This window comes from Streptomyces bathyalis, assembly GCF_015910445.1.
GTDB classification, from domain to species: domain Bacteria; phylum Actinomycetota; class Actinomycetes; order Streptomycetales; family Streptomycetaceae; genus Streptomyces; species Streptomyces bathyalis.
This window is the reverse complement of record NZ_CP048882.1, coordinates 5,590,999-5,647,624: the sequence shown is the minus strand read 5'-3', so window position 1 is coordinate 5,647,624 and position 56,626 is coordinate 5,590,999. Positions and strand designations below refer to the sequence as shown.

Sequence of the window (56,626 nt, the reverse complement as noted above, 5' to 3'; positions counted from 1 at the left end):
TTCTCGGCGTGGGCGGCTACCGCCCCACCCGGGTCGTGCCGAACGAGGAGATCCTCAAGCACATCGACTCCTCCGACGAGTGGATCCGCTCACGCTCGGGCATCGCGACCCGCCACTGGGCCGGCCCGGACGAGACGGTCGCCGAGATGACGCTGGAGGCGGCCGGCAAGGCGGTCGCCGACGCGGGAATCACACCGCAGCAGGTGGGTGCCGTGATCATCTCGACCGTCTCGCACTTCAAGCAGACGCCGTCGATCGCCACCGAGATCGCCGACCGCATGGGCGCGGGCAAGGCCGCCGCGTTCGACATCAACGCGGGCTGCGCGGGCTTCGGTTACGGGCTCGCACTCGCCAAGGGCATGATCGCCGACGGCAGCGCCGAGTACGTGCTCGTCGTCGGCGCCGAACGGCTCTCGGACCTGACCGATCTGACGGACCGCTCCACCGCGTTCCTCTTCGGCGACGGCGCGGGCGCCGTCATCGTCGGCCCGGCCACGGAGCCGGGAATCGGCCCGTGCATCTGGGGTTCGGAGGGTGACAAGGCGGACGTCATCAGCCAGACCGTTCCCTGGGACGCCTACCGCGCGGGTGAGGTGGAGAAGTTCCCCGCCATCCGCCAGGAGGGCCAGGCCGTCTTCCGCTGGGCCGTCTATGAGATGGCGAAGGTGGCCCAGCAGGCCCTCGACGCCGCCGGGGTCTCCCCGGAGGACCTGGACGTCTTCATCCCGCACCAGGCCAACATGCGGATCATCGACTCGATGGTGAAGACCCTCAAACTGCCGGAGCACGTCACGGTCGCCCGTGACGTGGAGACGACAGGCAACACCTCGGCCGCCTCGATCCCGCTCGCGATGGAGCGGCTGCTGGCGACCGGAGAGGCGAAGAGCGGTGACACCGCACTCGTCATCGGCTTCGGGGCAGGGCTCGTCTACGCGGCAACGGTGGTTACCCTCCCCTAGGCAAGATCCACACAGTCCGTACAGCGCCGTGCGGCAATGTGTGGCGACCTCGCAACAGACAACTCGTAAGTACGAAGACCGAAGGAGCGCCGAGATGGCCGCCACGCAGGAAGAGATCGTTGCTGGTCTCGCGGAGATCGTGAACGAGATCGCCGGGATTCCCACCGAGGACGTCCAGCCGGACAAGTCCTTCACCGACGACCTGGACGTCGACTCGCTGTCCATGGTCGAGGTCGTCGTCGCCGCCGAGGAGCGCTTCAGCGTCAAGATCCCGGACGACGACGTGAAGAACCTCAAGACCGTGGGCGACGCGACCGAGTACATCCTCAAGCACCAGAGCTGAGACGACGCCCGCGCGTTCGTCGCCATCCGCCGCGTCCCCGGGACCCGTACCGGGGCGCGGGCGAGGTGGTTCGCAAGGCTCACCCTCAACCAGTGGAGACATGAATCCAGTGAGTACGACCCAACACTCCGTGGTCGTCACCGGTATCGGCGCAACCACACCGCTGGGTGGCGACAGCGCATCGACCTGGGAAGGTCTGGTCGCCGGACGTTCCGGCGTCGCCCTTCTCACCCATGAGTGGGCGGCCGACCTGCCCGTCCGCATCGCCGCCGAGATCGCGGTGGAGCCCACGGAGATCATTCCGCGTCCCCAGGCGCGCAAGCTGGACCGCTCGGCGCAGTTCGCGCTGATCGCGACCCGCGAGGCATGGGCGGACGCGGGCTTCACCTCCAGGGCCGGTGAGGACGCCAGCGTCTCACCGGACCGGCTCGGTGCGGTCGTCGCCTCCGGCATCGGCGGTGTCACCACGCTGCTCGGCCAGTACGACATCCTGCGGGAGAAGGGCGCACGCCGCGTCTCGCCGCACACGGTGCCGATGCTGATGCCGAACAGCCCGAGCGCCAACGTCGGTCTGGAGGTCAACGCGCGGGCCGGTGTGCACACCCCGGTCAGCGCCTGCGCCTCCGGCTCCGAGGCGATCGGCTACGCGGTGGAGATGATCCGCACGGGCCGTGCCGACGTGGTCGTCGCCGGCGGCACGGAAGCCGCCATACACCCCCTTCCCATCGCCGCGTTCGGCAACATGATGGCGATGTCGAAGGACAACGACGACCCCGAGGGCGCCTCACGTCCGTACGACAGCGACCGCAACGGGTTCGTCATGGGCGAGGGCGCGGGCGTCATCGTGCTGGAGTCGGCCGAGCATGCGAAGAAGCGCGGCGCGCGGATCTACGCGGAGGCCATCGGCCAGGGCATCTCGGCCGACAGCCACCACATCACGCAGCCGGAGCCCAGCGGCAACGGCATCGCGCTCGCCCTGCAGAACCTTCTGGAGCAGACCGATCTCAAGCCCGACGAGGTCATGCACATCAACGCGCATGCCACCTCGACGCCGCTCGGTGACATCGCGGAACTGAAGGCGCTGCGCAAGGTCTTCGGCGACGACACCGACCACATGGCCATCTCGGGCACCAAGTCGATGACGGGCCATCTGCTGGGCGGTGCGGGCGGCATCGAGACCGTCGCCTCCATCCTCGCCCTGCACCACCGCACGGCACCGCCGACGATCAACCTCAAGAACCTGGACCCGGAGGCGGACGCTGACATCGTCGGCGGGGAAGCCCGCCCCCTGCCCGGGGGAACGATCGCTGCGCTGAACAACTCCTTCGGCTTCGGCGGCCACAACGTCGTGCTGGCCTTCCGTACGGTCTGATCCCGCACGCGGCACACGACGGCCGGGCAAACAACGCCGGGCAACAAATGAGGGGCAGCTCCCAGCGAGCTGCCCCTCATGCGTTCCTGTGCCGTCAGGTGGCTGCCGGGCCGCCCTCCTCGTCGTCGGAAGAGGGGAAGCTCGCGTAGTACGAGGCGGCCATGTCCTTCTCCCCGTAACCCAGTTCGGCCGCGCGCCGGAAGCGCTCCGCCCCCGCGGCGGCCACATCCATGCGCACGCCCGCTTCCTCGCCCGCCTCGACGATGAGCCGTGCGTCCTTCTCGGCGGTGGCGACGGCGAAGCTCGGGGTGAAGTCCCGCGAGCGGATCGCTCCGGCCTTGATCCGCAGATAGCCCATGTCGAGGGTGCCGCCTTCGACGGCGTCGAGGAAGTTCTGCGGGTCCACACCCAGGCCGTCGGCGAGAGCCATCGCCTCCACGGTGCCGTGCGTCACCGCCAGAACCCAGGAGTTGCAGACGAGCTTGAGGCGGGTGGCGGCGCCGGGCTCCTCGCCGACCCAGACGGTGCGGGAGCCGATCGCGTCCAGAACGGGCACGATTCCCCGCCGCGTCTCGCCGGGCCCGGCCGCGAGCACGAGGAGCTGTCCGGCCTCGGCGGGCCCGCGCGTGCCGAGGACGGGGGCGTCGACGAAGGTGAGCCCGTACTCGCCTGCGAGCCGGGCCAGCGGGGGGAGTCCTTCGACGCCGGCGGTCGTGCACTGGAGCCACACCGTGCCGGGGCGCAGACCGGGCGCGGCGGCACGTACGGTCTCGGCGGTGACGGGCCCGTCGTGCAGCATGGTCAGCACGACGTCGGCGCCTTCCACGGCGTCGCGGGGGCTGTCGGCGACGCGGGCCCCGGCTTCGGCCAGGGGCTCCGCCTTGGCTCTGGTGCGGTTCCATACACGGACGTCGAGTCCGGCACCGCACATGTTGCGGGCCATCGGGGCACCCATGATCCCGGTGCCGAGGACAGCTACGGAAAGCCGATCAGACATGGGGGCAGGCTAGTGCCAACCGGGCGGAAAGGACTCAGACCACCTGGTGGAGCCAGCGAACCGGGGCACCTTCGCCCGCATAGCGGAAAGGTTCCAGCTCGTCGTCCCACGGCTTGCCGAGCAACTTGGCGATCTCCGCCTCGAGTTCGCTCTCGCCGCGTGAGGCGCGGCCCACCGCCGCACGCAGCCGGTCCTCCGGAATGAGGATGTCTCCGTGCATCCCTGTGACCGCGTGGAAGATCCCCAGTTCGGGCGTGGAGCTGTAGCGCTCGCCCTCGGCGGCGGTGCAGGGCTCGGCGGTGACCTCGAAACGCAGCAGGTGCCAGCCGCGGAGCGCGGAGGCGAGCTTGGAGGCCGTGCCCGGCTCGCCCTGCCAGGAGAACTCCGCACGCCAGGTTCCCGGTGAGGCCGGCTGTCTGATCCAGTCGAGATTGACGCGGGCGCCGAGGACTCCGGCCACAGCCCATTCGACGTGCGGGCACAGCGCGCGGGGCGCGGAGTGCACGTACAGAACTCCACGTGTCGTCACCGGAACCTCCAGTGCGGTTCGAGGGCGTCCTCGCCGGACTGCCTCGACTACTGCCTGTCACGCGCCGGGCCGGCGCCTGACCTCCTGCATCACCGGGCACTTCTCAAGCAGCGCCGTGGTTACGAATAGTAAACACCATTGGCGCCAATTCTCCCCGAAGGGGACATGAGGTGACGCGGTGTAATATTTTGCTGTCGCCGAACACGCTCTCCGGCCCGTCGGCCCGATGCGAAACTCGCAGAAGAGCACGGGCCCAAGCTATCGCGCACCCGTGGACGAGTGGTGACGTACCGTCGCAAGGACAGCATGGAACGAGGGGGAAGATGCCGGAGAGACGCGGGGCCACGGGCAGCGGTCCGGGCACCGGCGCGCGGATAACACGTCGTGGACGGACCGTCGCGCTCGCCTCGGCGGCACTCCTGCTCACCGGAGGTCTCGCCCTCGCCGGCACGTGGGGCATCGGAAGTGGGGACACAACCGGGGAGCGCCCTCCCGGCGCCACGCGCCCCTCTCCCCCGCCTCCCTGGGACCGGCGACCGGAGTCCATCGCAGCGGTCGGCGACTCCATCACCCAGGGATTCGACGCCTGTTCCCTGCTTGCGGACTGCAGCCGCGCATCCTGGGTCACCGGTACGGACGCGTCCGTACGGAGCCTCGCCGAACGGCTCATCGAGAACGGCCCGCAGAAGCGCAGCTGGAACTTCGCCGTCAGCGGTTCCCTGATGTCCGATCTTCCCCAGCAGATGGAGCGCGCAGCGCAGGAGCGTCCCGACCTGGTGACGGTGCTGGCGGGTGCGAACGACGCGTGCCGGCCCACGGTCGGGCAGATGACCCCGGTGGAGGACTTCCGCGCCGACTTCCGTGCGGCGCTGCACACTCTGCGCGAGTCACGCCCGAAGGCGCACGTGTACGTCTCCAGCGTGCCGAACCTCAAGCGGCTGTGGTCCGAGGGGCGCGGCGATCCGTGGGGCGAGCGGGTCTGGAGCCTGGGCATCTGCCAGTCGATGCTGCGCGACCCGATGTCGGCAACTCCCGCCGCCCGGGAGCGGCGCCAGGAGGTGCACGAGCGGGTGATGTCGTACAACTCCGCGCTGAAGGAGGAGTGCGCGAAGATGCTTCGCTGCCGCTACGACGGGGGCGCGGTCTTCCGCTACCGCTTCACCAAGGCCGAACTGAGCCGCTGGGACTGGTTCCACCCCAGCAAGGCCGGGCAGCGCAAGCTCGCCGAACTCGCCTACAGGGGCATCACCGCACGGCACGAGGAGCGTCCGCGGTAGCGCGGGCCTCGCCCGGCAGTGCCTTCCCGCTCTCTCCACAAGAACCTCTGAACCACCCATTGACGCCGCTCACGGTGCATCAATAGATTCGCGCGGACAGCATTTCGAACATGAGTCGAAATCTCGAACGTCCAGCACCGTGAAGGACCGATCGCTGTGCGCATCACCGGAACAACCACCCACGTCGTCGGCACCCCCTGGCGCAACCTCACCTACGTCCAGGTCCATACGGACGAGGGGCTCACGGGGATCGGCGAGACAAGGATGCTCGGGCACACCGACGCTCTCGTCGGCTATCTGCGCGAGGCGGAGGCCAACCACATAGCCGGCTCGGACCCGTTCGCGGCCGAGGATCTGGTGCGGCGGATGAAGTACGGCGACTACGGGCGGGCCGGGGAGATCGTGATGTCCGGCATCGCCTGCGTCGAGATGGCCTGCTGGGACATCAAGGGCAAGGCCCTGGGCGTACCGGTCTGGCAGCTGCTGGGCGGCCGGGTCACGGACCGGGTGAAGGCGTACGCGAACGGCTGGTACACGACCGAGCGCACCCCGGACGCCTACCACAAGGCCGCGCGGGCGGTGGTCGACAGGGGCTACCGGGCCCTGAAGATCGACCCGTTCGGCACCGGGCACTTCGAGCTTGACAACGATGCCACCCATTATGCGGTCTCACTCATCGAGGCCGTAAGGGATGCGATCGGACCGGGGACCGAGCTGATGCTGGAGATGCACGGCCGGTTCAGCCCCTCGACGGCCGTGCGGCTGGCCCACGAGATGGCGCCCTTCCGTCCGGCGTGGCTGGAGGAGCCCGTACCGCCGGAGAACCTCAAGGCGCTGGCCAAGGTCGCGGAGAAGGTCCAGCTGCCCGTGGCGACGGGCGAACGCATCCACGACCGCATCGAGTTCAGGGAGCTCTTCGAGTCGCAGGCCGCCGACATCATCCAGCCCGACGTCGGCCACATCGGCGGGATCCTGGAGACCCGCAAGCTCGCCGCCACCGCCGAGACGCACTACATGCTGGTCGCGCCGCACAACGTGGGCGGGCCCGTACTGACCTCGGCGTCCCTTCAAGTCGCGGGCTGCACACCGAACTTCAAGATTTTGGAACACTTCAACGACTTCGCCGACGCGGAGATCAAGAAGGTCGTCAAGGGAGCGCCGCAGGTCGTCGACGGCTACTTCGAGCTTCCCACCGCGCCCGGCCTGGGCGTGGAGCTGGACATCGACGCGGCAGCCGAATTCCCGCAGCAGCAGGCCCGGTTCGACCTGTGGGCCGAGGGCTGGGAGAAGCGGGACCCGGCCGCTGCCGGAGGAGGCGAGTGAGTGTGAGCGGTCGCCCCCGTGAAGGCGGCACACCGTCCGTACGGTCCGTCGTCATCGACGGGCCGGGCGAGCACCGGCTGGCCACCGGACCGCAGCCGCAGCCGGGTCCTGGCGAGGTGCGCGTCGCCGTGCACGCCGCCGGGATCTGCGCCAGCGACCGGGAGGTGTACGACGGCACCCGCGCCGAAGGCTACGTCCGCTACCCGGTGACGCCCGGCCACGAGTGGGCGGGGACGGTCGAGGCCGTCGGCGAGGGCACAGTCCTCCTCGGCCCTGGGGGAACTCCCACGGAGCTGCTGGGGCGCAAGGTCGTCGCCGAGGGTTTCCGCGCCTGTCTGCGCTGCGAACGCTGCCGGGAGGGAGCGACCAGCCTGTGCATGAGCGGCTACGAGGAGACGGGCTTCACACGACCCGGCGCCTTCGCCGACTCGCTCGTGCTGCCCGCGCGGCTGCTGCATCTCCTGCCCGACGACGCCGATCTGCGTGCCGCCGCCCTGCTGGAGCCCGCGGCGGTCGTCGCGGCGGCGGTGCTGGCGGCCGAACCCCGGGCGGGTGAGCGGGTGGCCGTGCTCGGGACGGGAACACTCGGGCTGCTCGCGGTGCAGTTGCTCGCGGCGCACTCCCCCGCCGAGCTGCTGGCCGTCGATCCCCGCGCGCAACGTGCGGAGCAGGCCCTGACGATGGGCGCGACGCACGCCCGTACGCCGGGGTCCGCCGACGGCCCGGACGGCACCGGCACCGGCACCGAAGGCTTCGACCTGGTCGTGGAGACGGCCGGCGCGGCGACCACCGCCCACGACGCCTGCAAGCTTGCCCGGCGCGGCGGACGTGTCGTGCTGACCGGCATGTTCGAGCCGGGAGCGCGGGGCATCGATCCGGTGCATCTCTCCGTCAGCCAGCTGACCGTCCGCTCGGTCTTCGGCGCGCCGTCCGCGGCGTGGTCGTACGCCGTACGGGCCTTCGGCACGGGGCTGCTCGACCCGGCACCGCTCATCACGCACGAACTGCCCCTGACCGCCTTCGGCGAGGCCATCGGCCTCGTCGGCGGCGGCGACCCGGCCGTCGGAAAAGTGCTGCTGAGGCCCTGACCGTCGCCTGACGCTCACCGCCCCGGGCCGGTACACCCGCCGCGCCACCACCACACAACCCCATAAGGATGCGAACTCCCCGTCCCCGACCGTCATTTCCAAGGCCCCGACCGTCAGGAGCACCGTGCCCACCCGACCCCCCGGAACCCGCCGTCCCGGCGCCGACGCCCTGGACATCCTGGGCATGGGCGCCCCCGAACCCGACCCGGCCGACGCCTCACCGCACGCCTTCCCCGACGGCGGCACCTGGCGCACCGAAGTCCCCTCCTGCGAGGGGCCGGAGGCGCTGGCCGCAGTGCTGGAGGAGGCTTCCTCCCTCGACGTGCCCGTGCACCGCATCAGCCAGGGCAGCGGCGTATGGATGCTGACCGACGCGGAGATCACCGAGATGGTGGACGCGTGCGCCGAGCGGAACATCGAGCTGTGCCTGTTCACCGGTCCGCGCGGCACATGGGACGTCGGAGCGTCCACCCGCACGGATTCCGGCGGCGGCGGCCTGCGCGCCCGCGGCCACGACGCGGTGGCCGGCTGCGTCGAGGACGCCCTGCGGGCGACCGAACTGGGCGTGCGCTGCCTGCTGGTCGCCGACGAGGGCGTGCTGTGGACGCTCCATCAGCTGCGTGCCCGCGGTGAACTTCCCGCCGACACCACGCTCAAGGTCTCGGCGCTCATCGGCCCGGTGAACCCGGCCGCGTACAGCGTGCACGAGCGTCTCGGTGCGGACTCGCTCAACATCCCGTCCGATCTGACGCTCGCGCACATCACCGAGATACGCCGGGTCAGCGCCGCCCCGATGGACTTCTATCTGGAGGCACCCGACGACCTCGGGGGCTATGTCCGGATGTACGAGGCGGCCGAGCTGATCCGCCGCGGCGCACCCATCTACCTCAAGTTCGGCCTCAGCAAGGCGCCGGGCATCTACCCGTACGGCGCGCACCTGCGCGAGCTGACCCTCCACGGCGCGCGCGAACGCGTACGCCGCGGCAGGCTCGCCCTCGATCTGCTCGCACGCCTCGGAGCCGACGGCGGAATGTCACCGCTCGGCTCACGACTGCCCGGCACGCTCCAGCGTTTCCCCCTCCCCGAGAGGAACTGACACATGGGCACCCGCACACGCACCGCGACTCCAGCACCACGACGGCGTCGGCGAACCGCACCGGTGGCCGCCCTCGCAGCCGCCGCGCTGCTCACCGCCTCGCTGGCCGCCTGCGGCCAGGAGGCGAAGGGCGGCAGCCGCTACAAGCCGGACAAGGGCAAGGGGGGCACGGTCGGACTGGCCATGCCGACCAAGTCCTCGGAACGGTGGATAGCCGACGGCAAGAACATGGCCCGGCAGTTCAAGGCCGCCGGCTACAAGGCGGACCTGCAGTTCGGCGACGACAAGGTCGAGAACCAGGTCGCCCAGATCGAGAACATGATCGCCAAGGGACACCGGCTGCTCGTCATCGCCGCCATCGACGGTTCGGCGCTCACGGACGTGCTGCGCCGGGCCAAGGAGGCCGGCGTGCCGGTGATCTCCTACGACCGGCTCATCCTCGGAACCCCGAACGTCGACTACTACGCCTCCTTCGACAACGAGCGCGTCGGCGAGCTCCAGGGCGGCTACATCGTCGACAAGCTGAAGCTGGACGAGAAGAAGGACGAGGAGTTCAACGTCGAGCTCTTCGCGGGTTCCCCGGACGACAACAACACCAAGTTCTTCTGGGACGGCGCGATGAAGGTGCTGCGTCCGTACATCGACAAGGGGCAGCTCCACGTCCGCAGCAAGCAGACGAAGATGAACCAGACGACGACGCTGCGCTGGGACGGCGGCACCGCGCAGAAGCGGATGGACGACCTGCTCTCCAAGAACTACGGCTCGGAGGAGGTCGACGCCGTCCTCTCCCCCTACGACGGCATCTCCATCGGCATCCTCTCCGCCCTCAAGAGCGCCGGTTACGGCGGCAAGGACAAGCCCTATCCCCTGGTGACCGGCCAGGACGCCGAGCTGGCCTCCGTGAAGTCGATCATCCGCGGTCAGCAGACGCAGACGGTCTACAAGGACACCCGCAAACTCGCCAAGCAGGCCGTGCAGATGGGCGACGCCGTGCTGACCGGCAAGAAGCCCGAGGTCAACGACACCAAGACGTACGACAACGGCAAGAAGGTCGTGCCGTCGTACCTGCTGAAGCCGGTGAGCATCGACAAGGACAGCACCCAGCGCCTCGTCGACGACGGCTACTACACGGCGGGACAGCTCAAGTGACGGCCCCGGCAGAGCAGTCGGCGCCGGCGGAGGCCGGCGGAACCGTCCTGGAGATGCGCGGGATCACCAAGACCTTCCCCGGGGTCAAGGCGCTGTCCGACGTCAATCTGACAGTGCGGGCCGGTGAGATCCACGCCGTCTGCGGCGAGAACGGCGCGGGCAAGTCGACGCTGGTGAAGGTGCTCAGCGGCGTTCATCCGCACGGGAGTTACGAGGGCGAGATCCTCTTCGGAGGCGAGACCTGCGCGTTCAAGGACATCCGGGCGAGCGAGCAGCGCGGCATCGTCATCATCCACCAGGAACTCGCCCTGGTGCCCTTCCTCTCCCTCGCCGAGAATATCTTCCTCGGCAACGAGCACGCCACGCGGGGCATCATCAGCTGGGGCGAGACGCTGCGGCGTGCCGACGCACTGCTCAAGCGGGTCGGCCTGCCGGACAAGCCGCAGACGCGCATCGCCGACATCGGCGTCGGCAAGCAGCAGCTCGTGGAGATCGCCAAGGCGCTCTCCAAGGAGGTGAAGCTGCTCATCCTCGACGAGCCGACCGCCGCCCTCAACGACGAGGACAGCCGCAAACTCCTGGAGCTCATCGGGGAGTTGCGCGGCCAGGGCATCGCCTGCATCGTCATCTCCCACAAGCTGAACGAGATCCGCCAGATCGCCGACTCCGTCACGATCCTGCGCGACGGCCGCACCATCGAGACGCTCACGGTGCGCGAACACCCGGGCGACGAGCCGGAGATCTCCGAGGACCGCATCATCCGCGGCATGGTCGGCCGCGACCTGGACCAGCGCTTCCCGCCCCGCACCCCGTACACGGGCGAGGACGCGGGACGGGTCGCCATGGCCGTGTCCCGCTGGACGGTTCGGCATCCGATCGACCATCAGCGCAAGGTCGTGGACGACGTCTCGCTGGAGGTGCGGCGCGGCGAGATCCTCGGCATCGCGGGGCTGATGGGCGCGGGGCGTACAGAGCTGGCGATGAACATCTTCGGGCGCTCCTACGGCGTGTACGAGGGCGGCACCGTGTCCGTGGAGGGCCGTGAAGTCCTCACCCGCACCGTGCCGGAGGCGATCTCGCACGGCATCGCGTACGTGACGGAGGACCGCAAGACCTACGGGCTCAACCTCATCGACGACATCAACCGGAACATCTCGCTCGCCTCGCTCGGCGGACTCACGCGGCGGGGCGTCGTCGACGAGCACGAGGAGCGGCGGATCGCCGAGCGCTACCGGCGGTCGATGAACATCAAGGCACCCACGGTCCATGAGCAGGTGCAGCGGCTCAGCGGCGGCAACCAGCAGAAGGTCGTGCTGAGCAAGTGGATCCACGCCGAACCCGACGTGCTCATCCTCGACGAGCCGACACGCGGGATCGACGTCGGCGCCAAGTACGAGATCTACACGGTCATCGACAAGCTCGCCGCCGACGGCAAGGCGGTGGTCTTCATCTCCTCCGAACTGCCCGAACTGCTGGGCATGTGCGACCGGATCTACACGATGTCGGCGGGGCGGCTCACCGGCGAGGTCACGCGTGAGGAAGCGACGCAGGAACTCCTGATGCGGCACATGACCGAATCCCTCGACACCAGCACACCCACGAGCACCACCACCCCTGCCGACGGCACGAGTGAGAAGAGCTGAGGGCCGACCCATGACGACACCGACAGATACGCAAGCCCACTCGGACGGAAGTCCGCAGCCACCCTCCGGTTCTGGTTCCGGCACCGGCGGGGCGTCCGCGGGGACGCTGCTCATGGACGCCGTCCGCAACAACATGCGCCAGTACGGCATGCTCGTCGCGCTCGCGCTGATCGTCGTGCTGTTCCAGATATGGACAGACGGCTCGCTGCTGCTGCCGAACAACGTCTCCAACATCGTCCAGCAGAACAGCTACATCCTCATCCTGGCCATGGGCATGATGATCGTCATCATCGCCGGCCACATCGACCTGTCCGTCGGCTCGCTGGCCGCCTTCGTCGGGGCGGCCGCCGCGGTGATGATGGTCAAGCACGACATGCCCTGGGCGCTCGCCCTGGTGCTGTCGCTGCTGATCGGTGCCGCCGCCGGCGCCTGGCAGGGCTTCTGGATCGCCTACATCGGCATCCCGTCGTTCATCGTGACCCTGGCGGGCATGCTGCTCTTCCGCGGGGGCACGCAGATCCTGCTGGAGGGCCAGTCGATCGCGCCCTTCCCGAAGGGCTTCCAGGACATCGCCCAGGGCTTCATCCCCGAGATGGGCCCGTACATCCAGTACCACAACCCCACGCTGGTCATCGGTCTCGTGGTCATCGCCTTCGTGCTCGTGCAGGAATGGCGCGACAGGAGGCGGCAGTTGGCGTACGAGCTCGAGGTGCTGCCGTTCAATCTGTGGGTGCTGAAGTGCACGGCGATCGTGGCGGCCGTCGTGGCCTTCACGCTGACCCTGGCCAGCTACCACGGTGTGCCGGTGGTCCTGCTCATCATGTGCGTGCTGCTCATCGGGCTGGGCTTCGTGATGCGCAACGCCGTCATCGGCCGTCACGTCTACGCGCTGGGCGGCAACAAGGCGGCGGCCAAGCTCTCCGGCGTGAAGGACAAGCGCGTCACGTTCCTCGTGTTCGTGAACATGGGTGTGCTGGCGGCCCTCGCGGGATGTGTGTACGCGGCGCGGCTCAACGCGGGCACGCCCCAGGCAGGCATCAACTTCGAACTGGAGGCCATCGCCGCGGCGTTCATCGGCGGCGCCTCGATGAGCGGCGGCGTGGGTACCGTGCTGGGCGCGGTGATCGGCGGTCTGGTGCTCGGCGTCCTCAACAACGGCATGTCGCTCGTCGGCATCGGCACCGACTACCAGCAGGTCATCAAGGGGCTGGTGCTGCTGGCGGCCGTCGGGTTCGACGTATGGAACAAGCGCAGGGTCGGCTCCTAGGGGCCCGGCCCTGCCGGCGAGCCGCCGGCCGACGAGCAGGCCGAGGGCCGCACGGCTGTGCCGTGCGGCCCTCGGACGCGGTGCGGGTGACGCCGGAACGGGCGTCACCCGCACCGCAGTTGCTGTGCGGTGCTGTGTCCTGCAGTGCAGTGCCCTGCGTCAGGCGACGCCGAGCGTGACCTCGATGTTGCCGCGGGTGGCGTTGGAGTACGGGCACACCTGGTGCGCCTGCTCCAGCAGCTCCTTGGCGGTGGCCTCGTCGACGTTCGGTATGCGCGCCTCGAGCGCGACCTTGAGCCCGAAGCCGCCCTCGGGCAGGCTGCCGAAGCCGACCTTGGCCGTCACCGTCGACCCGGATATGTCTGCCTTCGCCTTGCGGGCCACGACGCCGAGGGCGCCCTGGAAGCATGCGCTGTAGCCGGCGGCGAACAGCTGCTCCGGATTGGTGCCCTCACCGCTGCCGCCCAGCTCCTTGGGCGGGTTGACCACGACGTCGAGCTTGCCGTCGTCGCTGGCGACGCGGCCGTCGCGGCCGTTCTCTGCCGTGGCCACGGCGGTGTACTTGACGTCGATGGGCTGGATGGACATGGATCCTCCTGTTTCGGTGGCGTGGCCGGGGGTCTCGCGCCCGGGACCGCCCGGCCGTTCCCGAGCCTAACCACCGCCACGGCGGCGCGGCGGCCCAGGTGTGTGCGACCGGAGCGCCGGATGGTCCGGCAACTCCGCATGTATGCAGGTCGGTCGGTGGATCAGTCGGCGAGAGTGACGATCATCTTGCCGGTGTTCTCTCCCTTGAGCAGGCCGAGGAAGGCGTCCACGGCGTTCTCCACGCCCTCGACGACGGTCTCCCGGTACTTCAGCTCGCCGGAGCGGATCCAGCCCGAGACCTCCTCGAAGAACTGCGGCATCAGGTCCTGGTGGTCCATCACGAGCAGCCCCTGCAGACGCAGCCGCTTGCCGATCACCATGGCGAGGTTGCGCGGCGCGGCAGGGGGCTCGGTGGCGTTGTACTGCGCGATCATGCCGCAGATCGCGGCGCGGCCGTGCACGTTGAGCGAGCTGATGGCCGCTTCCAGGTGCTCACCGCCGACGTTGTCGAAGTAGACATCGATCCCGGAGGGGGCCGCCTCCTTCAACTGGGCGGCGACGGGGCCGGACTTGTAGTTGAACGCGGCGTCGAACCCGTACTCCTCCGTGAGCACGCGGACCTTCTCGTCAGACCCGGCGCTGCCGATCACCTTGGACGCGCCCTTGAGCTTCGCGATCTGGCCGACCTGGCTGCCGACCGCCCCGGCCGCGCCCGAGACGAAGACGGCGTCGCCCTTCTTCATCGACGCCACCTCCAGCAGTCCCGCGTACGCCGTGAGACCGGGCATGCCCAGCACGCCCAAGTAGGTGGTCAGCGGGGCGAGTTCGGCCGAGACCTTGGTGGCGTACTTGGCCCGCAGTGTTGCGTACTCCCGCCAGCCCAGGTCGTGCAGCACATGGTCGCCGGGTGCGATTCCCTCCGCCTTCGAGGCGATGACGATGCCGACCGCCCCGCCGGTCATCGCTTCGTCGAGCTTGAAGGGCGGGACGTAGGACTTCACGTCGTTCATCCGGCCGCGCATGTACGGGTCGACGGAGAGATGGAGGTTCCGGACCAGGATCTCTCCCTCGCCGGGCGCTGCGACGGGGCCCTCACGCAGCGCGAAGTCACCGGGCACGGGCCAGCCCTGCGGCCGGGAGACGAGGTGCCATTCGCGGCCTGTCGTGGGGAGGGATTCGGGCGAGCTCATGTGGGGGCCTCTCGACGAATATGTTTCAGTGGCTGAAACAACATAGCACCTTGATATTTCATGTTGTCAAGTAAAGCGCTAGACTGCCGCCATGACCCCCCACACTTCCGCGGGAGCTCGCAGATTCGACACCGACCCCGTGACACGCGAGGTCGTCGAACTGATCGGCACCGTCGTAGCGCGTTACCACGAGGAGTACGAGCTGGCCGCGGCCGGCCACTCGCTGACCGGCGCCCAGGCCCGCGTCCTGGCCCTGCTCGCCCGCGAACCGACGCCGATGCGCAAGGTGGCGCGTCAGCTCAAGTGCGAACCGTCGAACGTGACCGGGATCGTGGACCGTCTCGAGTCACGCGGTCTCGCCGTGCGCCGCCCGGACCCGGCGGACCGCCGCGTGAAGCTCGCCGCGGCGACCGAGGCAGGCATCGACATGGCCGACAAGCTCCGCGCCGCTCTCGACTTCGCCAATGAGCCGCTGGCCGGACTGACCTCGGACGAACGCACCGTGCTGCGCGACCTGTTGCAGCGCATGCTCGGAGACAGGAAGCCCGGGGAGGAGTGACGCGGCGGAGAGATCCCGTGCCTCACTCCGCGGTCAGCCCTCGAAGGCCGGCTGAGGCAGCCCCTGCCCCGCCCCCGGCAGCACCAGCAGCGAGCCCGCGAGCGGGTTCGCCGCTGGATTCGCTCCGGCACTGGCGGTCGTCACATACAGATCCCGCAGGTCCGGTCCGCCGAAGGCGCACGCCGTGGGGCGCGGGACGGGCACCTCGACCGTGAGGTCCAGCCTGCCGTCCGGCGTGTAGCGGCGTACGGCACCGCCGTCCCAGAGCGCCACCCAGACGCAGCCGTCGGCGTCGACCGTCAGCCCGTCGGGATAGCCGGCGCCCTCCTCGATCTCCGCGAAGGCACGTCTCCCGGAGACGTCCGACCCGGCAGCACCGGGTTCCGCGGGCACGTCGAAGACGTCGATGCGGCGCGTGGGGGTGTCGTTGTAGTACATCAGCGAGCCGTCGGGGCTCCAGCCGATGCCGTTGCTCACCGTGACCTCCGGCAGCACCGTCACGGCCGCCCCGTCCCCGGTCACGCGCTTGAGATCGCCGCCGCCGGCCTGTTCGCCGTACGTCATGGTGCCCGCCCACAGCGCACCGTCCGGGGCGACGGCCGCGTCGTTGCCGCGCCGGCCGGGCACCACCTCGCGGTGCAGCCACGAGAACGCACCGTCCGGGCCGTAGAGGCCTATGCCGTCACGGAGGTTGACGACGAGACCGCCGCCCGCCCTCGGCTTCGCGGCCCCCACATGCTGTTCCGTGGACATGACGGTGCTGGCGCCGTCGGACGGATCGAAGGTGTGCACACGGGAGTTGAGTATGTCCACCCACACCAGGCGCTGCCGTGCGCTGTCCCAGGTCGGCCCCTCACCGAGCCAGGCCTGCGTCCGTACCGCCACCGCCACCGCCGGCCTCTCAGGCATGCCGCTCACCCCTTCTTCCGTACGGCCTTCCGGCCGGCCTTCGTATGCCCGTCCCGTTTTCCGTACGGATGTCTTCTCCCTACGCCCGTCACCGATGCCCGAGGCGGCCCGACAGTTCCGCCGCGCCCTTGGTCGCGAGGCTCTCCAGCTCGCCCCGCCGCTCCTCGCTCCAGCGGACCGTCGGCACCGAGATGCTCAGCGCGGCGACGACCTTCCCTCCCGCGTCCCGTACCGGCGCCGCCACACAGCTCACGTCCGGGTTGGACTCCTGCTGCTCCACGGCGACGCCCCGCTCGCGGATCTCCGCCAGCGCCTTCCGCAGCTCCTGCGGGGACGTGATGGAGCGGGGCGTCATGGCGACGAGCGGATCCCCGCCGGCCAGCGTCGCCTCCAGCTCCTCGTCGGGCAGCGAAGCGAGCAGCATCTTCCCCACGGACGTGCAGTGGGCGGGGAGCCGGCGGCCCGCGGCCGAGACCATGCGCACCGCGTGAGTGCTGTCGACCTTGGCGATGTAGATGACGTCGCGTCCCTCGAGGATGGCCACGTGCACGGTCTCGTCGCACGTGTCGGCGACGCTGCGCGCCACCCGCTGCCCCTCGGCGGCCAGGTCGAGCTTCTCCGCGTAGCGGCTGCCGAGCTGATAGCCGCGCACGCCCAGGCGGTAGCGTCCGGGCTGGTCCGGCGGCTGTTCGAGGTAGCTGCGCGCGGTGAGCGTGGTCACCAGCTCGTGCACCGTCGTACGGGGCAGCTGCAGCTTGCGCGTGATCTCGGGGGCGGAGAGGGTCCCCTCGCAGTCGAGGAACAGCTCCAGTACGTCCAGGGCCCTGGTCACGGCCGGCACGAGACGTCCCATGGCCCCCGCCCTCCCCTTGCTCGCTTCGCGCTTACCGCCGGTTCGAAATACCGACAGACGGTCGGCATCGCGAACAGACTAGTCACGCCATGACAGTGCCCACAATGCCGAGGGCTCGCCCGCCCTGCGCCACACTCTCGCCACTCGGGCGGCAGCGGCGGCTCCTAGGCGGACTTCCTCGCGCGTGCGGGCTTCTTCGCGGCCGTCTTCGCCGTGCTCTTCGCGGCGGGCTTCTTCGTCCCGGCGGCCTTCTTCGCCGCCGCCGTGGTCTTCTTCGCCGCGGCGGTCTTCTTCGCGGCCGGCCTCGCCGCCGTCTTCGACGCCGCCTTCTTCGCCGTGGCCGGCGTCTTCTTGGCAGCGGTCTTCTTCGCTCCCGAGGTCTTCTTCGCCGCGCTCTTCGCGGGGGCCTTCTTCGTACCGGCGGACTTCTTGGTCCCCCGCTGCTTCGACAGCTCGTGCACCGTGGCGTCAGGTGCCGCCGCCTCGCCGCCCTCCCCCCTGGACTGCCGGGCTGCCTGCACACTGCTCTCCAGCACGGCCATGAGGTCCACGACCTGCCCCTTGCCGGGGGCCGCTGCCGCTTCCTTGCCCGCCGCCGAGGTGTCGACGCCCTCCATCTTGGCCGTGACGAGCTGTTCCACGGCTTCCCTGTACTCGTCGTGCAGCTCCGACCAGTCCAGCTCCCCCAGCGTCTCCATCAGGGTGTCCGCGAGATCCAGCTCCGCGTCACGGATCGTGACGTCCTCCTCGGGCGCGACGCCGCTGACGGAACGGATCTCCTCAGGCCAGAGCATGGTGTGCAGCGCGATCACGTTCTCGTACACGCGCAGCAGCCCGAGGCTCTCCCGCCCGCGCATGGCCAGCTTGCCGACCGCCACCTTGCCCGAGCGCTTCAGCGCCTCCCGCAGCAGCGCGTACGGCTTGGTCGCGGAGCGGCCGTCACCTGCGAGGTAGTACGAGCGGTCGAGCTGGATCGGATCCACGTCCTCCGAGGGGACGAAGCCCAGGATCTCCACGGTCTTGGCGGTCGGCAGCGGCAGCGCCGCCAGGTCGGTGTCCGTCAGTTGCACGGTCGTGCCGTCGCCGGTCTCGAATCCCTTGCCTATCTCCTCCCGCGGCACCTCCCGCTCCTCCAGCTCGCACACCTTGCGGTAGCGGATGCGGCCGCCGTCGGCCGTGTGCACCTGGTGGAAGGAGACGCTGTGGCTCTCGGTGGCCGAAACCACCTTGATCGGTATGGAGACCAGCCCGAAGGAAATGGACCCTTTCCAGATGGATCGCATGGTTCGTCCCTTCTATGGGACTCTCAGGGTATGCCGTACACGGAGGTCGAGGGCCGCCGTCTCGCTCTCAGCAATCTCGACAAGGTGCTCTATCCGGCCACCGGATTCACCAAAGGTGAGGCACTGCACTATTACGTGACCGTCGCGGAGGCGCTTCTCCCGCATCTGCGGGGTCGCCCCGTCTCCTTCCTGCGGTATCCCGACGGTGTGGACTCCGCAGCCTTCTTCGCCAAGAACGTGCCGCCCGGCGCCCCTGACTGGGTGACCGTCCACGAGATCACCCAGGTCAGCAGCACCCCGCTGCACCAGGTACTCATCCACGATCTCGCCACCCTCGTGTGGGCGGCGAATCTCGCCGGGCTGGAGCTGCACACCCCTCAGTGGCGCGTCGAACACGAGGCACGGGCGGACCGGCTCGTCTTTGACCTCGACCCCGGCCCGGGAGCCGGCGTCCTCGAGTGCCGCACCGTCGCACTCTGGCTGCGGGAACGGCTCGCGTCGGACGACATCACTGTGCTCCCGAAGACCTCCGGCGGCAAGGGGCTGCATCTGCTGGCACCGGTCGAGGTCACCTCGTCCTCGGCGGTCTCCGCGTACGCGAAGAAGATCGCCCTGGAGGCCGAGGCGGCCATGCCCGATCTGGCGCTCAGCAAGATGGCGAGGGCGCTGCGCCCCCGCAAGGTCTTCGTCGACCACTCGCAGAACGCCGCCGCCAAGACCACCGCCGCCCCCTACACGCTCCGCGCCAAGCAGCAGCCCAGCGTCTCCACCCCGCTGACCTGGGAGGAGCTGAGCGCGGCGAGAAGCGCGGAAGAGTTGGTCTTCCTGGCCGAACAACTGCCCCTGCGGCTGGAGAACAACGGGGATCTGATGGCCCCGCTGCTCGATCCCGGTCTGGTCCGGCCGGTTCCGGGCTCCTGAGCGACGTCACCTTCGCTCCGGCGCGCCGGGGAGGGATCCGGATCCACAGCGCCGTCCGCACACGACGGTGGGCGGGCGGAACAGTGTGTTCCGCCCGCCCACCGCGGCGCTCTTCCGTACGGGCTACTTGCTGCCGGAGCCCCAGTCGTCGTCCATGGGGGTCCTGTGGTCGCGGAGCGAGCGGACCCGCTCGCTGACCGATTCCGGCAGCCGGTGACCGACCTTCTCCGTCACGATCCCGGCCGCTTTGGACGCGGCTTCACGGCCGGTCTGCGCCGCGCTCTCGGTGGCGTTGCGCACGGCGGGATTCTCGGACAGGCGCTGTGCCGTCAGCCGCAGCCGCTCGTAGCGCTCGCGGCCGGCACGCGTACCGAACACGTACCCGACGGCCAGTCCAGCAACGAACGTGAGCCGGTAGCGCATGGCTCCACCCTTCTCTCGGATCTCTCGGTTCCATCGGTTACCCGCGGACGCGAGGCCGAACCGATACCGATTTCGGAGTACCCCCTGGCATGCGCTAATGTATGCCCGCGGCCAAGGAACGCGGCCCATGACCAAGTGGGCGCGTCCGAGCAGCGCATTCCCGTGTAGCTCAATCGGCAGAGCAGCCGGCTGTTAACCGGCAGGTTACTGGTTCGAGTCCAGTCGCGGGAGCAACCGAAAGAGCCCTCCCCGGGGCTCTTTTTCTTTGCCGGGCAAGTCCGTTGGGGCGGGCGGGAACCGATCACCGGGTGCCCGTAGTCCTCCCTCCCGTACGGCACCACCCGGCAGGGGCGGGAGATCGTATGAGCAGCTATGCTGCGGCAGACGCGGCGCGCACACATGTGCGTGACCCGGCGAACGGGGCGGTAGCTCAGCCGGTTAGAGCAGCGGACTCATAATCCGTCGGCCGTGGGTTCGAGTCCCACCCGCCCCACTCAACATGCCCGAGGAGGCGCCCGGAAGCGGGCGCCGGGCGCAATTCCTGCGGCCCCTGAAGCCATGTCATCCGACGGGACGTCTGCCTGCCGGGCCGTCGGCCTGCCGACTCCGGCGCTCCTGCCCGACCAGGGGTGACGGCCTGGACGGTCCCGCATCCGTCCTCGACGCGCGGTTCACCGACGGCCGCGGTCGGCCGGGCCTCCGTCCTGAGGCGACGCCCGCGCACAGCGTCCGCGCCGGTGGATGAGGCCAACAGGGCTTTCCCGGCGGACAGTTGCTCGCGGTGCGCTCTCCGGCCCCTCTCCCGGCCCATGGGTCGCGACGGGCGCTCGCCGAGCCGGCCGCCGGATTTGCCGGGCCGGTCCCGCCGTTTGCTCCTGCACCGCGCTCCTGGTGCCGGACGGTGCCGGAACCGTGATCGGCGCTGTGCGATTCGCGCGGCGACTCTCCCAACTGCCCGGTGGCGCCGCAGGGTTCACCGGCGTGGTCTCCGGCGCCGGATACGAGGCGCCCGACGTAGGCGGGCCGGAGCCGGAGCGTTCAGCCCGCGGTGGCGGCCCGCTCCGCCGTGAGAGCCCTTGAGCGGCGACGGCGGGCCAGCCGTACGTAGCAGACATTCCACGTCGTGAGGCCGGCCAAGGTGGCGATCATGAGGGCTTCGCTGAGACCGACCATCACGCTGACCGGGAGCAGGTGCACCAGCGGCACCCGGACCAGGGCCTCCAGCAGCAGTCCGGCACCCCAGACGGCGGAGGAGAGGCGGTGCCCGCGGCGCACTCGCGGGTCGGTGCGGTACTGCTCGCGGAACTCGGCGCCACGGGCGGGGTTGAAGCTCTCCGCGGCCGCCAGCGTGAGCGGACGGCCCCACAGGACCGTGGCCAGGAAGACCAGGCCGATCGCGCCGGTGGTGAACGAGTTCTTCAGCAGGAGGAATTCCGTGTCTCCGCTGACGAGGGTGAGGACGGTCCCGACACCGAAGGCGACGAGTATGACCGTGGCGAACAGGTTCAGGGTGCGGTCGCGGACCGCGCTCCACGCGACGCGCGACCCTGCGAGTCCGGTGGCGGTCAGCAGCGCGCCCTGGTCGCCGGCTCCGAGCATGTGGAGGCCGTAATAGCCGGCCAGGGGCAGACCGATGTCCGGGGCGATGGAAGCGATCACCGCCAGGGGCCGGACGGTGGCGACGGGTGCGGTGCCCTCCGGCTCGGCGGCAGCGGAGCCGGGGGCGGTGCCGCCGCCCGCGTCGTTGCGGCTGCCGTCTGCCGAGGCGGTGCCGGCCGGGTGTGCGGGGCTCTGGACAGTGGGGTGGCTGGACATGTCGTACCTCCGGTCTCGGTGTCGCCGCACCGTGAGCGGTGGCGGCCTCCGGCGTCGCTTGACGCGTGTCCGCCGCACCCGGCGCGCGACACGGTGCGGTCGCCGGGCGCATGGGCGGGACACAGCGGGAGGTGCCGTTGCTCCGTCATCGCGGCCTCTTTTCAGGTCGCTTGTATGGAAACAACGTAGCAAGACAGTTGACTTGAATCAACGCCGCTTCTCTTCGCCGGGGCCGCCGAACAGCCGCGCCAGGTGCTGCTCCATCAGCGACACCACCTCGTCGGCGGTGTGCGTACCGAGATGGAAGTGGGTGCGCAGCCCGTCGGCGAGGCCGATGAGCAGCGCCGCCTCGGTGCGGGCGTCGCGATCGGCAGAGATGTCACCGGCCTGGACGGCCAGCGCGATCTGCCCCTCCAGCAGCCCCCGGAGGGCGGCCGTCCGCTGCTTCACGTGATCACGCAGATCGTCGTTGCGAGCGGCCTCCAGCAGGAAGTCGATGTTCAACAGGCTTCCCACGCGGGCGTCTTCGTCGATCGGCAGCATCTCCATGACGATCGCGCGGAGCCTGGCCGTGTGTTCCGTGCCGCCCACCGTGATGAGCCGCTCGGTGACGCGCTCCACGTTCTTGCGGCTCATGAACTCCATGGCGAACTTCATCAGGTCCTGCCTGTTGGCGAAGTAGTGCTGCAGCTGCCCCAGCGACATCTCCGCCTCGGTGGCCACCTCGCGCAGGCTCACCCGCTCCAGCCCACGCACGCGCGCGACCCTCCACAGCGCCTGGGCGATCGCCGTCCTGCGCGCGTCGTGATCCACCTGCTTCGGCACAACTGCTCCTCGTCCGGCGATTGTTTCAATACATCCGACTGCCTTCACTCCATGCTAGAGCCACCGGACCGCACACCGTCCCGTGAATCAGCGCCCGTCCCATCAGATTGTCAATATTGATTGACAGAACGAGGCTTGTCATCCTAGGTTGACAACATGGCCGCATCGGACGCACGTGAAGCAGTGGACACAGCCGAGGCCGCCCTGAACAGCGATCCCCGCGTAGGACTGCGGGCGGTCGCGGCACTGAGGCGGCTGACCGAACGCCTGGAGGCACTCCAGGTCGACAACGCCCGCGCCCAGGGCTGGTCCTGGGACGAGATCGGGGCCGCGCTCGGCGTGAGCCGGCAGGCCGTACACAAGAAGCACGCGAGGAGGTAGGCGGCGATGTTCGAACGTTTCAGCCGGCAGGCACGGGAGGTCGTCGTGGGAGCTCAGGAGGAGGCGCGGAGTCTCGGCCACGACTGGATCGGCACGGAGCACCTTCTCCTCGCCGCCCTGCGCCTGCCCGAACAGCCGGGAGCCGCCACGCTCGTCCGGCTCGGCGTCAGCGCGGAGAGCTGCCGCACCGCGGTCTCCGGCGTCGTCGGAGGCGCCGGGAGTGACGCGCTGGGGCCACAGGACGCGGAAGCACTCAAGGCGCTCGGCATCGACCTGGACGAGATCCGCCGACGGGCCGAAAACGCCTTCGGGGACGGAGCGTTGGACACCCCGGCGCGCGACCCCGAGGCGGGCGCGCCCCGAAGGCGCCGCTTCCTCAAGCGTGTTCGCCCCGAGAGCGCGGGCAGCTTGGGCGTACCGGCAGCCGTCCCCGGGCCTTCGGGGCACATCCGCTTCACCGGCCGGGCGAAGAAGGCACTCGAACTGTCGTTGCGGGAAGCGATCGCGCGCAGGGACCGCCGCATCGGCGTGGAACACCTCGTGCTGGCGCTGCTGCGCGGGGACGACAAGATCTCGCAGGGGCTGTTCCAGCAGCTCGGGGTGGCACCGAAGGAGATGCGCGACCGCGTCCTCGCGGATCTGCGGCCGGCGGCGTGACGCAGGCCGGGCGGGGCGGCGCTCTGGTGCACACGGAGCGCCGCCCTCCCGGCGGCACCGGCCGGGCAACGCACCGGCCCGGCGGCTCACCCTCCGGCAGGCGGAGCGCCCCGAACCCCCTCGCCGCCCTCCCTTCCACCGGTCGGCAACCTCGTACCGAGCGCAACTCCCCCGCCTGTCAGCGAACTTGAGCCGCGTCCCGTCGTGGAGCAACCCATCAGCACGGCGGGAACGGGCCGTTGAGCGTCACGACAGGGGCGCCGAGTGGGCCGGCTGAAAGTCCCGTACAACCCCTCGGCCACTCCGGGTGTCTTTCTGGATGTCGGATTCTTCAGGGCAATAGCCCACAAGGATCCTGTGTCCTGATGAGTCATGGTTTGCAACACAAGAGGGGGAGTAATGCGTATTCGTTACGCCAAGACCGCGATCGCCGCGCTGACCTGCGCGATGCTTGCGGTCCCGGCGGGAGCCGCCTACGCAGGCAGCGGGCCCGCACCCAAGCCGTCCGAGCGCAGCGCGGCCAAGTCCACCGCGCCCTCCGCCAAGGGCAACCCGAACAGCAGGGCGGCCGAGGCCGCCGACGTCTGTGACGACGCGTACCAGATCGGCACCACCGGGTACGTCAAGCGCGGCGGCGTCACCATCGCCTCGGTCAAGCAGTTCTACTCGCCGGACTGCGCGGAGAACTACAGCTACGTGTGGGTCTGGGAGAGCTTCCGTGAGACCGCCGGCGACTACGACGTCACCGCGGCGGTCTACAGCTACTCCCAGGACGAGGTGCTCGGCGGCAGGTCCTGGCTGAACACCACGGGCCAGGAGTTCTGGTCCTACGGCACGGACACGGTCTCCGAGTGCACCGCCGCCGTGGGTTCCGTCCGCAAGGCGGGCGACCCGCTGCCCAACAACGGCGCCTCGTCGAAGCGTTGCTGAGCCTGCCGGGCTGACGGGGGGTGACGAAGCTCCCCGTACGGATCGCCGTACGGGGAGCTTTCGTCTGCCTGGTCCGTCCGGCGGCGCCGGACACGGCAGATCGTCAGACGGCGGACGCCATCCGCCGAACCGCTTCCTCCAGGGTCTCCGGCGACGTCGCAATGTTGAGCCGCGCGTATCCGGCGCCGCCGGTGCCGAACGCCGGTCCGGGGATGAGCGCCACACGGCCCCGTTCCAGGAACGCGGCCGCCGGGTCGTCGCCGAGGCCCAGCGCGCGGCAGTCCAGCCACGCGAGGAACGTCCCCTCGTGGGAGCGGTAGCCCACCTCCGGCATGTGCTCCTTGAGCAGCCCGGCGAGCAGCCTGCGGTTCTCGTCCAGTCCTGCGAGCAGCGCCTCCAGCCAGGCGTCGCCGTGCCGCAGCGCCGCCACGTGCCCGATGACGCCCAGATGGCTGGGGCCGTGGCTGACCTCTTCGGGCATCCGGGCCAGTTCGTCGGCGGACTCCTCGCCGGCGACGGCCATCGCCGCCTTCAGCCCTGCCAGGTTCCACGCCTTGGACGCCGAGATGAGCGAGAAGGCCCGCTCCGTCCCGGGCACCGACAGGTAGGGGATGTGCCGGGCGCCGGGCAGCACGAGCGGTGCGTGGATCTCGTCGGCGACGACGCGTACGCCGCTGGCGTTCGCCAGCTCCGTCGCCGCCGCCAGCTCCTCCGCGGTGTGGACGGTGCCGGTCGGGTTGTGGGGACTGCACAGCAGATACGCAGCCGCACCCGCACCGTCCGCGCCCGTACGGAACGCCGCGGCGAGGGTTTCCGGATCCAGGCGGCCATCAGCGGTCAGCGGCGCCTCCACCACGCGACGGTCCATGTGCGAGACGAACTGGTAGAAGGGCGGATAGACGGGCGAGTTGATGACGACGGCGTCGCCCGGCGAAGTGATCAGCTTGAGCACCTCGACGACCCCGGCCATCACATCGGGGACGATCGCCGCCCGCTCCCGCGGCACTCTCCAGCCCCAGTGCCGCACGGCGAAGCCGTCCAGTGCCTCCCTGTACGGCTCCCCCATCGCATAGCCGGTGTCTCCCGCGTCGACCGCGGCGTGCAGGGCATCGGCGACGGGAGGCGCCAGCGGCACGTCCATCTCCGCGATCCACATCGGCAGCACGTCGGCGGGGTGCACACGCCACTTCGCGCTCGTACGGCGGCTGAGCTCGTCCTCGGAGCACTGCCGCAGGGGGTTGCTCACATAGGTCTCCACCCCCACCACGCTAGGGCGCATCCGCTCCCGTGAGCAGACCGCGTCCGGCCAGGGGCCGCGGGGCCGAGGGTGGCAGCCGGGTGCCGCGGCACGTAGGGCATCATTCCGGCATGGGGATAGTCGCCGGTCTGGAGAGTTCCGCCGAGTTCACTCGCATCATCGTCTGCGACGTGGATTCCGGAGCCGTGGTGAAGCACGGCTACGCCGAGCATCCCGCGGATCGCGACGATCCCCAGTCGTGGCTGCTGTCCATGGGCCGCGCCGCCAGCTCGGGGCAGTTCTCCGAGGTCGAGGCCATCGGAGTGGCCGGTCAGCAGCAGGGGCTGATAGCCCTCGACTCCGGCGGCAATCCGGTGCGGGCGGCCCTGCTCGGCAACGACAGACGGATGCAGCCCGCGGCCGCGGACCTCGTCGACGCGCTGGGCGGCCGCCACGCGTGGGCGGAGGCCGTCGGCTCCGTGCCGGAGGCCGGCCACCCCGTCTCCAAGCTGCGCTGGCTCGCACGCAACGAGCCGCAGAACGCGGCCAGGGTCGCCGAGGTGCTCCAGCCCCACGACTGGCTCGTGTGGCAGCTGATGGACCGGCCGTCGCGGCGCACGACCGACCGCGGGGAGGCGTCGGCCACCGGGTACTGGTCCGCGGCGCTGGAGAACTACCGGCCCGACCTCGTCGAACTCGCCCTGGGACACCGGATCGCGCTGCCCGAGGTCATCGGTCCCGCCGAGCCCGCCGGGCGCACCCCGGAGGGCCTGCTGATCTCCGCGGGCACGGGCGACACGATGGCCGCGGCGCTCGGACTGGGACTGGGCATGGGGGACGCGGTGCTCTCCCTCGGCGCATCCGGCTCGGTGTGCGCCGTGCACCACGAGGCGCTGAGCGATCCGACCGGCATCATCACGTCGTACGCGGACGGCACGGGCCTGCACATGCCCGCGGTGCGCACCCTCAACGCGACGCGTGTGCTGCGCGGCGCCGCCGAGCTTCTCGGCACGGACATCAAGGGGGTCTCGGACCTGGCACAGAGATCGAGCCCCGGTGCGTACGGGCTCGTTCTGCTGCCGTATCTGGCGGGCGAGCACACCCCGCATCTGCCGCACACCGCCGGATCGCTGCACGGGCTGCGTCTGGAGAGCATGCGGCCGGAGCATCTGGCGCGGGCAGCCGTCGAGGGCATGCTATGCGGACTCGCCGACGCGCTGGACGTGCTGCGCAACAGAGGCGTTCAGGTACGAAGACTCTTCCTGCTGGGACCGGCCGCGGGCCTTCCGGCCGTGTACATGGCCGCACCGGCTCTCTTCGGCACGCAGGTCGTGGTGCCCCGGCCGGCCGACTACACCGCGATCGGCGCCGCACGGCAGGCGGCCTGGGCCCTCAGAGGCGGTGCGCAACCGCCGCAGTGGCCCGCCCCGGAGTGCGAGGTGTTCGACCCGGGCGAGGACCTGGCCGCCGGGCAGGCGGTCCGGCAGCAGTACATGGCGGTACGCGAGGAGACTCACCCCGGCGCCTTCGACGCCTGACCGGCGCGGAGAGCGGATTCAGCCGGCAGCGATCATCACGGTCTTTGCCAGGAGTTGGGGGCGCCCGCCGGGCGGCGCTTCGAAAATAGGAGTACACGCCACTCCCACCACGAGTAGTGTCGATCGCCGCTTTCGCTCTGCTTCGGCTTTCTTTTCCGTACGGGGGACCCTTGTGCTGATACGCCTGCTCCGTGAGCATCTGCGCCCGTACCGGCGCCCGGCGGCCGTACTGGTGCTGCTTCAGCTGCTGCAGACGTCCGCCACGCTCTATCTCCCCACGCTCAACGCCGACATCATCGACAACGGTGTCGTCATCGGTGACACCGGCAACATCCTCAGCTACGGCTCCGTCATGCTCGGCGTCTCCTTCGCGCAGGTCGTCTGCAACATCGGTGCCGTGCTCCTCGCGGCACGCACCGCCGCCGCGGCCGGCAGGGACATCAGGGCGAGGGTCTTCGACCGCGTGCAGACGTTCTCCTCACGCGAGCTGGGTCACTTCGGCGCCCCGTCCCTGATCACCCGCACCACCAACGACGTCCAGCAGGTGCAGATGCTGGTGCTGCTGACCTTCACGCTGATGGTCTCGGCGCCGATCATGTGCGTCGGCGGCATCGTCATGGCACTGGACCAGGACGTGCCGCTCTCCTCGGTGCTGGTGGGCGTCGTACCCGTGCTGGCCGTGCTGGTGGGCCTGATCGTGCGGCGGATGCGTCCGCTCTTCCGCACCATGCAGGAGCGGCTCGACGGCGTGAACAGGGTGCTGCGTGAGCAGATCGGCGGCATCCGCGTCATCCGGGCCTTCGTCAAGGACGAATACGAGCGGCGGCGCTTCCACGAGCACAACAGCGGGCTGACCGATGTGCAGTTGCGCGCCGGACGGCTGATGGCGCTGATGTTCCCGACCGTCATGACCGTCGTGAACGTCTCCAGCGTCGCCGTCGTCTGGTTCGGCGCGCACCGTGTCGACAGCGGCGGGATGCAGATCGGCGCGCTCACGGCGTTCCTGTCGTACCTGATGCAGATCGTGATGTCCGTGATGATGGCCACCTTCATGTTCATGATGGTTCCGCGTGCGGAGGTGTGCGCGGACCGCATCACGGAGGTGCTCGACACCTCTTCGAGCGTGGTGCCGCCCGACGCGCCCGTGCGGGAACTGCGCCGCCACGGCGTGCTGCAGCTGCGGGGCGCGGGGTTCCGCTATCCCGGGGCCGAGGCGCCGGTCCTGCAGGGTGTCGATCTGATGGCCCGCCCGGGCGAGACGACGGCGGTGATCGGTTCCACCGGCAGCGGCAAGTCGACGCTTCTGGGCCTGCTGCCGCGGCTGTTCGACGTCACCGAGGGCTCCGTGCTCGTCGGGGGCGAGGACGTGCGGACGCTCGATCCGCAGCTGCTGGCACGCACGGTCGGCCTGGTGCCGCAGCATCCGTACCTGTTCTCGGGGACGGTCGCGTCGAACCTGCGCTACGGGCGCCCCGACGCGACCGACGAGGAACTGTGGGACGCGCTGGAGACCGCGCAGGCGCGCGAGTTCGTCGCCGCCATGGACGGCGGGCTCGACGCATCGATCGGGCAGGGGGGCAACAACGTCTCGGGCGGCCAGCGTCAACGCCTCGCGATCGCACGGGTGTTGGTGCACCGACCGGAGGTCTACCTCTTCGACGACTCCTTCTCCGCTCTCGACTACGCGACCGATGCCGCGCTGCGTGCCGCCCTCGCCCACCGCACGGCGGACGCGACGGTCCTCATAGTCGCCCAGCGGGTCTCCACGATCCGCGACGCGGACCGGATCGTCGTGCTGGACGAGGGCCGCGTCGCCGGCACCGGCCGGCACCACGAACTGATGGAGGGCAACGAGACGTACCGGGAGATCGTCCTCTCCCAGCTCACCGAGCAGGAGGCAGCGTGAGTGGCCCCGGCGCACGGATGCTCGGCGGCGGCGCACCGCCCCGTCGCTCCACGGACTTCCGCGGTTCGGCGAAACGCCTTCTCGGGCAGTTCCGGCCCGAACGGGCCACGCTCACCGGCATGGTGGCCTTCGGGCTGATCGGTGTGGGCTTCAGCGTGCTCGGCCCGAAGATCCTCGGGGACGCCACCGACCTGATCTTCGCGGGCTTCATCGGGAAGCGGCTGCCCGAGGGCGCGAGCCGCGAGCAGGTCCTCGACGGCATGCGCAGCGAGGGGGACTCCCGAGTCGCCGACATGCTCTCGGGCACCGACTTCACGCCGGGCCAGGGCATCGACTTCGGTGCGCTGGGCAACGTGCTGCTTCTGGTGCTTGCGATCTACGCGGCGGCGGGGCTGATGATGTTCGTCAGCGGGCGCCTGTCCGTGCGGGCGATCAACCAGACGGTCTTCCGGCTGCGGGAGCAGGTCGAGGCGAAGCTCTCGCGGCTGCCGCTGTCCTACTTCGACAAGCAGACGCGCGGTGAGGTCCTCAGCCGCGTGACCAACGACATCGACAACATCGGCCAGACCCTTCAGCAGACGCTGGGACAGATCGTCAACTCCGTGCTCACCGTGGCGGGTGTGCTGGTGATGATGTTCTGGATCTCGCCGCTGCTGGCGCTCGTCGCGCTGGTGACGGTGCCGATGTCTCTGCTGGTGGCGACGCGGCTGGGCAAGCGCGCGCAGCCGCAGTTCATTCGGCAGTGGTCGGAGACGGGCAAGCTCAACGCCCACGTCGAGGAGATGTACACCGGGCACTCGCTGGTGAAGGTCTTCGGGCGGCAGGAGGAGTCGGCAGCGGCCTTCCGCGAGCACAACGAGGCGCTGTACAACGCGAGTTACAAGGCGCAGTTCGTCAGCGGCATCATGCAGCCGGCGATGATGTTCGTCGCGAACCTCAACTACGTGCTGGTGGCCGTCGCCGGCGGTCTGCGGGTCGCCTCGGGTGCGCTGTCGATCGGCGACGTGCAGGCGTTCGTGCAGTACTCACGGCAGTTCACGCAGCCGCTCAACCAGATCGCCTCGATGGCGAACATGGTGCAGTCCGGGGTCGCGTCGGCCGAGCGCGTCTTCGAGATCCTCGACGCGGACGAGCAGACGCCCGAGCCGGCTCACCCGGCCCGCCCCGAGAAGGTGCGCGGCCGTGTCGAACTGGACCGGGTCTCCTTCCGTTACGACGCGGACCGCCCGCTCATCGAGGATCTGTCGCTGACCGTCGAGCCGGGCAGCACGGTCGCCATCGTCGGACCGACGGGCGCGGGAAAGACCACGCTGGTGAATCTGCTGCTGCGCTTCTACGAGACGCGTGGCGGACGGATCCTGCTGGACGGCACGGACACGGCCGGAATGAACCGCGAGGATCTGCGCGCCGGCATCGGGATGGTGCTCCAGGACACCTGGCTCTTCGGCGGCACCATCGCGGAGAACATCAGCTACGGCGCGCAGAGCGCCGACCGCGCACAGGTCGAGGCGGCGGCGCGCGCGGCACACGCCGACCGCTTCATCCGCACCCTGCCCGACGGCTACGACACGGTCCTCGACGAGGACGGCACGGGCGTCAGCGCCGGTGAGAAGCAGTTGATCACCATCGCCCGCGCCTTCCTCTCCGACCCGGTCATCCTCGTACTGGACGAGGCGACCAGTTCCGTCGACACCCGCACGGAGGTGCTCATACAGCAGGCCATGGCGCGGCTGGCGCACGGCCGTACGAGCTTCGTCATCGCTCACCGCCTCTCCACCATCCGGGACGCCGACGTGATCCTCGTGATGGAGAACGGGTCGATCGTGGAACAGGGCTCGCACAGCGAGCTGCTGGCGGCGGACGGTGCCTACGCCCGCCTGTACCGCTCGCAGTTCGCCGCCGCCGTCGCGGAGGTCGACTGAAGTCCCCTCACAAGCCCTGCCGAGTCGAGCGGTCAGTCCAGGTAGCCGCGCAACTGGTCCGCGAAGGCGTGGTCGCGGAGCTTGGCGAGGGTCTTGGACTCGATCTGGCGGATGCGTTCCCTGGTGACGCCGAAGAGGGTGCCGATCTCCTCCAGGGTGCGCGGCCGCCCGTCGTCCAGCCCGTAGCGCAGCTGCACGACCTTGCGTTCACGTTCGCCGAGCGTCGAGAGCACCGCCTCGAGATGCTCGCGGAGCAGGAGGAAGGCGGCGGACTCCACGGGTGACGGGGCGTCGCCGTCCTCGATGAGGTCACCGAGGTTGACGTCCTCCTCCTCGCCGACGGGCGCGTGCAGCGACACCGGTTCCTGTGCGAGCCGCAGCACTTCGGTGACGCGCTCTCCGGTGAGGTCCAGCTGCGCGGCGACCTCGTCCGGCGTCGGCTCCTCGCCCCGCTCCTGGAGCAGCCGGCGCTGGACGCGTATGACGCGGTTGATCAGCTCGACGACGTGCACGGGCACGCGGATCGTGCGGGCCTGGTCGGCCAGCGCGCGGGACATCGCCTGCCGGATCCACCACGTCGCGTACGTCGAGAACTTGTAGCCGCGGGCGTAGTCGAACTTCTCGACCGCCCTGATCAGCCCCAGGTTCCCCTCCTGCACCAGGTCGAGCATCGTCAGCCCGCGGCCGACGTACCGCTTCGCCACGGAGACGACGAGGCGGAGGTTCGCCTCGATGAGGCGCCGCTTGGCGATCCTGCCCATCACGACGAGCTGGTCGAGCTCGTGCGCGAGACGTCCGTCGGGGTGGGTGGCCGGTTCGGCGAGCTTCTGCTCGGCGAAGAGACCCGCCTCGACGCGGCGGGCGAGTTCGACCTCGTCGGCGGCGGACAGCAGCGGGATGCGGCCGATCTCGCGCAGATACTGCCGGAACAGGTCGGCGGAGGCACCGCTTCCGGCGGCCTCCCGCTTCTCCTGCCTGACGGGGATGTCGGTCTCCGGCTCCGTCGACGGCGGGACCGGCGGGTCGGGAGCGACTTGCGTGCCGGCGGGCGGGGCCGCCGGGGGGCGTGCGGACGGAGGCCGGACGGGCGGCGCCGCAGGAGCGGGCGCGGCGGCCAGGGTTGGAACCGTCGGGGCGGCCGGAGGAGCCGCGCTGGTCAGGGTCCGGGTCTGCACGGGGGCGACCTCCAGTGTGCTCGCTGCCGGTTCGGGGGGCGGCGTACATGCTGTTCGGAGCCGCGGGGGCTCTCCGGCAAGTGCGGCCGGCACGCCCCGCTCCGAGGACTCAAGCACCGCCCACCAGTGTGGGGTACGACACACTCCGGCCACGAGGGTCGTGCGCCCAGTTTTTGAGATGGGCGCCACTTGTCGCATACGTACCACTACGGCCGGCCGGCCTTTTCCGGCCAGACCCGCAGCGCACAGGCGTCCCGGCCGGACCGGGAGAGACCGAGGTGTTTGCGGTTGATGACGGCCTGCGTGCGGACGAGTTCTCTGGTGCCGACGCCGCATCAGAAACGATCGCCCGGTACGCCGGACTGCTCGCGTGATCGTCGGACTCGCGCGGGAGCAGGACTTCGCCGGCTTTTTCGGCCTGGCGGCCCAGGAGGAGCACTGGTTCGGCCCGATGGTCGGGAATCCCGGATTCCACATCGCCGTGAACAAGCACATTGGCCGGTCCACGGCGCTCGTCGCAGTCTCCTCGGACCCGGATGCTCTCGGAGGCCCGCTGTCCTCTGCAGAGGCCCCCGTTCACCACGTCCGCCGTCTCGTCGTCTTGGCGAACGAACGTGGCACGGGCACCGGCCGTGCGCTGATGACGGAGGCAATGCGCCGGTTCGTGCGAGGTCCGGGCAGCATCGAGGTGGTCACCTTCGGGGCCGACGCCGTCAGAGGGCCGCCGCGGGATGCCCTACGGCGTCAGAGGGCCGCGGCGCCCCGTTCCTGGAGGGAGCGGCCGTACTGGGTGAGCGTCCAGATCTCCTGGCGCACGGCCGCCGAGCGCTCGTCGTCGCGCTGGGCCTCCAGGCGCCGGGCGCTGCTTTCGAGGTCGGCGATGCGGGCGTTGACGGCCGCGAGGCGCACCGCGACGAGCTGCATCCCCGCGTACATCTCGTCCGGTTCGCGGCCGCGGGCGCTGCGCAGCGGCTCGACGACCAGTTCGTGCACCAGCGCGCGCACGGTGTCGTCGGGAGCGGCGGCACGCACCCTGGCGACGAATTCGTCGTCGGCGCCGGTGACGCCGCCGGCCGCCTCGACCGCCTCGCGCACCGCCGCGTACGGCGGTGCGGTGAACTCGTCGGTCTCGTAGGCGTCGAAAGCCGGGGCGACCAACTCAGGGCGCTGCAGGGCGAGTTTGAGCAGCTCACGCTCGACGCGGTGGGCGGGGCTGCGCAGGTTCAGGGCGGGGCCGGCCCCGCGTGCGGCTGCGGACGGCGCCGCGTTTCCCGACCCGGCGCCCGCGGGTGTGGAGCCCGGCGCGTGCGTGCCCGCCCGCGGCGCGGACGGGTTTGCCGCGCGGCGCCGCGCGAGCTGGCCGAGGCGGCGCACCACGAACTGCGTGTCCAGGATGCCGAGGAGCCCCGCGAGGCGCACGGCGTACTCGTGCTGGATCGAGGGGTCCTTGATCTGCGCGACGACGGGCGCCGCCTGCTCCAGAGCGGCCGAACGGCCCTCCGCCGTATCGAGGTTGTGCTGCCCGACGATCGAGCGGATCGCGAACTCGAAGAGCGGGGAACGGCCTTCGACGACCTTCGCCACGGCCTCGTCGCCCTCGGCGATCCGCAGCTCACAGGGGTCCATGCCCTGCGGTGTGATCGCGATGGAGGTACGGGCGGCGAACTTCTGGTCGTCCTCGAAGGCACGCAGCGCCGCCTTCTGCCCGGCCGCGTCACCGTCGAAGGTGAAGATGACCTCCGAGCCGGAGTTGTCCATCAGGAGCCTGCGGAGGATCTTGATGTGGCCCTCGCCGAAGGACGTGCCGCTGGTGGCGATCGCCGTGGTGACGCCGGCGAGGTGGCAGGCCATGACGTCCGTGTAGCCCTCGACGACGACGGCGCGGTTGCCCTTGGCGATGTCCTTCTTGGCGAGGTCGATGCCGTAGAGCACCTGTGACTTGTGGTAGATCGCCGTCTCGGGGGTGTTGAGGTATTTGGGGCCGTTGTCGTCGTCACGCAGCTTGCGGGCGCCGAAGCCGACGACGTCTCCGGTGATGTCCCTGATGGGCCACATCAGCCGGCCCCGGAACCGGTCGATGGGGCGCCCGTTGCGTGCCTCCTGCGCGAGCCCCGAGGCGGTGAGCTCCTTGTCGGAGAAGCCCTTGCCGCGCAGGAACCGCACGAGGTGGTCCCAGCCCGCCGGGGCGTAGCCGATACCGAAGTGCTCGGCGGCGGACTGGTCGAAGCCGCGCTCGGTCAGGAAGCGGCGGCCCGTCTCGGCCTCGGCGCCCTGAAGCTGCTCGGCGTAGAACTGGGCGGCCGCCTTGTGCGCGTCGACGAGGCGGGTGCGCTCGCCCTGCTGGCTGGCACGGCCGTAGCCGCCCTCCTCGTACCGCAGCGTGATGCCGGCCTGGCCCGCCAGGCGCTCGACGGCCTCGGAGAAGGAGAGGTGGTCGACCCGCATGACGAAGTCGAGGGTGTCGCCGCCCTCCTGGCAGCCGAAGCAGTGGAAGAGGCCCTTGGCCGGACTCACGTGGAACGAGGGCGACTTCTCGTCGTGAAAGGGGCACAGGCCCTTCAGATTGCCGCCGCCGGCGTTGCGCAGCTGGAGATACTCGGAGACCACGGTGTCGATCGGGACCGCGCCCCGCACCGCTTTCACGTCCTCGTCGTTGATCCTGCCCGCCACACCGGAATTGTACGGCGGGCCGCCGACACCCCCGCCTGCCCGGGCGGGGTGCCGTGGACCCCGCCCCAACCGCTCGCCGCCTGCGGCGTCCTGGGTTCAGAGCCGCCGCGCGGCGGCCGTCATCCCTTCTCCTTGCGATCGCCGCGGCCGAGGTCGCTCAGCGGGACGGCCGCGTCGGCGAGCGCGTCCGGGTCGACGGGCGCGCGGGAGCGGATCAGGTCCTGGACGGCGCCGGTCACGTCCCACACGTTCACGTTGAGACCGGCCAGTACGCGGTTGTCGCGCAGCCAGAACGCGATGAACTCGCGCTTGGCGACGTCCCCGCGGCACACCACCTGGTCGTAGGTGCCGGGCGGGGCGTAGCCGGAGTACTCCATGCCCACGTCGTACTGGTCGGAGAAGAAGTAGGGCACCCGGTCGTAGACGACGTCCCGCCCCAGCATCGAACGTGCCGCTGCCGGGCCGCTGTTGAGGGCGTTCGCCCAGTGCTCGACGCGCAGCGACGTCCCCCATGGGGTCTCCCGCAGGGAGGCGACGTCGCCTGCCGCGTAGATATCGGGATCGGAGGTGCGCAGCGCGGAGTCCACGGCCACTCCGCCGCCGCGGCCTTCGGCCAGCTCCAGCCCCGCGGCTTCGGCGAGCGACGTGCGGGGTGCGGCGCCGATGGCGGCCAGCACATCGTGCGCGGGGTGCTCGTCGCCGTCGTCGGTCCGTACGGCCTGCACCATTCCGTCCGTTCCGACGATCTCCGAGAGCCGCGCCCCGAAGTGGAAGCGCACGCCGTGCTCCTGGTGAAGGTCGGCGAAGAGCATGCCCATCTCGGGGCCGAGCACGGAGTGCAGCGGGGTCGGTTCGGGCTCGACGACGGTGACTTCCGCCCCGTACTCACGTGCGGCCGCCGCGACCTCCAGCCCGATCCAGCCGGCCCCGGCGATGACGAGGTGGCCGTTCTCCTGGCCTAGTGCCGTCAGCCGGCCGCGGAGACGGTCGGCGTGTGCGAGGCGCCGCAGGTGGTGCACGGAGGCGAGCGAGGTACCGGGGGTGTCCAGGCGGCGCGGTTCGGCGCCGGTGGCGAGAAGCAGCTTGTCGTAGTTGAGGCGGGTGCCGTCGCCGAGTTCCAGGCTCTTGGCGCTGCGGTCCAGGCGCACGACGGTCTGGCCCAGGTGGAGTTCGATGTCGGCGCCCGCGTACCAGGCCGGCTCGTGCACGAACACGCTCTCGCGCTCGTCGGAGCCCGCCAGATACCCCTTGGACAGGGGCGGACGTTCGTAGGGGTGGTCGCGCTCGTCGCCGATCAGGATGACCCGGCCCGTGAAGCCTTCGGCTCGCAGGGCCTCGGCGGCTTTCGACCCGGCAAGCCCTCCACCGACGATGACGAACGTCCGGTGTGCGTCGACCACTTGGTTCCTCCTCGCTGACCTGACCCCCCGACGGAAACATCCAGGAGCGAGCGTCCCGCAAAGAACGGGCAGCGGGAAGAGGCCCCGGGCAGGTGGCGGGCACAACCGGACACGAACGGACCACGGCCGGGGGCTGCTTCAGCCGCCGCGGCGGCCGGGCGGTGCCCAGGAGTGGTCCTGCGTGAGGCGTCTGTGCAGGGACCGCGCCGAGACATCGGTCAGGGCCGCGATCTGGTCGACGACGACGCGCAGCCGCGCCGCGTCGTCCTCCGCCTCTCCGAACAGCGCACGGAACTGCGGGTCGAGACCTTCGGGTGCGCGCTTGGCCAGTGCGTCCGCGAGCTCACCGAGCACGACGCGCTGGTCGGCCCGCAGACGTTCCAGGTCCGGACGCTGCATCACATAGCGGTCCGCGACGGCCTTGAGCACCGCGCACTCCAGCCGGACGCCGCGCGGCACGACGAGTTCGGCGGCGTAGCGGGTGAGCGGTCCGGATCCGTACGCGGCCCGCGTCGCGCCCTCGGCAGCGAGGCAGAAGCGGCCGATGAGCTGGCTCGTTGCGTCCTTGAGGCGGGCCTGCGCGACGGCGGAACCGTCGTAGCTGTGCGGCCACCACTCCTGGTCCAGCAACCGGTCGAGGGCTTCGGCGAGTTCACCGTGGCCCGCGTCGGGTGCGTAGCGTTCCGCGGCGACGGTGAGGATGTCGCGGCGTTCGGGTTCGGCGAGGAGCACGTTGGGGTCGAGGTGGCCGGCGTGCAGGCCGTCCTCGACGTCGTGGACGGAGTAGGCCACGTCGTCGGACCAGTCCATGACCTGCGCCTCGAAGCACGTGCGGTCACCGGGGGCACCGCGGCGGATCCAGTCGAAGACGGGAAGGTCGTCCTCGTAGACACCGAACTTCGGCGACGAGGGGTCGCCGGGCCGGGAGCCCAGCGTCCAGGGGTACTTGGTGGCGGCGTCGAGTGCGGCACGCGTGAGGTTGAGGCCGACGGGGATGCGGAACGAACGGCCGCCGGAACCGTCGGGGGCCGTGGCCGCACCCTCGGCCGGACCACCCGCCGATGCGGCTCCCCCGCCGGAGTGCGGGCCCGGGTCGACGTCCAGGAAGCGCTTGGGCTCCAGCCGGGAGAGCAGGCGGAGCGACTGTGCGTTGCCCTCGAAGCCACCGCAGGGCGCGGCGATCTCGTTCAGCACGCGTTCGCCGTTGTGCCCGAAGGGCGGGTGCCCGAGGTCGTGCGCGAGGCAGGCCGTCTCGACCAGGTCCGGGTCGCAGCCGAGCGCCGCGCCCAGTTCCCTTCCGACCTGTGCGCATTCCAGGGAGTGCGTGAGGCGGGTGCGCGGACTGGCGTCCCACGCCTGCGCGCTGGTGCCCGGCGCGACGACCTGGGTCTTGCCGGCGAGCCTGCGCAGCGCGGCCGAGTGCAGCACGCGCGCCCGGTCGCGCTGGAAGGCGGTGCGTCCGGGCCGCTTGTCGGGCTCGGGCGCCCAGCGCTCGATGTCGGACGGGCCGTAGTGGCCGGAAGCGCCGTCGGGGCCGGAAGCCTCTGTGTCGTACGTGCCGTGCATACGCCGACGGTAGCGGCACGGGCGGCGGAGCGGCCCCGGGGCGGGGGCGGCCACACGGGGGGCCGTCCCGGGGCGGCCGTGCCCGGGACGGGCCGTTTCTTAGCGCGATAGGGAGAAATTTGCGAACCATTGAACCGCGCATGCCAGCGTGCAGTTGCTGCCGGTAGGGGGGTTCAGACAGCTCAGGCGTGAGAGCCGGGCGTCCTGCCGTTCGGCGCTTCGCAGACCATTGTTCCCTCCGTGCGAGGGCTGGGCAGATGAGGACAAAAGCATATGGCCAAGGGGAAGCACAGACGCGTCAAGCCGCCCGAGGCGACGGGGGCCACGGCCGTGCGCAAGGCCGTGGTCGGGCTGGTTTCCAGCGTGGCCGTGGCGGGCGGGGCAGGTACGGCCCTTGCAGCCGATGCCGGGAACAGCCAAGCGTCCGGCACTCTGAACTCGCGTGCCGACGTGGCGTATGCGGAGGACACCGAGCCGGCGGGAAGTCCCCAACTCCCCCTGCCCGCCGCTCCGGCTCCGGGTCTCCCCGGCTTGGCTCCCGCCCCTGGCCTGCCCGGTCTGGCTCCGGCCCCCGGTCTGCCCGGTCTGACTCCGGACCTGCCTGGTCTGCCTGGTCTGCCCACGGCGCCGGCTCCGGGCCAGGTCGGTGTGCCTGAAGCTCCGGGCCCAGGCCAGATCGGCGTGCCCAAGGCTCCCGGCACGGACGAGTCTGCTCTGCCCAAGGCTCCGGGTTCGGACCAATTGGTCGCGCCGGTTCCGGTTCCGGTCCCGACCCCGGAACCGGAACCGGAGGAGGCACCGCAACAGGCGCCGGCCGAGATCCCGCCTGCCCCGATCCCGGCCCCGGCGCCGGGGGCCTCGAACGAGGCGCCGAAGGCAGGTACACAGAATCCGACCACTCCGGTGGTCGGTGGCAGGGCCGAGATTCCCACCAGTCCGGAGTCGTTCGTCTTCGCTCAGGGAGGCGCCAACGACGAGTTCGTCTCGAGAACTGTCGGAGCCGGCGTCGGTGTCCCCAACAGGTCGTTCGTGGGCTCGTTCGGCGCACCCCCGAACGGCTTCAACGTCCGTGGCGATCTCACATTGTCGGCGTCGATCATCGATGTGAAGGCGGACGTAAAGGCCAACTTCAACCCCGCGACCGGAGAAGTCTCCGCTGCTGCTGCCGGAGGGATCCAGGCGAACATTCCGTTCGCGGGTCCGTTCTCGGGCAAGGGGGCCGCCGAAGTAAAGCCCAACGGCGAGATCAAGACCACCCTCACCGAGGGTAAGGAGCTGGATCTCGGCGACGGCCGCAACTTCTCCGTCGAGGTCCCGGAAGAGTCCAGTGACGGAAGTCAGGCCTCGCCCTCGGCCAAGGTCGGCTTCCCGGGAGGCGGACCGGCGGACCCCAGGACCTTCAAGGCGGACGGGCGGGTCGAGTTCGATCTCACGTCCAACCAGCCTGTGGACGAGCTGGCCACCCCAGGTGTTCCCGGTCTGACGGACGGTCCCTTCGGCCCGGCCAACGGCGTCGCCATGCCGGGCGTGCCCGCTCCCGGTGCGGTCGAGGCACCTGCCGTGCCCGAGGTTCCCGGCTTGGAGGAGTCCGCTCTGCCCGCGACTCCCGCGGCTCCCGCGCCTGCACCCGAGGCACCCCCAGCCGAAGCACCCGCGCCTGAGGCTGAGGCACCCGCACCCGAGGCGCCTGCGCCCGCACCCGAAGCACCCCCGGCCGAAGCACCCGCACCGCCTACGGCTGAGGCACCCGCAGCGGAGACTCCTCCGCCCGCACCGGAAACTCCCGCACCCGAAGCGCCCCCGGCTGAAGCTCCCGCGCCTGAGGCACCTGCTGACTCCGGTGGTGTCGGCGGCGGCGATGTCGGTGGTGGCGATGTCGGCGGTGGTGACCCCGGCGCGTTCTGAAGCGGCGTGAGTGAGCTGCTTCGGCAACTCTCCTGCTCCGTACCGCGATTCGAATGAGAGGAGGCCCGGATCGCCGGCCCTCCTCTCCCTCCACCGGTCCTGCGGGTGCCGCATCAAGCCCGGTCGGCCCTGACCGGGCCGCGCCACTGACATCACCCGTGAAGCAGTCCGCGCATGATCCGCCGGACGGACCTAGGCGTGCACGAGCCGCCGTCCCGCGGCTGCTGCCGCGCGCGCCTCGTCGTAGCGGTGCAGGACGAGCCGGGCCAGCGCGGGATGCGCACCGATCGGCGCCGAGGCGGTCCACGGGGCCGCGGCCGCGCAACGGGCGGCGAAGTGGCCGGGAGCCGTGAAGCAGGAGGCGAGGGCGATGCGGCTGTGCCCGGCGGCGCGCAGGATCTGTACGGCCTCGGCGACGGTCGGCCGGGCGGCGGAGGCGTACGCCGGGAGCACAGGGATGGTGCCGCCGAGCCGTTCGCGCAGCGCGGCCGCGATGCGCTGTGAGCCCTCGGCGGACTCGGGGTCGCGTGAACCGGCGGAGGCCAGCACGACGGCGTCCGGCCCGGCCTGCCCGTGGGCGGCCTCCCCACCGCGAAGGCCGTCCTCGCCCGGAAGGGCGCCCTCGCGCCGGACCGCCTCGTTCAGCCGGTCGTGCAGCGCCTCGGCGAGCAGCGGATGGGGCCCCAGGGGATCGGAGACGACACCCCGGAGGTGCGAAGCGGCGGCGAGGGCGCGCGGGATGTCGTGCTTGACGTGGTGTCCCGGCCCGAACAGCAGGGGTACGAGGACCACTTCGCCGCGTGCCGGAAGCGCGGACAGGGTCTGCGACAGCCGCGGCTCGTTCAATTCGATGTGGCCCAGTTCGACGCGGAGTCCGGGGCGCAGGGCCCGTACGGACGTGAGGAGTGCCGTGACCGTGGCCAACGCGCCGGGGTCGCGGGAGCCGTGCGCGACGGCGACGAGTGCCGGAGCGGCGGGCCGGCGTACCGCGGTGAGCTGGGTGTGGAGCTGTGCGGTGAGTCGGGTCATGAGCTGCGCCGTGCTGTCGAGGCCGTGGAGCGGTCCGGATACGGGCTCGAGGGCCGGTCCCGGTTCGGGTCCGGCTCCCTGTGCGGGTTCCGATGTGGGCGACGCCTTCATGGAGCGAGGGTGCCGCGTGGTGTTTGCCGTCCTGTTGCGCCGGCCCGCCCGCTTCGTTTCGTCGCGCTCACAGCTGCGACCTCACCGTTGGGACCTCGCTGCGCTGAGGACGCCTTGCCCGGCCCGTTACCTGGGCCGCGGCCGTCCGTAACAGGCGGGTCCCACACTCGTGCCATGCACGCGAAACCCCTCGCCGCCCGCTCCGGGACCGACACCCACTGTCCGTACTGCGCGCTGCAGTGCGGCATGACGCTGCGCCGCGCGGACGGAGGCGACGAGGCCGGAGGGCCGCCCGGCCTGGAGGTGGCGGAGCGCCCGGACTTCCCCGTGAACCGGGGCGCGCTGTGCGTGAAGGGCCGCACGGCGACCGAGGTCCTGGCACCGCACGCCCGCCTCACACGGCCCCTGGTGCGCCGCTCGTCCTCCGGTGAACTGGAGCCGGCCGAATGGGAGGAGGCCCTGGATCTCGTCGCCGCGGCCCTGGCTCGTACGCGTGACGAGCACGGCCCGGACGCGGTGGGCGTCTTCGGCGGCGGCGGGCTGACGAACGAAAAGGCCTACGCGCTGGGCAAGTTCGCCCGCGTCGTGCTCGGCACGTCGCAGATCGACTACAACGGCCGCTTCTGCATGTCCTCCGCCGCCGCAGCCGGAACGAGGGCCTTCGGCCTCGACCGCGGACTGCCGTTCCCGCTGGAGGACGTCGGCCGTACGGACTGCGTCGTGCTCGTCGGCTCGAACCTCGCGGAGACGATGCCGCCCGCGCTGCGCCACCTGACCGAACTGCGCGAACGCGGGGGCACGTTGATCGTCGTCGACCCACGCCGCACCCGCACGGCCGAGCATGCCGACCTGCACCTCGCGCCACTGCCGGGCACGGATCTGGCACTCGCGCTGGGGTTGCTGCATCTGGTGGTCGCCGAGGGCGGGGTGGACACCGGGTACATCGAGGCCCGCACCACCGGCTGGCCCGAGGCCCGCAGCGCGGCCATGGCTCACTGGCCGGAGCTGGTGGAGCGCGTCACCGGGGTATCCGTGCCCGAACTGCGCCGCGCGGCAAAGCTGTTCAGCGAGGCGGGTAACGCCATGGTGCTCACGGCGCGCGGACCCGAGCAGCAGTCGAAGGGCACCGACACGGTCGGCGCCTGGATCAACCTCTGCCTGGCGACGGGACGTCCGGGGCGGCCGCTGTCCGGCTACGGCTGCCTGACCGGGCAGGGCAACGGGCAGGGAGGCCGCGAACACGGCCAGAAGGCCGACCAGTTGCCCGGCTACCGCAGGCTCGACGACCCCGCGGCCCGCGAACACGTGGCCCAGGTGTGGGGCGTCGACCCGGCGTCCCTGCCGGGCCCAGGGCGCAGCGCGTACGAGCTGCTCGACGCGCTCGGCGGTGATGTGCGCACTCTGCTGCTGGCGGGCTCGAATCCCGTCGTCTCCGCCCCGCACGCCGCACACGTCGAACAGCGGCTGCGTTCACTGGACTTCCTCGCCGTGTGCGACGTCGTTCTGTCGGAGTCGGCGCGCCTCGCCGACGTCGTGCTTCCCGTGACGCAGTGGGCGGAGGAGACGGGTACGACGACGAACCTGGAGGGCCGCGTGCTGCTGCGGCGCAAGGCGGTCGACCCGCCCGCGGGCGTGCGCACCGATCTGGAGGTGCTGGAGGAACTGGCGGCGCGTCTCGGCTGGGAGAAGGGTTTCCCCGCCGGGCCGGAGGAGGTCTTCGACGAGTTGCGCCGCGCGTCGGCGGGCGGCCCCGCGGACTACTCGGGCATCAGCTACCGGCGCATCGCGGCCGAGGACGGCGTCTTCTGGCCCTGCCCGGAACAGACCGGCGATGACGGCTCACGGTCCCCGCATCCCGGAACCCCGCGCCTCTTCCTCGACCGCTTCGCGACGCCGGACGGACGGGCCCGCTTCGTCCCCGTGATGCACCGTCCGGCCGACGAGGAACCCGACGAGGGCTATCCGCTCCGCCTGACCACGGGCCGCGTGCTCTCCCAGTACCAGTCGGGTGCGCAGACGCGGCGTGTCGGCGCGCTCAACGAGGCCGCCCCGGGCCCGTTCGTCGAGTTGCACCCGTCGCTCGCGGGCCGCTTGGGTGCAGGAGAGGGCGACCCGCTGACGGTCGTCTCGCGCCGCGGACGTGCGGTGGCACCGGCACGCATCACACGCGGCATCCGTCCCGACACGGTGTTCATGCCCTTCCACTGGGACGGCGACGGCCGGGCCAACTCCCTCACCAACCCGGCGCTCGACCCGGTCTCACGGATGCCGGAGTTCAAGGTCTGCGCGGTACGCGTGGAACTCGCAGGCCCTACCGGACCGTGAGGCCCGCAGAGCCCGGACAGCCCGTCGCGCCCGGGAAGTTCGGGACGTCGGGGATCGCAGGGCGTGGCGCAGCATGCGCCATGAGAGACGAGCCGCGGCATCCCCGTCCACGCCGGGCCCGGGCTCCGGCCCGGTCCGGCCCGCCCTCGGCGGCCGAGTGCGCAACCGGGCGGTGCCACTGACGCGTCGCAGGAGACGTGCCCGACAGACATGCCTTCCGCGCCGGCCTGACCGCCCGCCGCAGACGTGCCGTGCAGGCGGCGATGGTGTGCTGCGTCCTCGGTCTGCTGCCCGCCACCTGGCTGCGGCTCTCCACGGACGACGTACGCCCGAACGCCGCGGTCGCCGCCGCGCCGTCCGCGCCCGTCGCCCTGGTCTTCGGCGCCGGCCTGTGGGACGGCGAGCCCTCCCCGTACCTCGCCCACCGGCTCGACGCGGCCGCCGACCTCTACGAACGGGGGAAGGTGCGGGCGGTACTGGTATCCGGCGACAACAGCCGCGAGGAGTACGACGAACCTGACGCCATGCGCACCTACCTGACCGAACGAGGCGTCCCCGAGCGGCACATCGCCGCCGACTACGCGGGCTTCGACACATGGGACTCCTGCTCGCGAGCGTCCCGCGTCTTCGGCGTCGGGCGGGCGCTCCTGGTCAGCCAGGACTTCCACATCCGCCGCGCCACCGCCCTGTGCCGTGCGGCGGGCATCGACTCCTATGGTGTGGCCGTGCCCGAGCCCCGCGACGCGACCTGGTACGCGGGCGGTCTGCGGGAGATCCCCGGCGCGGCCAAGGCCGCCTTCGACGCGGGCGTCACGCCGGACCCGCACTTCCTCGGCCCGCACGAACGCGGCGTGGACGAGGCCCTGGCGGACGCCCGCCGGGGCACGGACCGATGAGAAATTCGCACGACGCCGGACGGGCGGGACGGCACACTGCCCGCCATGGACCGTCAAGTGATCAGCAGCCTCGCCCACCGGGACCATCCCATCGCCGCACCGCTCCACGACACGTCCGTGGACCGGCTCCTCGTCCGGGCGCTGCCGCGCGGCGACGAGCGGATGCTCGACCTCGGCTGCGGCGAAGCTGCTTGGCTCGTACGGGCGTTGAGGGCCCGCCCGCAGGCACGCGGCGAGGGTGTCGACGTCTCACCGACGGCGCTGGCCAGGGCACATGAAACCGCCGGCGCCGCGGGACTGGACGGGCGGCTGACGCTGCACGAGCAGGACGCGGCGCGGTTCACCTCGCCCCACGCCTTCGATCTGGTGTCCGTCGTCGGCTCCACGCACGCCTTCGGCGGTCTCATGCCTGCTCTGGCCGCGGCCGGCGAGCTGCTCGCGGAAGGCGGCCGCGTCCTGATCGGTGAGGGCTTCTGGGAGCGCGAGCCCTCCCCCGCCGCCCTGGCCGGACTCGACGCCTCGCCCGGCGACTTCGACGATCTCGCCACAACCGTGGACCGCGTCACGGCGGCCGGCTGGACCCCCGTCCACGCGCACGTGAGCACACCCGGCGAGTGGGACGACTACGAATGGGCGTGGACGGGTTCGCTCTCCGCCTGGGCCCTGGACCACCCCGGGCACCCGGACAGTGCCCACGCGCTGGAAGCCGCGGCCGAACACCGCGAGGGCTGGCTGCGCGGCTACCGGGGGACGCTCGGCTTCGTGACGCTGCTGCTGCGCCCCTCCCCGCCGCCCCGGCAGAAGTAGCGCGCGGAAAACTCCGCCGGCACCGATGAGTTGCCGCCACCGCTATGGTCCACACAACAGCGGGGAAAGCCCCGCAACCCGGCAGAAACCCGGGCAGCGCACGGAAACCAGCGGAAGGTGGCGGCTCATGTCCACGAAGATCTTCGTCAATCTCCCCGTGAAGGACCTCGCCAAGTCCAGGGACTTCTTCTCCCAGCTCGGCTACGGCTTCAACGCCCAGTTCTCCGACGAGAACGCCGCCTGCCTTGTGATCAGCGAGGACATCTTCGCCATGCTGCTCACGGAGCCCTTCTTCAAGTCGTTCACGAAGAAGGACATCGCCGACTCCCGGACCAGCACCGAAGCGATGATCGCGCTGAGTGCCGAGAGCAGAGCGCAGGTCGACGATCTGTGCGACAAGGCCCTGGCCGCGGGCGGCAGCCCAGCGGGCGACCCGCAGGACCATGGATTCATGTACGGGCGCAGCTTCTACGACCTCGACGACCACCACTGGGAGGTCGTGTGGATGGACCCGGCGGCGATCGAGCAGCAGCAGGCCTGAACGGGCCGCCGTCACCCGGCGGTCGGCCCGGCAAACACACGGGCCTGCCCCGCCGGAGTGCCGCCCACTCAGCGGAAGAGCTCCGGTCCCGAGCGAGTCGGGACCGGAGCTCCGCTCTTGCGCTCGCGGGGCGCGTCGACGCCCCGGCCGACCGCTCTGGTTCCGGCACGCGGAGCGGCCTGGGCTGTCTACCGTGGGACGCTGTGAAGGTCCTGATCATCGGCGGTAGCGGGTTCCTGGGGACGGAAGTTGTGCGCCAGGCGACGGCCGCGGGATGGAAGACGGCCGCGACGTACTGTTCCCGTCCGGGCAGCTCGCCCGGAGTCTCCTGGTACCGGCTCGACCTCCGAGCGCCCGGGCACATCGACGAGGTGCTGGCGGCGGTGGCCCCCAGCGCGGTCATCAACACCACGAGCGGAAAGAGCAGTTGGGCGGTCACCGCCGTTGGCTCGATCCGCGTGGCGATGGCTGCGGCGAAACGCGGTTGCCGCCTGGTCCACGTCTCCGGCGATGCCGTGTTCTCCGGCTCCCGGATTCACTACGACGAGACCTGCCTGCCCGACCCGGTCACGCCGCACGGCGCGGCAAAGGCCGCCGCCGAGACAGCTGTGCGGCTTCTGGCGCCGACGGCCGCGGTCGCACGCACCTCATTGATCATCGGGGACGGCGGGTCCGTGCAAGAGCACATGGTCCACGGCTTGGCCGCCGGCACGCGCGACGGCGTCCTGTTCACCGACGACGTGAGGTGCCCCGTGCATGTCGAAGATCTGGCCTCCGCCCTGCGGGAACTGGCGGTGTCCGACCAGGCCGGGACATTCCATCTCGGCGGAACGGACGCGCTCAGCCGTCACGAACTCGGTGCTCTTGTCGCCCGACGCGACGGGCTGGACGCGACCCGGCTGCGCGCGGGGCGCCGGGCCGACACCCTCATGCTCGGAGCCCTCGACGCCCGCCTCGACAGCGGCGCCACCCAGCGGCGCATACGCACACGACTGCGTGGTGCTCGAGAGTTCCTCCAGGTCCGATAGGACGGACCCGGCCGGGTCCGTCCCGGCGGGTCCTGGCGAGCGGAGAGCGCCAGGGAAGGCCCACCTGCGACGTTGCAGAGCCGGATACAAACCGGCCATGGAACCCATCCAGGTGGGGCGAAGCCATGGGGTGCCTGCCGACTGCCGTCTGCCCCTGCGCCGTCCCGTCGCCCACGCGGCACGTCCGATTCGTTCAAGACCTCCGGTCGGTCCCCCGCCTAACGTGCGGCGCATGACACCACGATTCGATCTCATCGGGCTCGTCGCCGCCGACATGGCGGCCACCCTCGCCTTCTACCGCCGACTCGGCCTCGACATCCCCGCCTCTGCCGACGGCGAACCGCACGTCGAGGCCGCGCTGCCCGGCGGGCTGCGGATCGCCTGGGACACGGAGGAGACCATCCGCTCCTTCGACCCGGGCTGGGACCCCGGCCCCAAGGGCAGCGGCCGCATCGGCCTGGCGTTCGTGTGCGACTCCCCCGCCGAAGTGGACCGGCTCCACGCGGAGCTGACCGATGCCGGATACGAGAGCCACAAGGAACCCTGGGACGCCTTCTGGGGTCAGCGCTACGCCGTCGTGGCCGACCCCGACGGCAACGGGGTCGACCTGTTCGCCCCGCTCCCCTGAGGCGACAGCTCGCGCAGGGTCGCCCCGGCCAGAGCCCTGACCTCGCGCGAGAGATGGGCCTGGTCGGCGTACCCGGCGACGGCGGCCACCTGGGCGGGCGGCATGCCCCGGGCCGCGAGGCGCAGCGCGCCCTGCATGCGCAGCACCCGCGCGAGGGTCTTGGGCCCGTAGCCGAACGCGTCCAGGCAACGCCGGTGCAACTGCCGCTCGCTCAGGCCAAGGGCCCGGGCCACCGATGCCACTCCCCTGCCACGCGCGAGCAGTTCGGCCACCTCGCCGCTGGGGAGCGGCTCCCGCCCGGCGAGCCGCTCGGCCGCGATGCTCTCAAGGGCCCGCCCCGCAGCCGGGGCCTCCGCGATCCGCTCCTCCAGGACCCGCACCGCCGCTGACGGCCACAGCTCGCCGAGCGGCACACGCCGGTCGCGCAGCTCGTGGGCCGGTACGCCGAAGACGAGCGGGCCGGTGCCGGGCGGGAGACGGAGGCCCGTCATACGGGACCCGGCCGCCCGCGTGAAGAGATGCGCCCGCGTGTCGGGTCCCGCGACGACCAGCGCACCGTCCCACAGCAGCAGATCCATGCACCCGTCGGGCAGCACGCGCCCCTCCCCGTCGGGCATGGTGCCGTGCGTCCACACCACGGCACCGTCCACCAGCGACCGCCGCTCCCGGTACATGTCCACAGCATGCCGTCCGCCACCGACAATCGGCCCCGGCAGGACGAGGACCTCGCCGCTCACACCCCGCCGGGCCGTCCGCTGAGGGCACCGTTCCTCCGGGGAAACAACCGCGATGCGGCCGGGAAACAGGCAGGACCCACGCTCATGCCATGACCTTGCGAGAGCGTGAACGCGTGGTGGTGATCGGCGGCGGCATGGCCGGCGCCAGGCTCGCCCAGCAGCTCGGGGCCGTCGGCGCGCCCGTGGACGTCACGGTCATCGGCGAGGAATCACACGCCCCGTACAACAGGGTGCTGCTGGCGGACGTCCTCGCCGGCCAGTACCCGCCGGAGGTCATCACGCTGCCCGCGGGTCCTGCCCGCCGGCTGCCGGGAGTGCGAGCTGTCCGCATCGACCGTGCCGACCGGCGCGTGATGTGCGACGACGGCGGCGCCGTCCCCTACGACAAGCTCGTGCTGGCCACCGGCGCGAACCCCGTACTGCCGCCGCTGCGCGGCCTGTTCACCCCCGGCGGCGGTGAACTCCCGGACGGGGTACGGGCCTTCCGGACGATGGACGACTGCCTCGCCCTCCGCAGGGAGGCACGGGCGGACGTGCACGCCGTGGTGATCGGGGGCGGGCTGCTCGGCGTCTCAGCGGCGCGCGCACTTGCCCGCCGCGGGACCCAGGTCGTCCTCGCCCACCAGGGCGAACGTCTCATGGAGCGCCAACTCGACGCGGGATCTGCCGCGTTGCTGCGGCGGCACCTGGAGGAACTGGGCGTCGAGGTGCACACCGAGTGCCGGGTACGCGGACTGCTCACCCGGCCGCACCCTCCCGGCGAGGCGGTTCGTGGCGCCGGTGGCGACGGAGCGGGCCGGGCGGTCCGCGCCGTCGAACTCGCCGACGGCTGCACCCTCGACGCCGGTCTCGTCGTCGTCGCCTGCGGCGTCCGCCCCCGGACCGGGCTCGCCGAGGCCGCGGGCCTGACCGTGTCGCGCGGCGTCGTCGTCGACGACGAGCTGCGCACCGACGACCCGCACGTGTACGCGATCGGCGACTGCGCGGAACACGACGGCGTCCTCTACGGTCTCGCCGGCCCCGCACAGGAACAGGCCGACGCCCTCGCCCGCGTCCTGACCAGGGGTTCGGGCGCCCCGCACTACCGCGGCACGCGCGCCCTCACCCGCCTCACACTCGCCGGCAGCCCCGCGGCGCCCGCGCGGACACGGACGCAGGCCCCGCCCCACCCCCTGGACCTCGCCGCCTTCGGCGACCCGCTGCCGCGGGCGGACGACGACGTCGTCCACCTCGCCGACGCCACCCGCGGCACCTACCGCAAGGTCGTCGTGCGCGACGGCCGGCTCGCCGGCGGCATCCTCCTCGGCGACCTCACGACGGTCGGCGCCCTCGCCCGCACCTGGGAGAGCGACGAACCGCTGGCGTCCGAACCGCTGCTCCACCTGCTCACCCGAGACGGAGAGACCCTTCGATGACAACGCCGACGATCGTGCTGATCGGTCACGGAATGGTCGGCCAGCGCTTCCTGGAGGCTCTGGCCGCCCGCGGCACCACCGCGACAGCGAGGGTGGTCGTGCTGTGCGAGGAGTCGCGTCCCGCGTACGACCGCGTGCGGCTCACCTCGTACTTCTCCGGCACGGCCCCCGACGAACTCGCCCTCGCCGAGCAGGACTTCATCACCTCGCACGGCATCGAACTGCATCTGGAGGACCCGGCGACGGGCATCGACGTCGACCGGCGGACGGTCACGTCCCGCTCCGGGCGGACGATCAACTACGACGCGCTCGTCCTGGCCACCGGGTCCTCCCCGTTCGTGCCGCCCGTCCCCGGTAGGGACAGCACGGGGTGCTTCGTCTACCGCACCCTTGACGATCTCCTCGCCATCGAGACGTACGCGAAGAGCGCGGCACGCGCCGGAGTGGTCGTCGGCGGCGGGCTGCTCGGCCTGGAGGCGGCAGGCGCGCTGCGCGGGCTCGGACTGCGCACGCACATCGTCGAGTTGAGCGACCGGCTGATGGCGCTCCAGGTGGACGCGGGCGGCGGATCGGCGCTGCGCCGCACCCTGGAGGGCATGGAGCTGGACGTCCGCACGGGTGTGGCGGGCGAGCGGATCGAGGCGGACGCGGCCGGAGCGGTGACGGGCATGGCGCTCTCGGACGGCTCGCATATCCCCGCCGACATGGTGATCTTTGCGGCCGGCATACGCCCACGCGACCAGCTCGGACGCGACGCCGGGCTCGCCGTGGGCGAGCGCGGCGGCATCGTCGTCGACGACCGGTGCCGCACGGACCACCCGGATGTGTACGCGATCGGCGAGTGCGCCATGGCCGCCGACGGGACGGTGTACGGCCTGGTCGCGCCCGGCTACGAGATGGCGGAGACCGCTGCCGACGCCGTCACGGCCCGCCTGGCGCCGCCCGCACCGGAGGAGTCCCGCGCCTTCACCGGCGCGGACACCTCCACCAAGCTCAAGCTCCTCGGTGTCGACGTCGCCTCCTTCGGCGACGCGCACGGCACCGCGGAGGACAGCCTCGACGTCGTCTACTCCGACTCCCGCGCGGGCGTCTACAAGAAGCTGGTCGTCTCCCCCGAGGGCACGCTGCTCGGCGGCGTTCTCGTGGGCGACGCCGAGTCGTACGGCACGCTGCGGGCTCTCACCGGTTCGGTGCCGCCCGTGCCGCCGGAGTCACTGGTGCTCCCGGCGGGCGCAGGCGACAGCTCAACCACTGCCCTCGGTCCCGCCGCACTGCCCGACGACGCCGTCGTCTGCAACTGTCACAACATCGACAAAGGAACAGTCCGCGCGGCCGTCTCGGAACACGGCTGCACGGACGTACCATCGGTCAAGAAGTGCACCAAGGCCGGGACGGGCTGCGGCAGTTGCGTCAAGGTGCTCGGGCAGATCGTGGACGCCGAGCTGGAGGCGAACGGCGTCACCGTCGACAAGGGCCTGTGCGGCTGCTTCGCCTACACGCGCAGCGAGTTGTACGAGATCGTGCGCACTCTTCGGGTGACGTCGTTCGCGGGGCTTCTCGACTCGCACGGACGTGAGCAGGCCCGGCAGGGCGAGGGCTGCGAGGTGTGCAAGCCCGCCGTGGCCTCGATCATCGCCTCGCTTGCACCGTCCATCGGCGCCGAGGGCCACGTACTCGACGGCGAGCAGGCGGCGTTGCAGGACACCAACGACCACTTCCTCGCCAACCTCCAGCGCAACGGCTCGTATTCGGTCGTCCCACGCGTCCCCGGCGGGGAGATCACGCCCGAGAAGCTGATCGTCATCGGCGAGGTGGCACGGGACTTCGGCCTCTACACCAAGATCACCGGTGGGCAGCGCATCGACATGTTCGGCGCGCGGGTCGACGAACTCCCCGCGATCTGGACGCGGTTGGTGGAGGCGGGCTTCGAGTCCGGCCACGCGTACGGAAAGGCGCTGCGCACCGTCAAGTCCTGTGTGGGCAGCACCTGGTGCCGCTACGGCGTGCAGGACAGCGTGCGCATGGCCATCGACCTCGAACTGCGCTACCGGGGTCTGCGCTCCCCGCACAAACTGAAGTCGGCGGTCTCGGGGTGCGCGCGTGAGTGCGCCGAGGCGATGAGCAAGGACTTCGGCGTCATCGCCACCTCGTCCGGATGGAACCTCTACGTCGGCGGCAACGGCGGCGCGACACCACGCCACGCGGATCTGCTGGCGCAGGATCTGAGCGATGCCGAACTGGTGCGCCTGACCGACCGGTTCCTGATGTTCTACATCCGCACCGCGGACCGGCTTGAGCGCACCTCCGCGTGGCTGGAGCGGATCGAGGGCGGGCTCGGGCACGTCAGGGACGTGGTCGTGCACGACTCGCTGGGGCTCTGCGAGGAGCTGGAGGCGCTGATGGCCGACCACGTGGCGCACTACCGCGACGAGTGGTCCGCGACCCTGGCCGATCCGGAGAAGCTCTCCCGCTTCGTCTCGTTCGTCAACGCTCCCGGCGTACCCGATCCGACGGTGCGATTCGTCGCCGAACGCGAGCAGATGAAGCCGGACTTGACTCTCCTGTCCGGCCCCGACATCCCCGTGCGCAACGCGGCGGAGCGCACACCCGAACTCGAAGGGACGGCCACCCGGTGACCATCACAGCGACGACCGGTCCGATGACGGCGACGACGAGGGAGGCCCACGGGGCGAACGCCGCGTCCGCGCAAGGCTCCGTCACGGCGGCTGAGTTCGACGGTCCCCGCGTCGAAGTGCGTGACGATCAGGGGTGGTTCACGGTCTGCGGCCTGGACGACCTCACCCCCGGGCGGGGCGTGGCCGCCCTCCTGCGCGACGGCTCCCAGGCCGCGGTCTTCGTCGACCGTGCGGGCCGTACGTACGTCATCGGCAACCGGGACCCGTTCACCGGCGCCTACGTTCTCTCGCGCGGACTGCTGGGCTCGGCGCCCGGCGACCCGGCCGCGACGGAGGCCCCGGAGACCGGCCACTCGGGCAGCACCCCCTTCGTGGCCTCGCCGCTGCTGAAGCAGCGCTTCGACCTGCGGACGGGACGCTGCCTGGACGACGGGACGGTGAGCGTCCCGGTCTTCCGCTCCCGCACCCGCTGAACCCCTCACCCGGCCCGGGGCCCGGTCATCGCGGCCGGCCCCGGCGGGCGGCCCCGGCGGGCGGCAGCGCTCAGCCGCGCAGCTCCTCCGCGGCCCCGGCCACCCTGGCGATGAGCCGCAGCAGGGTCTCCTGCTCCTCACCGTTCAAGGGCGCCAGGAAGACCCGGTTCATCCGCGCGGTCCGCGTGACCAGCTTCCGGTGCAGCCTGCGGCCCTCCTCCGTCAGCTTGAGCACGTTGCGGCGCCCGTCGTCCGGATCGCGCACCCGCTCGACCAGTTCCCTCCCGGCGAGGCGTGCCACGAGGTCGGCGATGGTGGAACGGTCGAGGTGGACGTGCTCGCTGAGGGTGCGCTGGTCCATGCCCGGCTTCTCCTCCAGCGCGTTGAGCACGGCGAACTGCGGCGACGTGGTCTCCTCCGAGACCATCGCCCCCCACAGCAGGGAATGGGCCTGCTGGAGCCGGCGGGCGAGATGCCCCGGGTGCGTGCTCAGATCGACCGCGGCCATGCGCTCCCAGCTCTCCCTCGTCCTGTTCCTCCGTGCACGATTTCCGATCGTGTACTGACTGATTCTGGCGCCGCGAGCCACAGGGTGTCGAGCCCTCCCCACGTCATCCTGCACGTTCCGTGCCCTTGACGAGTCCGAACGGGTAGTGGCAGCGTCAGAAACCTCACCCGAAAATAATCAGCACACTGAGCAATTCGAGGTCGAGCAACAACCGCCGGAGCACCTCCCGGCCCCACATCACCCGCGCCGTCCAGTCCCAGTCCCCGTCCCCGTCCGCGTCCTCGCCTCCGTCCACGAGGAGGACCGACAGGAGCCGTCCATGCCCCTCACCCAGCGAGACATCGACCGCGAGATCGCCGAACTGCGCGACGCGTACGAGAAGTCACGCGCCGCCGGAGCGCCGGCCTCCCACCACCCGTCCCGGAACTACGCCCCGTACCGCAGCAGCATGCTCCGGTACCCGAAGCAGCCGCTCGTCCCCGTGAAGTCCGACCCGGAAACCGTCGAGCTGCACGGCCCCGTCTTCGGTACCACCGATGTCACGGACACCGACAACGACCTGACGACGCGGCACACCGGCGAGCCGCTCGGCGAGCGCATCACCGTCTCCGGACGGCTGCTGGACCGCGCCGGGCGCCCCGTACGCGGGCAGCTCATCGAGCTGTGGCAGGCCAACGCGGCGGGACGCTACGCGCATCTGCGCGACCAGCACCCGGCACCGCTGGACCCGAACTTCACCGGTGTCGGACGCACCCTGACCGGTGACGACGGCAGCTACACCTTCACCACGATCAAGCCCGGCGCCTACCCCTGGCGCAACCACGAGAACGCCTGGCGCCCCGCCCACATCCACTTCTCGCTCTTCGGCACCGCGTTCACGCAGCGCCTGGTGACCCAGATGTACTTCCCGGGCGACCCGCTCTTCGCCCACGACCCGATCCTGCAGTCCGTCACCGAGGAATCCGCGCGGCAGGCGCTGGTGGCCCGGTACGACCACGAGCTGTCCCGGTCCGAATGGTCCCTCGGCTACCGCTGGGACATCGTCCTGGACGGACCGTCCGCCACCTGGATCGAGGAGGGCCGCTGATGACGGACGAACACACATCCCTGCAGCCGACCCCGTCCCACACGGTGGGGCCCTTCTACGGCTACGCCCTTCCCTTCCCGGGCGGCGGCGACGTCGCCCCTGCGGGCCGCGACGGCACCGTCACCGTGCACGGACACGTCTACGACGGTTCGGGCGCGCCCGTACCGGACGCGCTCATCGAGCTGTGGCAGGCCGACACCGACGGAGACCTCGCGGGGGCGCCCGGCTCCATGCGGCGCGACCCGGTGAACGGTGGTCATCTCGGGCGCAACGGCGTGGACTTCACCGGTTTCGCACGAGTGGCGACGGACGCGGACGGCCACTGGACCGCGCACACCTTCCGGCCCGGCGCACGCGCGGGCCACGCCCCGTACATCAGTGTGTGTGTCTTCGCGCGCGGGCTCCTGCACCACCTCTTCACCCGCGTGTACTTTCCGGGAGACACTCAAGCGCACGCCGACGACCCGCTTCTCGCCTCGCTCGATGCAGAACGGCGCGAGACCCTGGTGGCAACGGCTGAACGTGCCACTGGCTCGTACCGCTTCGACATCCGGCTTCAGGGCGAGAAGGAGACCGTTTTCCTTGACTTCCAATGAACGAGGCTCCGGTACGGGGCCGGGGAGCAGCCCTGGCCCCGGACCGGAGGACGTCGGACTTCTCGCACCGGCACGGGCCGGTTCGGGCGCGGAGTCCGGCACGGGGGACGAGGCGGTGCTCCAGGCACTTCTGGACGCCGAGGCCGCGCTGACGCGGGCGCAGGCCGCCGTGGGGCTGGCGCCCCGCTCCGTCGCGTCGGCGGTCACGGAAGCCGCCCGTGCGGAACGCTTCGACGCACGCGGGCTGGCGCTGCGTGCCCGCTCCGGCGGCAATCCGGTGATCCCGCTGGTCGCGGACCTGACCGACGCCGTCGGGCGTGACGCCGCGCCGTACGTGCACAGGGGCGCCACCAGCCAGGACATCCTCGACACGGCGCTGATGCTGGTCGCCGCCCGCACGCTGGACACGATCCTCCCCGACCTGGACCGCACGGCGCGCGAGCTGGCATTGATGGCCGCCGAGCACCGCGACACCCCCATGCCGGGGCGGACGCTGACCCAGCACGCGGTGCCCACGACCTTCGGCCTGAAGGTCGCCGGCTGGCGCAGCCTGGTGCTGGACGCCCGTGACCGGCTCTCGGCGGCACGTGCCGGCCTCCCCGTCCAACTGGGCGGCGCGGCGGGCACGCTGGCGGCGTTCGCGGCCTACGCCGAGGCGGACGCCCACGCGGGAACGGACGGCGACGGTACGGGCCCGAGGACCGGTCCGGGCAGCCACGGGCCGGAGTCGGAGTCCCCCGAAGAGGCAGCGCACGGCGTTCCCGCCACCGACCTGGGCCTCAGGCTGCTGGCCGCCTACGCGCGTGAGCTCCCACTGGCCGAACCCCCGCTGCCGTGGCACACGCTGCGCACGCCCGTCGCCGATCTCGGGTCGGCCTGCGCCTTCGCCTGCGGCGCCCTGGGCAAGTTCGCCGCGGACGTGCTGGTGCTCTCGCGCAGCGAGATCAGCGAGGTGGGCGAGGGCGACGGAGGCAGCTCGTCCGCCATGCCGCACAAGACCAACCCCGTGCGTGCCACGCTCGTCGCCGCCAGCGCGCGTCAGGCCCCGGCCCTCGCCGCGACGCTGCTGTCCTCGCTCACGGCAGAGGACGAGCGCCCCGCGGGCGCCTGGCACGCCGAGTGGCAGCCGGTGCGCGACCTGCTGCGGCTGACCGGCGGCGCGGCACACGAGGCGGCCGAACTCGCCGAAGGGCTCCAGGTCTTCCCGTACCGGATGCACGAACACCTCGCCCTCACCGAGGGACTGATCGTCAGCGAGCGCCTGACCGTGGCCCTCGGGCCGCTCCTCGGCCGCGCCCGCGCGCGCAAGCTGCTGGACGCCGCCTCACGGATGGCCGTGGACGAGGGCATCACGCTGGACGAGGCCCTCGAGGAGGAGGAGCCGACCCTGCACGAGATGCTCTCCAGGGACCGGCTGCGTGACCTGACGGACCCGACGCACTACACGGGCTCCGCGCCCGCCCTCACCGACCGCGCGCTGCGGCGCGGCCCGACGCCCGTCCGTTCGTCCGTTCCGGCGCACGGGCCCGCACAGCCGCCCGGCACCGCACAGGACGCGGAGAATCAGGGAAGTTGGCGCAGAAGCAGCCCCGATGACGCAGACGACGCAGCAGCCCCCGACCGAGAGCGGTGACAGACCATCGGCATCGGAATCCCACCTCCCGCCTCGCCCGGCGACAGCGGAAGCGATACACCCCGCAGGTCGAGCAGTCCCGGGGACATCACCGTGACCGCTCTCGGCGGGCCCGCTGCCGAGCCGCTCCCCTACCACCGGGTCGACGGACCGGCCGACGGCAGGCCGATGATCCTCGGGCCGTCCCTGGGCACCTCGCTGGCCGTGTGGGAGCCGCAGCTTCCCTCGCTGATCCGCACCCACCACGTGCTGCGCTGGGACCTTCCGGGGCACGGGGCCTCCCCGGCCGAACCGATGGCGGGCTCCTCCAGCGAACTGATCCCCAACGACGGCAGCGCCACCGTGGGGCACTTGGCCGAACTGGTGCTCCGCACGGCCGACGCCCGGGGCTGGGAGCGGTTCGCCTACGCCGGGGTGTCGCTGGGAGGCGCCGTCGGCCTGTACCTCGCGGTGCACCACCCCGAGCGGCTCACGACGCTC

At 71.0% G+C, this 56,626-nt stretch carries 51 protein-coding genes and 2 tRNA genes (2 of these 53 running past the window's edge); 34 read left to right on the top strand and 19 right to left on the bottom strand.

The window, feature by feature from the left end; all coding sequences use genetic code 11:
- The 3 genes from G4Z16_RS24460 to fabF form a co-directional block, all read left to right on the top strand.
- Positions 1-959, top strand: partial view of a ketoacyl-ACP synthase III gene (locus G4Z16_RS24460; protein ID WP_197352817.1) — the 3' portion only. It extends 46 nt beyond the left edge of the window; only the last 959 of its 1,005 coding nucleotides appear in the window; its start codon lies beyond the left edge, outside the window; its stop codon occupies positions 957-959.
- Positions 960-1,053: 94 nt separating this feature from the next.
- A complete protein-coding gene (locus G4Z16_RS24455; RefSeq protein ID WP_028434988.1) occupies positions 1,054-1,302 on the top strand; it encodes an acyl carrier protein in 249 nt (82 codons plus the stop codon).
- 100 nt (positions 1,303-1,402) lie between these two features.
- Positions 1,403-2,674, top strand: a complete 1,272-nt coding sequence (gene fabF, locus G4Z16_RS24450) for a beta-ketoacyl-ACP synthase II (RefSeq protein WP_425508116.1) — start codon at positions 1,403-1,405, stop codon at positions 2,672-2,674.
- Positions 2,675-2,768: 94 nt separating this feature from the next.
- Here fabF and G4Z16_RS24445 read toward each other — a convergent pair whose 3' ends face one another.
- Together G4Z16_RS24445 and G4Z16_RS24440 are read right to left on the bottom strand one after the other, a co-directional pair.
- Positions 2,769-3,671 carry an NAD(P)-dependent oxidoreductase gene (locus G4Z16_RS24445; RefSeq protein WP_197352815.1) on the bottom strand — a complete coding sequence of 301 codons (903 nt, stop codon included), beginning with the start codon at positions 3,669-3,671 and terminating at the stop codon, positions 2,769-2,771.
- A gap of 34 nt (positions 3,672-3,705) precedes the next feature.
- Positions 3,706-4,200, bottom strand: coding sequence for a DUF3145 domain-containing protein (locus G4Z16_RS24440; RefSeq protein ID WP_197352814.1), 495 nt, complete (start codon positions 4,198-4,200; stop codon positions 3,706-3,708).
- A gap of 323 nt (positions 4,201-4,523) precedes the next feature.
- Between G4Z16_RS24440 and G4Z16_RS24435 the strand changes: the two genes are divergently transcribed.
- From G4Z16_RS24435 to mmsB, 7 genes are all read left to right on the top strand, one after another.
- Positions 4,524-5,477: an SGNH/GDSL hydrolase family protein gene (locus G4Z16_RS24435; RefSeq protein ID WP_197352813.1), complete on the top strand. Its 954-nt coding sequence runs from the start codon at positions 4,524-4,526 to the stop codon at positions 5,475-5,477.
- A 156-nt stretch (positions 5,478-5,633) separates the two neighbouring features.
- Positions 5,634-6,800, top strand: coding sequence for a mandelate racemase/muconate lactonizing enzyme family protein (locus G4Z16_RS24430; RefSeq protein WP_197352812.1), 1,167 nt, complete (start codon positions 5,634-5,636; stop codon positions 6,798-6,800).
- A gap of 2 nt (positions 6,801-6,802) precedes the next feature.
- Positions 6,803-7,888, top strand: a complete 1,086-nt coding sequence (locus G4Z16_RS24425) for a zinc-dependent alcohol dehydrogenase (protein ID WP_197352811.1) — start codon at positions 6,803-6,805, stop codon at positions 7,886-7,888.
- A gap of 184 nt (positions 7,889-8,072) precedes the next feature.
- The gene (locus tag G4Z16_RS24420; RefSeq protein WP_246531358.1) at positions 8,073-8,984 is read left to right on the top strand and encodes a hypothetical protein; all 912 of its coding nucleotides are present in this window, start codon (positions 8,073-8,075) and stop codon (positions 8,982-8,984) included.
- A 3-nt stretch (positions 8,985-8,987) separates the two neighbouring features.
- Entirely contained in the window at positions 8,988-10,133 is a 1,146-nt protein-coding gene (gene chvE / locus G4Z16_RS24415; RefSeq protein ID WP_197352809.1) for a multiple monosaccharide ABC transporter substrate-binding protein, read from the top strand.
- Positions 10,134-10,186: 53 nt separating this feature from the next.
- Positions 10,187-11,776 (top strand): multiple monosaccharide ABC transporter ATP-binding protein, encoded by a 1,590-nt coding sequence (mmsA, locus tag G4Z16_RS24410; protein ID WP_197354871.1) that lies wholly within the window; start codon positions 10,187-10,189, stop codon positions 11,774-11,776.
- Positions 11,777-11,786: 10 nt separating this feature from the next.
- The gene (gene mmsB, locus G4Z16_RS24405; RefSeq protein WP_197352808.1) at positions 11,787-13,043 is read left to right on the top strand and encodes a multiple monosaccharide ABC transporter permease; all 1,257 of its coding nucleotides are present in this window, start codon (positions 11,787-11,789) and stop codon (positions 13,041-13,043) included.
- A gap of 159 nt (positions 13,044-13,202) precedes the next feature.
- Here mmsB and G4Z16_RS24400 read toward each other — a convergent pair whose 3' ends face one another.
- Positions 13,203-13,631, bottom strand: coding sequence for an organic hydroperoxide resistance protein (locus G4Z16_RS24400; RefSeq protein WP_197352807.1), 429 nt, complete (start codon positions 13,629-13,631; stop codon positions 13,203-13,205).
- Positions 13,632-13,792: 161 nt separating this feature from the next.
- The gene (locus tag G4Z16_RS24395) at positions 13,793-14,821 is read right to left on the bottom strand and encodes an NADP-dependent oxidoreductase (protein WP_197352806.1); all 1,029 of its coding nucleotides are present in this window, start codon (positions 14,819-14,821) and stop codon (positions 13,793-13,795) included.
- A gap of 91 nt (positions 14,822-14,912) precedes the next feature.
- Between G4Z16_RS24395 and G4Z16_RS24390 the strand changes: the two genes are divergently transcribed.
- Positions 14,913-15,380, top strand: coding sequence for a MarR family winged helix-turn-helix transcriptional regulator (locus G4Z16_RS24390; protein ID WP_197352805.1), 468 nt, complete (start codon positions 14,913-14,915; stop codon positions 15,378-15,380).
- Positions 15,381-15,413: 33 nt separating this feature from the next.
- Here the strand turns inward: G4Z16_RS24390 and G4Z16_RS24385 are convergent, their stop codons facing one another.
- From G4Z16_RS24385 to ku, 3 genes are all read right to left on the bottom strand, one after another.
- A complete protein-coding gene (locus G4Z16_RS24385; RefSeq protein WP_197352804.1) occupies positions 15,414-16,289 on the bottom strand; it encodes an SMP-30/gluconolactonase/LRE family protein in 876 nt (291 codons plus the stop codon).
- An 88-nt stretch (positions 16,290-16,377) separates the two neighbouring features.
- A complete protein-coding gene (locus G4Z16_RS24380) occupies positions 16,378-17,142 on the bottom strand; it encodes an IclR family transcriptional regulator (protein ID WP_197352803.1) in 765 nt (254 codons plus the stop codon).
- Positions 17,143-17,306: 164 nt separating this feature from the next.
- The gene (gene ku, locus G4Z16_RS24375) at positions 17,307-18,425 is read right to left on the bottom strand and encodes a non-homologous end joining protein Ku (protein ID WP_197352802.1); all 1,119 of its coding nucleotides are present in this window, start codon (positions 18,423-18,425) and stop codon (positions 17,307-17,309) included.
- Positions 18,426-18,455: 30 nt separating this feature from the next.
- On the opposite strand from ku, the gene ligD reads away from it, so the two are divergent.
- Complete coding sequence (gene ligD, locus G4Z16_RS24370; RefSeq protein WP_197352801.1) at positions 18,456-19,346, top strand: non-homologous end-joining DNA ligase; 891 nt, start codon at positions 18,456-18,458, stop codon at positions 19,344-19,346.
- Between the two features lie 123 nt (positions 19,347-19,469).
- Here the strand turns inward: ligD and G4Z16_RS24365 are convergent, their stop codons facing one another.
- Positions 19,470-19,769: a YtxH domain-containing protein gene (locus G4Z16_RS24365; protein WP_197352800.1), complete on the bottom strand. Its 300-nt coding sequence runs from the start codon at positions 19,767-19,769 to the stop codon at positions 19,470-19,472.
- Between the two features lie 158 nt (positions 19,770-19,927).
- On the opposite strand from G4Z16_RS24365, the gene G4Z16_RS24360 reads away from it, so the two are divergent.
- A tRNA-Asn gene (locus G4Z16_RS24360) sits at positions 19,928-20,000 on the top strand.
- 188 nt (positions 20,001-20,188) lie between these two features.
- A tRNA-Ile gene (locus G4Z16_RS24355) sits at positions 20,189-20,262 on the top strand.
- Between the two features lie 545 nt (positions 20,263-20,807).
- Here G4Z16_RS24355 and G4Z16_RS24350 read toward each other — a convergent pair.
- Entirely contained in the window at positions 20,808-21,584 is a 777-nt protein-coding gene (locus G4Z16_RS24350; RefSeq protein ID WP_197352799.1) for a VC0807 family protein, read from the bottom strand.
- 207 nt (positions 21,585-21,791) lie between these two features.
- Complete coding sequence (locus G4Z16_RS24345; RefSeq protein WP_197352798.1) at positions 21,792-22,409, bottom strand: TetR/AcrR family transcriptional regulator; 618 nt, start codon at positions 22,407-22,409, stop codon at positions 21,792-21,794.
- Positions 22,410-22,565: 156 nt separating this feature from the next.
- Here G4Z16_RS24345 and G4Z16_RS24340 point away from each other — a divergent pair, with 156 nt between their 5' ends.
- From G4Z16_RS24340 to G4Z16_RS24330, 3 genes are all read left to right on the top strand, one after another.
- Positions 22,566-22,790 (top strand): hypothetical protein, encoded by a 225-nt coding sequence (locus tag G4Z16_RS24340; protein ID WP_197352797.1) that lies wholly within the window; start codon positions 22,566-22,568, stop codon positions 22,788-22,790.
- 6 nt (positions 22,791-22,796) lie between these two features.
- A complete protein-coding gene (locus G4Z16_RS24335) occupies positions 22,797-23,447 on the top strand; it encodes a Clp protease N-terminal domain-containing protein (protein ID WP_197352796.1) in 651 nt (216 codons plus the stop codon).
- Positions 23,448-23,846: 399 nt separating this feature from the next.
- Entirely contained in the window at positions 23,847-24,377 is a 531-nt protein-coding gene (locus tag G4Z16_RS24330) for a hypothetical protein (RefSeq protein ID WP_197352795.1), read from the top strand.
- Positions 24,378-24,480: 103 nt separating this feature from the next.
- Here G4Z16_RS24330 and G4Z16_RS24325 read toward each other — a convergent pair whose 3' ends face one another.
- Complete coding sequence (locus G4Z16_RS24325; RefSeq protein WP_197352794.1) at positions 24,481-25,656, bottom strand: MalY/PatB family protein; 1,176 nt, start codon at positions 25,654-25,656, stop codon at positions 24,481-24,483.
- Positions 25,657-25,745: 89 nt separating this feature from the next.
- Between G4Z16_RS24325 and G4Z16_RS24320 the strand changes: the two genes are divergently transcribed.
- The 3 genes from G4Z16_RS24320 (at position 25,746) to G4Z16_RS24310 (ending at position 30,980) form a co-directional block, all read left to right on the top strand.
- Positions 25,746-27,152, top strand: coding sequence for an FGGY family carbohydrate kinase (locus tag G4Z16_RS24320; protein WP_197352793.1), 1,407 nt, complete (start codon positions 25,746-25,748; stop codon positions 27,150-27,152).
- 172 nt (positions 27,153-27,324) lie between these two features.
- Complete coding sequence (locus G4Z16_RS24315) at positions 27,325-29,058, top strand: ABC transporter ATP-binding protein (RefSeq protein WP_197352792.1); 1,734 nt, start codon at positions 27,325-27,327, stop codon at positions 29,056-29,058.
- Positions 29,055-30,980: an ABC transporter ATP-binding protein gene (locus G4Z16_RS24310; RefSeq protein WP_281393718.1), complete on the top strand. Its 1,926-nt coding sequence runs from the start codon at positions 29,055-29,057 to the stop codon at positions 30,978-30,980. Before G4Z16_RS24315 ends, G4Z16_RS24310 begins: the two co-directional genes overlap by 4 nt.
- Before the next feature lie 32 nt (positions 30,981-31,012).
- On the opposite strand, the gene G4Z16_RS24305 is transcribed toward G4Z16_RS24310, so the two are convergent.
- The 4 genes from G4Z16_RS24305 to G4Z16_RS24290 all read right to left on the bottom strand — a co-directional run bounded on the left by G4Z16_RS24305 (position 31,013) and on the right by G4Z16_RS24290 (position 37,791).
- Positions 31,013-32,155, bottom strand: coding sequence for an RNA polymerase sigma factor (locus G4Z16_RS24305; RefSeq protein ID WP_425508115.1), 1,143 nt, complete (start codon positions 32,153-32,155; stop codon positions 31,013-31,015).
- A gap of 744 nt (positions 32,156-32,899) precedes the next feature.
- On the bottom strand, positions 32,900-34,825 hold the full coding sequence (dnaG, locus tag G4Z16_RS24300; protein ID WP_197352791.1) for a DNA primase: 1,926 nt from the start codon (positions 34,823-34,825) through the stop codon (positions 32,900-32,902).
- A gap of 119 nt (positions 34,826-34,944) precedes the next feature.
- Positions 34,945-36,225, bottom strand: coding sequence for an NAD(P)/FAD-dependent oxidoreductase (locus G4Z16_RS24295; protein ID WP_197352790.1), 1,281 nt, complete (start codon positions 36,223-36,225; stop codon positions 34,945-34,947).
- Between the two features lie 138 nt (positions 36,226-36,363).
- Positions 36,364-37,791 (bottom strand): deoxyguanosinetriphosphate triphosphohydrolase, encoded by a 1,428-nt coding sequence (locus G4Z16_RS24290; protein WP_197352789.1) that lies wholly within the window; start codon positions 37,789-37,791, stop codon positions 36,364-36,366.
- A gap of 903 nt (positions 37,792-38,694) precedes the next feature.
- On the opposite strand from G4Z16_RS24290, the gene G4Z16_RS32185 reads away from it, so the two are divergent.
- Positions 38,695-39,696, top strand: a complete 1,002-nt coding sequence (locus G4Z16_RS32185) for a hypothetical protein (RefSeq protein ID WP_207794553.1) — start codon at positions 38,695-38,697, stop codon at positions 39,694-39,696.
- 192 nt (positions 39,697-39,888) lie between these two features.
- Here the strand turns inward: G4Z16_RS32185 and G4Z16_RS24280 are convergent, their stop codons facing one another.
- Complete coding sequence (locus G4Z16_RS24280) at positions 39,889-40,836, bottom strand: sirohydrochlorin chelatase (protein ID WP_197352787.1); 948 nt, start codon at positions 40,834-40,836, stop codon at positions 39,889-39,891.
- A gap of 174 nt (positions 40,837-41,010) precedes the next feature.
- On the opposite strand from G4Z16_RS24280, the gene G4Z16_RS24275 reads away from it, so the two are divergent.
- The 6 genes from G4Z16_RS24275 (at position 41,011) to G4Z16_RS24250 (ending at position 47,061) form a co-directional block, all read left to right on the top strand.
- A complete protein-coding gene (locus tag G4Z16_RS24275) occupies positions 41,011-43,161 on the top strand; it encodes a molybdopterin oxidoreductase family protein (protein ID WP_197352786.1) in 2,151 nt (716 codons plus the stop codon).
- Positions 43,162-43,358: 197 nt separating this feature from the next.
- The gene (locus G4Z16_RS24270; RefSeq protein WP_246531033.1) at positions 43,359-44,057 is read left to right on the top strand and encodes a SanA/YdcF family protein; all 699 of its coding nucleotides are present in this window, start codon (positions 43,359-43,361) and stop codon (positions 44,055-44,057) included.
- A gap of 45 nt (positions 44,058-44,102) precedes the next feature.
- Positions 44,103-44,864, top strand: a complete 762-nt coding sequence (locus G4Z16_RS24265; RefSeq protein ID WP_197352785.1) for an SAM-dependent methyltransferase — start codon at positions 44,103-44,105, stop codon at positions 44,862-44,864.
- A gap of 127 nt (positions 44,865-44,991) precedes the next feature.
- The gene (locus tag G4Z16_RS24260) at positions 44,992-45,405 is read left to right on the top strand and encodes a VOC family protein (protein WP_197352784.1); all 414 of its coding nucleotides are present in this window, start codon (positions 44,992-44,994) and stop codon (positions 45,403-45,405) included.
- A gap of 203 nt (positions 45,406-45,608) precedes the next feature.
- Positions 45,609-46,433, top strand: coding sequence for an SDR family oxidoreductase (locus tag G4Z16_RS24255; protein WP_197352783.1), 825 nt, complete (start codon positions 45,609-45,611; stop codon positions 46,431-46,433).
- Positions 46,434-46,665: 232 nt separating this feature from the next.
- Entirely contained in the window at positions 46,666-47,061 is a 396-nt protein-coding gene (locus tag G4Z16_RS24250; protein WP_197352782.1) for a VOC family protein, read from the top strand.
- Here the strand turns inward: G4Z16_RS24250 and G4Z16_RS24245 are convergent.
- Entirely contained in the window at positions 47,001-47,735 is a 735-nt protein-coding gene (locus G4Z16_RS24245) for a helix-turn-helix transcriptional regulator (RefSeq protein ID WP_197352781.1), read from the bottom strand. The genes G4Z16_RS24250 and G4Z16_RS24245 overlap by 61 nt on opposite strands.
- A gap of 152 nt (positions 47,736-47,887) precedes the next feature.
- On the opposite strand from G4Z16_RS24245, the gene G4Z16_RS24240 reads away from it, so the two are divergent.
- Genes G4Z16_RS24240 through G4Z16_RS24230 form a run of 3 tightly spaced genes read left to right on the top strand, consistent with a single transcriptional unit; the run spans position 47,888 to position 52,322 of the window.
- Positions 47,888-49,213, top strand: coding sequence for an NAD(P)/FAD-dependent oxidoreductase (locus G4Z16_RS24240; RefSeq protein WP_197352780.1), 1,326 nt, complete (start codon positions 47,888-47,890; stop codon positions 49,211-49,213).
- Positions 49,210-51,849 (top strand): nitrite reductase large subunit NirB, encoded by a 2,640-nt coding sequence (gene nirB / locus G4Z16_RS24235; RefSeq protein ID WP_197352779.1) that lies wholly within the window; start codon positions 49,210-49,212, stop codon positions 51,847-51,849. The genes G4Z16_RS24240 and nirB overlap by 4 nt, the downstream gene beginning before the upstream one ends.
- Before the next feature lie 2 nt (positions 51,850-51,851).
- On the top strand, positions 51,852-52,322 hold the full coding sequence (locus tag G4Z16_RS24230; RefSeq protein ID WP_425508180.1) for a nitrite reductase small subunit NirD: 471 nt from the start codon (positions 51,852-51,854) through the stop codon (positions 52,320-52,322).
- Positions 52,323-52,392: 70 nt separating this feature from the next.
- On the opposite strand, the gene G4Z16_RS24225 is transcribed toward G4Z16_RS24230, so the two are convergent.
- Both G4Z16_RS24225 and G4Z16_RS32990 read right to left on the bottom strand, forming a co-directional pair.
- Positions 52,393-52,830: a MarR family winged helix-turn-helix transcriptional regulator gene (locus G4Z16_RS24225; protein ID WP_028435027.1), complete on the bottom strand. Its 438-nt coding sequence runs from the start codon at positions 52,828-52,830 to the stop codon at positions 52,393-52,395.
- A gap of 163 nt (positions 52,831-52,993) precedes the next feature.
- Positions 52,994-53,125 (bottom strand): hypothetical protein, encoded by a 132-nt coding sequence (locus G4Z16_RS32990; protein ID WP_281393717.1) that lies wholly within the window; start codon positions 53,123-53,125, stop codon positions 52,994-52,996.
- Positions 53,126-53,149: 24 nt separating this feature from the next.
- Between G4Z16_RS32990 and pcaH the strand changes: the two genes are divergently transcribed.
- The 4 genes from pcaH to G4Z16_RS24205 form a co-directional block, all read left to right on the top strand.
- Positions 53,150-53,917 carry a protocatechuate 3,4-dioxygenase subunit beta gene (pcaH, locus tag G4Z16_RS24220; protein WP_197352778.1) on the top strand — a complete coding sequence of 256 codons (768 nt, stop codon included), beginning with the start codon at positions 53,150-53,152 and terminating at the stop codon, positions 53,915-53,917.
- Positions 53,917-54,513, top strand: coding sequence for a protocatechuate 3,4-dioxygenase subunit alpha (pcaG, locus tag G4Z16_RS24215; protein ID WP_197352777.1), 597 nt, complete (start codon positions 53,917-53,919; stop codon positions 54,511-54,513). The genes pcaH and pcaG overlap by 1 nt, the downstream gene beginning before the upstream one ends.
- A complete protein-coding gene (locus tag G4Z16_RS24210) occupies positions 54,500-56,146 on the top strand; it encodes a class-II fumarase/aspartase family protein (RefSeq protein WP_246531031.1) in 1,647 nt (548 codons plus the stop codon). Before pcaG ends, G4Z16_RS24210 begins: the two co-directional genes overlap by 14 nt.
- A 93-nt stretch (positions 56,147-56,239) precedes the next feature.
- Positions 56,240-56,626 carry the 5' portion of an alpha/beta fold hydrolase gene (locus tag G4Z16_RS24205; RefSeq protein ID WP_246531030.1) on the top strand. It continues 456 nt past the right edge of the window, so only the first 387 of its 843 coding nucleotides appear in the window; its start codon is at positions 56,240-56,242; the stop codon falls past the right edge of the window.

Bases quoted from the DNA above. Each gene is read 5' to 3' on its own strand.
- G4Z16_RS24385 (WP_197352804.1), bottom strand. From the start codon at position 16,289: ATGCCTGAGAGGCCGGCGGTGGCGGTGGCGGTACGGACGCAGGCCTGG.
- G4Z16_RS24340 (WP_197352797.1), top strand. From the start codon at position 22,566: ATGGCCGCATCGGACGCACGTGAAGCAGTGGACACAGCCGAGGCCGCC.
- fabF (WP_425508116.1), top strand. From the start codon at position 1,403: ATGAATCCAGTGAGTACGACCCAACACTCCGTGGTCGTCACCGGTATC.
- G4Z16_RS24260 (WP_197352784.1), top strand. From the start codon at position 44,992: ATGTCCACGAAGATCTTCGTCAATCTCCCCGTGAAGGACCTCGCCAAG.
- G4Z16_RS24245 (WP_197352781.1), bottom strand. From the start codon at position 47,735: ATGTACCGGGAGCGGCGGTCGCTGGTGGACGGTGCCGTGGTGTGGACG.
- G4Z16_RS24395 (WP_197352806.1), bottom strand. From the start codon at position 14,821: ATGAGCTCGCCCGAATCCCTCCCCACGACAGGCCGCGAATGGCACCTC.
- G4Z16_RS24435 (WP_197352813.1), top strand. From the start codon at position 4,524: ATGCCGGAGAGACGCGGGGCCACGGGCAGCGGTCCGGGCACCGGCGCG.
- G4Z16_RS24275 (WP_197352786.1), top strand. From the start codon at position 41,011: ATGCACGCGAAACCCCTCGCCGCCCGCTCCGGGACCGACACCCACTGT.
- G4Z16_RS24335 (WP_197352796.1), top strand. From the start codon at position 22,797: ATGTTCGAACGTTTCAGCCGGCAGGCACGGGAGGTCGTCGTGGGAGCT.
- G4Z16_RS24320 (WP_197352793.1), top strand. From the start codon at position 25,746: ATGGGGATAGTCGCCGGTCTGGAGAGTTCCGCCGAGTTCACTCGCATC.
- G4Z16_RS24380 (WP_197352803.1), bottom strand. From the start codon at position 17,142: ATGGGACGTCTCGTGCCGGCCGTGACCAGGGCCCTGGACGTACTGGAG.
- G4Z16_RS24400 (WP_197352807.1), bottom strand. From the start codon at position 13,631: ATGTCCATCCAGCCCATCGACGTCAAGTACACCGCCGTGGCCACGGCA.
- chvE (WP_197352809.1), top strand. From the start codon at position 8,988: ATGGGCACCCGCACACGCACCGCGACTCCAGCACCACGACGGCGTCGG.
- G4Z16_RS24325 (WP_197352794.1), bottom strand. From the start codon at position 25,656: ATGCGCCCTAGCGTGGTGGGGGTGGAGACCTATGTGAGCAACCCCCTG.
- nirB (WP_197352779.1), top strand. From the start codon at position 49,210: ATGACAACGCCGACGATCGTGCTGATCGGTCACGGAATGGTCGGCCAG.
- G4Z16_RS24455 (WP_028434988.1), top strand. From the start codon at position 1,054: ATGGCCGCCACGCAGGAAGAGATCGTTGCTGGTCTCGCGGAGATCGTG.
- ligD (WP_197352801.1), top strand. From the start codon at position 18,456: ATGCCGTACACGGAGGTCGAGGGCCGCCGTCTCGCTCTCAGCAATCTC.
- mmsA (WP_197354871.1), top strand. From the start codon at position 10,187: ATGCGCGGGATCACCAAGACCTTCCCCGGGGTCAAGGCGCTGTCCGAC.
- G4Z16_RS24280 (WP_197352787.1), bottom strand. From the start codon at position 40,836: ATGAAGGCGTCGCCCACATCGGAACCCGCACAGGGAGCCGGACCCGAA.
- mmsB (WP_197352808.1), top strand. From the start codon at position 11,787: ATGACGACACCGACAGATACGCAAGCCCACTCGGACGGAAGTCCGCAG.
- G4Z16_RS24390 (WP_197352805.1), top strand. From the start codon at position 14,913: ATGACCCCCCACACTTCCGCGGGAGCTCGCAGATTCGACACCGACCCC.
- G4Z16_RS24445 (WP_197352815.1), bottom strand. From the start codon at position 3,671: ATGTCTGATCGGCTTTCCGTAGCTGTCCTCGGCACCGGGATCATGGGT.
- G4Z16_RS24250 (WP_197352782.1), top strand. From the start codon at position 46,666: ATGACACCACGATTCGATCTCATCGGGCTCGTCGCCGCCGACATGGCG.
- G4Z16_RS24420 (WP_246531358.1), top strand. From the start codon at position 8,073: ATGGGCGCCCCCGAACCCGACCCGGCCGACGCCTCACCGCACGCCTTC.
- G4Z16_RS24240 (WP_197352780.1), top strand. From the start codon at position 47,888: ATGACCTTGCGAGAGCGTGAACGCGTGGTGGTGATCGGCGGCGGCATG.
- G4Z16_RS24225 (WP_028435027.1), bottom strand. From the start codon at position 52,830: ATGGCCGCGGTCGATCTGAGCACGCACCCGGGGCATCTCGCCCGCCGG.
- G4Z16_RS24350 (WP_197352799.1), bottom strand. From the start codon at position 21,584: ATGTCCAGCCACCCCACTGTCCAGAGCCCCGCACACCCGGCCGGCACC.
- G4Z16_RS24265 (WP_197352785.1), top strand. From the start codon at position 44,103: ATGGACCGTCAAGTGATCAGCAGCCTCGCCCACCGGGACCATCCCATC.
- ku (WP_197352802.1), bottom strand. From the start codon at position 18,425: ATGCGATCCATCTGGAAAGGGTCCATTTCCTTCGGGCTGGTCTCCATA.
- G4Z16_RS24365 (WP_197352800.1), bottom strand. From the start codon at position 19,769: ATGCGCTACCGGCTCACGTTCGTTGCTGGACTGGCCGTCGGGTACGTG.
- G4Z16_RS24330 (WP_197352795.1), top strand. From the start codon at position 23,847: ATGCGTATTCGTTACGCCAAGACCGCGATCGCCGCGCTGACCTGCGCG.
- G4Z16_RS24290 (WP_197352789.1), bottom strand. From the start codon at position 37,791: ATGCACGGCACGTACGACACAGAGGCTTCCGGCCCCGACGGCGCTTCC.
- pcaG (WP_197352777.1), top strand. From the start codon at position 53,917: ATGACGGACGAACACACATCCCTGCAGCCGACCCCGTCCCACACGGTG.
- pcaH (WP_197352778.1), top strand. From the start codon at position 53,150: ATGCCCCTCACCCAGCGAGACATCGACCGCGAGATCGCCGAACTGCGC.